Raw genomic sequence first — 56,205 nt, forward strand, 5'->3', positions numbered from 1 at the left:
CTTGTGCAGCACGACCATGAACAGGTGGATGCCGATCAGGAGCAGGATCACCGCGGGGATCAGGAGGATGTGGAGCACGTACAGGCGGCCGATGATCATCGTGCCCGGGAATTCTCCGCCGAAGAGGAAGAAGCTCAGGTAGGTGCCGACCACGGGGATGGCCTTCATGACGCCGTCGATGATGCGCAGGCCGTTGCCCGAGAGCAGGTCGTCGGGGAGCGAGTAGCCGGTGAAGCCCGCCGCGAGGCTGAGGATCAGGAGGACACAGCCGACGACCCAGTTGAACTCACGGGGGCGGCGGAATGCGCCGGTGAAGAACACGCGGAGCATGTGCACGGCCACGGAGGCCACGAACAGCAGCGCCGCCCAGTGGTGGATCTGCCGCATGAACAGGCCGCCGCGGACGTCGAACGAGATGTCCAGCGAGGACGCGTAGGCCACGGACATCTCGACGCCGCGGAGGGGCAGGTAGCTGCCTTCGTAGTGCGTCTCGGCCATCGACGGGTCGTAGAAGAAGGTGAGGAACGTGCCCGACAGCAGCAGGATGACGAAGGTATAGAGTGCCACCTCGCCGAACATGAACGTCCAGTGATCGGGGAAGATCTTCCGGCCGAACTCCTTGACGATCCCGGAGCCGCCGACCCTGGAGTCGACGTAGTCGGTGACCTTACCCACGCGCGTCTTCGGCACGTAGGGTTGCGTCACGGTTGAACTGCTCATGTCAGCCTCGCTCCCAGAAACTAGGTCCTACGGGTTCTTGAAAATCGCTCGACGCTACGAGGTAACCCTCGTCGTCGACCTCGATGGGCAGCTGTGGCAGCGGACGGGCCGCCGGCCCGAAGATCACCTTGCACTCCTGCTCGAGGTCGAAGGTGGACTGGTGGCACGGGCACAGCAGGTGGTGGGTCTGCTGCTCGTACAGTGCTACCGGGCAGCCGACGTGCGTGCAGATCTTGGAGTACGCGACGATCCCGTCGTGACCCCAGTTCTCCCGCCCGGGGGAGGGGTTCAGCTCCTCGGGGTCCAGGCGCATGAGCAGGACGACTGCCTTGGCCTTCTCCTCGAGCTTGTGCTCGGCCTCGTTCAGGCCTTCGGGGATGACGTGGAACGCCGACCCGACCGTCACGTCCGAAGCCCGGATGGGCGTGCCGCTGGGATCGCGGGTCAGCCGGACGCCGGTGTCCCACATCGTGTGCTTCAGCGCGTTACCGGGCAGGGGCCCGAGGTCGCGGAAGATGACGATGGCCGGGAGCGGGGCGAGGAGCGCGGCTCCGAGAAGCGTGTTGCGGATCAGGGGACGGCGCTTGATGCCGGACTCGTCGAAGATGTCGTTCATGATCTTCTCGGCGTCCTGGCGGTCCTTCTCCGGACGGATCTCGTGGCGGCTCTCGGTGACCTCGTGGTCCGGCATGAGCGTCTTCGCCCAGTGCACGATCCCGACGCCGATGCCCAGCATGGCGAAGGCCGTCCCGAGCCCGAGCAGCAGGTTCTGGAGGCGCAGGCGCTCGATGGTCTGGTCGAGCGGTACGAAGAAGTAGCCGGCGAAGAACAGCAGCGTCCCGAGGACGGAGATGAAGAACAGCAGGGCGACCTGCCGTTCTGCACGCTTCTCCGCGCGCGGATCACGATCGGCGAGGCGCGGACGGTGGGGCGGGAGGCCCGGGTTCTCGAACTCGTCCAGGTCCCGGCCCGGCGCAGCGACGGTGACCGAGGTTCCCGGAGCACTGTGACTAGAGTCGGCCATGATCCCTCTTATCTTTCATTAGGTACTGCGAGTCTGTAAGTGATTCGTTCACGGAGCGCACGCGGATGGTCAGGAGGACCGCGACGTGAGCCACACGGTGAAGGCGATGATGACGCCGAGCCCGGCGACCCAGATGAAGAGGCCTTCGGAGACCGGACCGAGCGAGCCGAGGTCGGCTCCACCGGGCGAGCCCTGCTCCTCGATCGTCTTCAGGAAGGCGATGATGTCCTGCTTGTCCTCGGGGCTCACATTGGCGTCGTTGAACACGGGCATGTTCTGGGGGCCGGTGACCATGGCCTCGTAGATGTGCTTCTCGCTGACCCCGTCGAGGGACGGGGCGTACTTGCCGCGCGTCAGGGCGCCACCGGCCGCTGCCGCGTTGTGGCACATGGCGCAGTTCACGCGGAACAGCTCACCGCCGTTCGAGGCGTCACCCTCGGAGGTGTCCAGCATCTCCTCGGACGGGATGGACGGACCGGCGCCGAGCGAGGCAACGTACGCGGCCATCTGGCTGATCTGCTCGTCGGTGAACTGGACCGGCTTCGCCTGCGCCTGGGGGCCGTCCATCTGCATGGGCATGCGCCCCGTGCCGACCTGGAAGTCGACCGACGCGGCTCCGACCCCGACCAGCGACGGCGCGGCGTCCGACCCCGTCGCGCCGAGTCCGTGGCATGAGGCGCAGTTGGCGGAGAACAGCTTGCTGCCTTCTTCGACGTCGTCGGCGGAGAAGGTGGTGGTCTGTGCCTGTGCCTCGTTGGCGGTGCTGGCTGCGGCGTAGATACCGCCGGTGACGAGGAGCGCCATCAGGAGCAGCGCCAACGCTGCGAGTGGGTGACGCCGCCTCTGGGAGAGTGCCTTCACGGAGTGGTTCCTGCCTTTTTCGGAGCGAGCGCTGGGAGGTTCTTCACTGGATTCTACATCTAGTAGAAGACATTACAGGAGGAGCTATTGCAGGAAGTAGATGATGATGAACAGGCCGATCCACACGACGTCGACGAAGTGCCAGTAGTAGGAGGTCACGATCGCCGAGGTGGCTTCGAAGTGTCCGAACTGGCGGGCGATGAAGGCGCGTCCGATGATGAACAGGAAGGCGACGAGGCCGCCGACCACGTGGATGCCGTGGAAGCCGGTGGTGATGTAGAAAGCGGATCCGAAGGCGTTCGAGTTCAGCGCGACGCCCTCGGCGACGAGGTGCGCGTACTCGTAGGCCTGCACGGACACGAAGATGGCGCCCATGATGAACGTGAGGAGGAACCACTCGACCATGCCCCACCGGGCGAGCTGGAAGAGCCCGCCGGTCCTGCGGGGCTGGAGGCGCTCGGCCGCGAAGACGCCGAACTGGCAGCTGAACGAGCTCGACACCAGGATGATGGTGTTCACGAGCGCGAACGGCACGTTCAGCTTCTCGGTCTCCATCGCCCACATCTCGCTCGAGGTGGAGCGCAGGGTGAAGTACATGGCAAAGAGGCCGGCGAAGAACATCAACTCACTGGACAGCCACACCACGGTCCCGACGGAGACCATGTTGGGGCGGTTCAGCGCGGGATGCGGGGCGGCGCTGGGGGCTTGGGTCGCAGATGTCACAGACTCATTATGTCCCCATGATCAGCGCGATCACCAACGCGAACCTGCCGCCATCGAGGGCTCGCTGTACCGGGTGACCCGTGACGCCCGTCATTCCGCGGAAGTTCCCCGGGAGGACTTTCTACAATTCGTAGATAATCTTGGACCGTGAGCCTGACAACAAGCCCCGCCGCGGTGCAGCCCACCTGGCCGTCGATCTTCTCGTCCCTCCTCGGGGGGACCGATCTCAGTGTGGGACAGAGCCGCTGGGCCATGGACATGATCATGGCGGGGGAGGCCAGCCACGCCCAGATCGCCGGTTTCCTGGTCGCGCTGCGCGCCAAGGGGGAATCGGTCGACGAGCTCACCGGACTGGTGGAGGCGATGCTCGGCAGGGCGCACCGGATCGAGGTCGCCGGTCCCACGCTGGACATCGTCGGGACGGGCGGCGACGGATTGGGCACGCTCAACATCTCCACGATGTCCTCGCTGGTGGCGGTGGGCGCCGGCGCGAAGGTGGTCAAGCACGGGAACCGGGGTGCCTCGTCCGCGTCGGGTGCCGCGGACGTGATCGAAGCGCTCGGCGTGAGGCTCGACCTGCCGCCGGCGGACGTCGCCAGGACAGCGGAACGCGCAGGCATCACGTTCTGCTTCGCGCAGGTCTTCCACCCGTCGATGAAGCACGTCGCTGTGCCGCGGCGCGAGCTCGGCATCCCCACCGCGTTCAACTTCCTCGGACCGCTGAGCAACCCGGCCGGCGTCAGCGCGCAGGCGCTCGGCTGCGCCGATGCGAGGATGGCGCCCCTGATGGCCGGCGTCCTCGCGGCGCGGGGGATCCGCGCCCTCGTCTTCCGGGGCGACGACGGCAGGGACAAGCTGACGACCAGCGGGTCCTCGACGGTGTGGGAGGTCCGGGACGGCCAGGTGCGGGCCCATGAGGTGCACCCCGCGGACTTCGGGCTCGACGCCGTGCCCGTGGATGCCCTGCGCGGCACCGACGCCACGGGGAACGCAGCGGTCGTCCGGTCGGTACTGGGCGGCGGGACGGGGCCCGTCCGGGACGCCGTGGTCCTCAACGCCGCCGCCGGTCTCGTGGCGCTGGACCCAGCCGCGGACGGGGGCCTCGTGGACCGCATCGCCGCCGCCATGCAGCGTGCGCGGGAGTCCATCGACTCCGGCGCCGCAGCCGCGGTGCTGCAGCGCTGGGTCGAGGTCAGCCGCTCGTACTGACCGTCAGGCCGCGTCGTACCGATCGTCAGGCCGCGGCGGTCCGACCTGACGGGCCGGACCGCCTGCTGGGCAGCGGGGGTCTCAGCTGTCGAACCCCAGCGTGAAGGCCGCGTCGAGGTCGTGCTGCGAGTACGAGCGGAAGGCGATCTGTGTCGTCGTCGACCGGATCCCCTCGATCTTCGACAGGCGGTCCGCGATGACGTCCGCCAGGTCCTCGTGGCGGCTCACCCGGGCGACGGCGATGAGGTCCCACTCGCCCGTCACCGAGTACACCTCGCTGATGCCGGCGATCTCGGAGATCGCCTGCGCGCTCTCCGGGATACGGGAGGCGTCGGTCTGGATGAGGACGAATGCGGTGATCATGGCATGCCTTTCTCGGACTTAGGGGGACTCGGGCCTACGCTACCGGCCGGCGGCGATGCCGGATCCTGCGGCGGACGATGCGCGGAAGCACCAGGAACGCGCCGAGGACGAACAGCGTGACGACCTGGAAGCTGAACGCGACGCCCGCACCTGACAGTGCCCGCACCGTCAGGCCGGCCGCGGCGGTCACCAGCCACAGGACCACCCCGGTGGGCAGGACCGCGTCCGGGGCGCGCCAGGCCCGCACGGCCAGGACGGCGGCGGCGTAGGCGAGGAGGAACGGCCAGGCGGTGTCGAGGACGCCTGCCACGGTCACGCCGTGGTCGTGCGTGCGGCGCCCCGACCCGGCGAAGACGAGGATCAGGACGACGTCGGCGGCGCCCCACGCGACCGGGCCCCTCCAGGACCGCGCCGACCGGGAGGGAGAGGGGTCGGCGGGACGGAGGGGGGCGCTGCGGGGCATGGCACCAGCCTAGTGGTTGCCGCCGTCGTGTCCGTGGACCAGGTCGGACCGATCGTCCGCGCACCGGAGCGCGGCCCGGACGATCGACACCGCGCGGGGCGACCACCCCGAGCCTGTCTCCTGCCCGGCATGGGGACGCCGGACCTCGGGGTCCTCGAGGCCACCGACCGCCGAGGCCGACGGGCCTGTCCGCCGGCTCAGCCGGAGGCCTCCGTCGGGGGTGCTGCCGGTGGTTCCGGGACGGACGCGAACACATCGAGGCCCAGGCTCCGGGACAGGGTCCGCGTGGCGTGCTGCCCGCGGACGCTGGTAGCCGCCGCGTCGAGTTTCGGCGAGTAGGTGGCCATCCCGCCCTTCCCCGGCGCCACGGTGACGATGCCACCGGATACGCTGCTCTTCGCCGGCAGCCCCACCTCGTAGAGCCAGTCGCCCGAGCGCTGGTACAGCCCCGACGTCGCCATGACGGCGAGGGTGTCCCGGCAGACGGCCGCGTCGACGACCCGCTCCTGCGTGATCGGATTGACGCCGCCGTCCGCCAGCGTCGCGCCCATGACGGCGAGATCCCTGGCCGAGACGAGCAGCGAGCACTGCCGCGTGTAGATGTCGGTGGTGAGCAGGGGATCGTAGGACAGGCGCCCGTAGCTCCTGAGCAGTGCCGCGAGCGCACGGTTCCGGTGGTTGGTGGCCGCCTCCGATTCGTAGACGTCGACGTCGAGCAGCAGCCGTCGTCCGGCGAAGCGGGACATGCCCTCGTGGAGGAACTGCCACTTGGCGGCGGCGGAGTCGCCGGGGGCGAGGCTGATCATCACGAGCGCCCCCGCGTTGACCATCGGATTCGCGGGGCTTCCCCCGTTGAGCTCGAGCGCCATCACCGAATCGAAGCCCAGCCCCGTGTTGTTCACCCCCACGGTCTGCCGGACCGTGGTGTGGCCGATGGCGTCGCAGACCAGGGCGAACGTGAACGCCTTCGAGATCAACTGGATGGAGAACTCGTCCTGGGCGTCGCCGATCGAGTACGAGGTGCCGTCCACCCCGCAGACGCTGATGCCGAACCGGCCCGGATCGGCGGCGGCGAGAGCCGGGATGTAGTCCGCCACCGCGCCGTCCTCGATCGCGGAGTAGGTCGCATAGGTGGCGCGCAGGAGCTCGCTCACCGTCGGGCGGTCCGGGAGGTGCCCGGTGGAGGCGAAGGTGGTGTCACCGGCGGGGTCGTCGGTGCGCACCGGGTTGAGCAGGTCGAGGGGCCTGTCGTCGCCGCCGTCGACCGGTCGCACCACGATGGTCGGGTCGGGGGTCATGGCCTCCTCCTGGTGCCTTCCGTCGTCCGCTCTCCGCCGTCGTCCGGGCACGCGCCATCCGGGCCGGGCCGGGTCCGGGGCGCGACTACGCCGACCGGCGGCGCAGCATCCAGCCGACGACGATACCGATGACGGTCGCCACCGTGAGGGTGATCCACAGGGGGAGCGACACCGTGAGGAACAGCAGTGAGATGCTCGTCACCGCCCTGTTCTGCGCGATGAAGATCACGGCGAGGACGACGAGGACGATCGCCGTGATCTGCTGGCCGGTGAGCCGGCGCCGCGGCGCATTCGCCCTGCTCGTGCCCTTGACCTCGTTCCGACCAGTCATGACGATCCCTCTCCTCCATGGTCATGGTTCCGCCGGCTCCCGCAGCCGGCCGGCTCCCAGTATGTCCCGCTGCCGGGTGCACGGAACGTCGCCCGACGCCGATTTGCCCTCCTGCTGGCGCGGATCACCCTTCCCGGGTGTGGGCGCCACGCCGCGCGTGGCCGAAGCTGGCGGGAAGTCAGGGGACGCACGGGAGGCAGCGGCACCCAGGGGCCGACTCGCCGGCAGGGGACCCGCCGTCGACCCCGTGCAGGGCAGGAGCACTCCTATGAACGTCGGCAGGACACACCGCGCTACGACGGCGCGGCAGCTTCGGAATCGCGGAGCAGCGTCACCGGCCCCGGACGGGTCGGCGGAGGACCGGTCGACCGCCGGTCCGGTCTCGCCCGTGAGGGTCGAGACGGAAGCCGCGGTCTTCGCGGCAGCGGCGACGGCGGCGTGCACCCTGGCGGCCCTGGTCCTCTTCGACGGCAGGCCCTCCCCGCTCTGGGGTGGCACGTCGATCGGTCTTGCGACGGCAGCAGGTGGGTTCACGACCGGTCTCGTCTCCGGCGTCGTGGGCTACTGGCGCTCGAGGAACCAGCCGGGCCACGACTGGCGGCACGTGCTCCCCACCTGGCGGGTGCTCCTGGACGGACTGTCGATCGCCCTGGTGCACGCCTCGATCACCGCCACGGCGTCGATCGGGTTCCTCCTGCTGCACCGGAACTTCGACGGCCTGCGTATCGACCCGTCGGCGGCAGCGGTGATCGTGGGTCTCGTCTGCGGACTCGCGGTGTACTGGACCTACACCTCGGTGTTCACCCTCACCCTCGGGAGGCTCTACGGTCTCTTCGTCGCTTTCGTGACGCTCAGCGTCGTGGCCAGCATGGTGACCGTCCAGAACAGGACGTGGTGGGAGCACAACTTCAGCAGGCTCGGGGACGCGAGCGAGCGGTCGGGCGGCCTGTTCAACGTGACGCTGGTGGTCGCGGGCATCTTCCTCACGACATTCGCCCTGCATCTCCAGCGGGAGCTGCGGCGCCTGTACGGACGCCGTGTGCTGCGCCGTGCCGGGAGCGCGGGTGTCACCTTCGTCAGCATCACGACGAGCGGCATCCTCCTGGTGGGCGTGGGGGTGTTCCCCTCGCACGGCAGGGGACTGCTCCACATGACGTGCGCCATCGGGATGACGATCTCCTTCGCGTCCCTGATGATCCTCAGCCCGGTGGTCCTCACGGGGTTGCCCGCCTGTTTCCACGGCGGAACGTACGGGTTCCTGGCCGCCCTCATCACGTGCACGATGCTGTGGAGTCCCGTCGGCTACCTCAACCTCGCTGCGTACGAGCTCTGCACCTCGTTCATCATCTTCTGCTGGATCGCGCTCCTCGTCCGTTTCCTCGACGCGCTGGCCGCGACGGAGCCGTCGGCTCCGGGTGGAGGGAGCACCGACGGCGACGACGGGCTCGCCCCGGCCGGGTTCGACGCGCTCGCGGCCTCCCCGCGGGAGGTCGGTTCCCACACCCTGCCGGGCCTGGTCGGGAACCCGGCCGTCGTGCCGTAGGCCCCAGGGGCGAGCACAGGCCAGACTCTGCGGAAAGGAGCATTCCGGTGGTCCATGGAACGGCGACGGACGATCACGACGCATGGGTGGACGTCCCTCCCGGGCTGTTCGCGGCCCTCGTGCTCCGGGCTGAGGCCGGGCACCCAGGGGCCGACGCGGAACCGTCGATCGTCCACGCGGGCGTAGCCGTCCAGGCGCCCCAGGGTGAGGAGCCGTTCCTCGACGGGCGGGTCCGCCGGGTGGGAGGCATGATCGTGGCGACGACGGGCCAGTCCCCGCTGAGGGTCTCGACGACCCGTGCCGACCTGCTGGGAATGACCTACCTCGGATTCCTCGTGCGCGGCGGTGCCGAAGCACGGGCACCCGGTGTGACCCCCCTGCGCATCCACCAGGGCGAGGTCGTCATCCTCACGGAACCCGTCGGCGTCGTCGTGGAGAGTCGGGCGCCCGCGCGGTGGGTGCATGTACTCGTCCCGACCGCCAGACTGCAGGAGCGCGGCGTCCCGGTCCGTGCCGGTTCGTGCGAGAAGCGCGACGGCGCGCTCGTCGCCCCCGTCGCAGCCTTCGCCGCTGCCCTCGTGGACGGGCCGGAGGACCCCGGCGCCGTCGGCGACATCATCGCGGCACGGGTCCTCGAGAATCTCGTGGTGGCGGTCTGCGGCGACCCGCACGACGGGGCGGGCCCACGGCTCGAACAGCGCCGTCGGGTGCGGCGCGCGGCGATCAACCTGATCGACGAGAGCTTCAGCGATGCCCTGCTCACCCCGGCGGCCATCGCCGAGGGCGTCGGCGTCTCCCTGCGGCAGCTGCAGCGCTGTTTCGAGGGAAGCGGGACGACCATCGCCACGGAGATCGGCAACCGGCGGACCGAGAACGCCCGCATGCTGCTCGCGGCCCCCGCATCCCGTGAGCTGACCGTCACGGAGGTCGCGAGGCGGTCGGGGTTCTCGTCCGCCTTCGAGCTACGCTCGCGGGTCCGGGCGAGGTACGGCGTCCCACCCTCGGAACTGCGGCACCCCGGTCCCTGGGACGGGTGACCGTCAGGCCGAGGCGCGGAGGTCTCCGGTGACGGGTGGTTGCCGGTAGCAGGACATCGGTACGCCGAAGTGCCCTTCGAAGGCGGCGCGCAGCTGATCGACCGAGGAGAAACCGCAGCGGAGGGCGATGCTCAGGTCCGAGCGGTCCTGGCCGGTGACCGCGGTCAGGAGGAGCGCGGCGCAGTCGCTGCGGGCGCGCCTGATCTCCATGGCGAGCGTTGTTCCCGATCCCTCGAAACTTCGCTGGAGGTGCCGCAACGACACGTGCAGTTCCCGTGCGATCCCTGCCGGTCGCAGCGCTGGATCCGCGAAACGGCGGTCGACGAGGCCCACCGCGCGCTCGCGGAGGAGCTTCCTGAGGGCCGTTCCGTCCACCCTCGGGGAATCGGACTCGAGCAGAGCTCCCACCAGGAGTTCGACGAGACTGCGTTCAGCGGCCCTGGACGTCGTCGCATCCCGCGGGCCCGGAGCCGACCGCAACAGCGCGTAGGCGAACTCCCCGAGCGGCACGGACAGGGACCCGCCCGGACATGTTCGGGGCGCGCCGCCCTGCAGCCGGAGCCCCCGCGCCGTGAGCACGTGCGCCGGCAGGCGGAGAAGGATCATCACGGCGTCGTCGCCGTCGTGCCCGACGCGCAGGTCTCCCTGCACGACGGCGAGGGCGCCACGCGGGAGGGCGAGCAGGGGACCCGCCCTCCCGCCCAGGACGACCGGTCCGCTGAGCGGGATGACGGCCTGGAGCCGCGACCCTGCCGGTTCATGTGCCTGGAGCGTACGGACGGCGGCCGCCGGAAGGCAGGCGACCATCACCTCACCCACACTCAGAGCACGGTCCGCGATGCCGGGCGCCGGAGCACCGATGGCCGGTGTGCGGGATGGCCCTGCACGGTGCGGCTGCGGGTCCTCGGGGAGCGCGTGGGCCATGGGACGGCCGGGCGGGACGTGCCGGGCGGGTGCTGCTGCTGATGCGGGCACCAGTCGGCTCCTTTCACGGAGCGTCCCCGGCCCCGCAGCTGGCCGCAGGGGGCGGGGATCGCGACCTCCGGTCCGGTCCCGGTGGCTCTCTCCCAGCGTGCGACGGCGCAATGCGCCGGGGATCACCTTCCGCGGGTGAGCGACGCCGGGGGGGGTGGAGCCGGCACCCCGGGCTCCGCGGGGCGGGGGGTTCCTCACGGCAGCCGGGAGGGCCTGAGGACCGAGGGCATGTGCGCCCGCGCCGGGTCCAGCGGCACGGGGCTGACGAGGACGGCCGGCCCCCGGTGGAGGGTCCCGCTGTTCAACGGCCGGCACCGCAGCCCGCCCCGGCCGCGCATCGCCGGATGGGCGCCGGGCGCCAGGACACGGTCCATCCATGCGCACGGGTGGGCGTGCCGGCCCCCGTGGAGGGCGACGCTCCCGTCGGCGCCCTCGAGGGCGAAGTCGGAGCCGATGAGCGGCGTGAGCTCCGCACCGCGGAGGACCACGTTCCGGCGGGTGAGCAGCGGATCGAAGGGGCCCACCCCGAGGTCCGACGCGATGGCGTCCAGCGACTCGATGGCGAACAGCGTGACGGCGGCGTCCATGTGGGCCGCCTTGCCGAAGAAGCGGTCGCCCACGATGCCCTTGCCCGCCACGACCTCCGCGCGGTGCGCGTCGACGGTGACGACGTCGGCCGCCCCGTCCCGGGCGCGCCCGAAGTAGGCGTGCCCGGGGGAGATGAGCAGGTGCAGGATCTCGACGTCGTACCGGAACTCGTGCGTCATGGTCCCACGCTAGCCGGTCCCGCCGGGACCTCCGCCGTCGGGTTCACGCACTCCCGGGCTGTGGCTCACGTTCCCCGTGGACGGCCCAGTAGCCCAGCGACCGGGCCTTGTAGATCGCGGGGTTGTGCGAGGAGATGGTCCGCGCGTTGCGCCAGTGACGGTCGAGCGACCGGCCCGTGGAGGTCGCCGACGCCCCGCCGACCTCGAACAGCTGGGTCGCCGCTCGCAGCGACTGGTCGACGGCGACCAGCTGTGCCTGGCTGACCGCGATGTCGGCGGCATCGACAGCCGCCCGGGCAGCGTCGGGGTCCCCGGTGTCGTCGCAGCCCGGAGGGTCCGTCCGGAGCAGCCCGTACGCGGCGTCCAGGAGATCCGCGGCTGCGAGGGTGACGGCCTCCGCCGCGAAGGCGCGGCCGGCCAGTTCCCCTACGACCTGCAGCACCTGGGGGTCCTCGCGCGGGAGCGGCGTCGTCGCGTTGACGTAGGACCGCGTGCGTGGCCGGACGAAGGCCGCCGCGTCCTCCGCCGCGGCCCGGGCGATCCCGGCGAGGGAGGTGACGAGCACGAGCTGGAAGAACGCGTGGACGTGGCTCGGCGCGTCGGGGGAGAAGGGGCGGACGTTCCGCGGATCGACGCGAACGTCCGTGAAGTGGGTGGTGCCGCTGCCCGTGAGGCGCTGGCCGAAGCCGTCCCAGTCGTCGATCCGCTCGACGCCGGGAGCCGTGGCGCGCACCGCGTACCCCACGCGTTCGCCGTCGTGCACGGTGCTGCCGGCGATCCAGTCCGCGTAGAGACTGCCGGTGCTGTAGTACTTGGTGCCCGTGAGATTCAGCGCCCCGTCCGGCGGGTTCGGCGACGTCAGCGTGGTGCGGATATCCCGCAGCGACGTCCCGGTGAGCTCGCTCGAGGCGTTGCCGACCATGGTCCCGGCCGCGATGTCGAAGAGCCACCGGTCCCGGTGCGCCGACGACGGCTGGAGCAGGGTCCCTTCGACGTAGGCGAAATGGCCGCGCCAGAGCTGCGTGAGGTTCGAGTCCGCCGCCGCCAGATCGGTGAGGAGGGTGACGAGCTGGCGCAGGGACACCCCGGACCCGCCGTACTCGACGGGGACGCGCAGGGCGCCGAACCCCGCGTCCTTCAGGGACGCGACCTCGTCGAAGGGCAGCGTGCGGTCCCGCTCCCGGCGGGCCGCTCCTGCGGCGACGGCGTCGAGGATCGGCCGGAACCGCTCGCGGAGCGCCGCCGTGGAGGGCGGCACGCCGGGCGGCGCGGGCTCGCCCGTCGGGGACTGGTAGGTGGTCGTCGTGGTCATGGTCGCCTCCTAGGCGTAGGACGGGGTGGCAGGGTCGGGTGCGGCGGGGAGACCGGGAGGAGCGTCGAGGGAGACGGTGCCGCCCAGGTTGGCGCCTCCCCGGTAGCGCGCGCCCGGATGCTGGTCGAAGAGCCTGGTGGTGCCCGGACCGAACAGGCGTTCGCGGAGGGTCGACTCCTCGTAGGACCTGCGGTACAGGCCGCGCTTCTGCAGTTCGGGGACCACGAGTTCGACGAAGTCCTCCGCGGTGCCCGGGGTGAGGAACTGGCGCAGGTTGAATCCGTCGAGGTCCGTGCCCTCGGCCCAGCGTTCGATCTCGTCGGCGACCTCCGTGGGCGTGCCGATCGCCACGAAGGGGCCGCGGTCGAAGCGCGTGATGCGCTCGAGGGCCTCCCCGACGGTGGTTCCCGCCGGGTGCCGCCGGTTGCTGGGCTGCCGGTCCCGGCCCGGCCGGTCCTCACGGGCGAGGATGTCGTCGATCACCTCGTCGGGCCGGTAGGCCGCGAGGTCGATCCCGCCGCCTCCCGCGTGGGCGAGGTAGCCTTCCGCGCTGGAGAGTCGGCGGTACCCGTCCGCCTTCCGCCGGGCGTCCTTGGAGGTCCGGCCGACGATCACGACGGCGCTCGCGAACGTCTTGAGGTGATCCGCGCCGCGGCCGTTGGCGACGGCGAGCCGTCGGAGGTCCGCCACGTTCTCCCGGTAGGCCGCCGCGTCGCGGCCGCCCACGAACACGCCCTCGGCGTGGCGGGCCGCGAAGGCCTTGCCCGCGACGGAGCTGCCGGCCTGGAAGAGGACCGGGGTGCGCTGGAGCGAGGGTGCACTGAGGTGGGGGCCGGCGACGGAGAAGTGCGGACCGCGGTGGTCGACGTAGCGGACCTTCGACGGATCGGTGTAGACGCGCCGCTCGCGGTCCTCGATCACGGCGTCGTCGTCCCAGGACCCTTCCCACAGCTTGTACAGGACGTCGAGGTACTCGTCCGCGATGGCGTAGCGCTGGTCGTGCTCCACCTCGTCGGCCAGCCCGAAGTTCCGGGCGGCGTTGGGGAGGTAGGACGTGACGATGTTCCAGCCGAACCGCCCCTTGGTCAGGTGGTCGAGGGTGGACGCGCGCCGGGCGAAGGCGAACGGTGGCTCGTACGTCGTGGAGAACGTGGCCGTGAAGCCCAGGTGCTTCGTCGCCGCGGCCATCGCGGGGATGACCAGCAGGGGGTCGTTGCTGGGGATCTGCACGGCCTCACGCAGCGCCGTCTCCGGGCCGCTGCGGTAGCCGTCGTACGTGCCGATCACGTCGGCGAGGAAGACGCTGTCGAAGAGCCCGGCCTCGAGCAGTTTCGCGGTCTCCACCCAGAAGTCGAGGTCGTTGAAGCGGTGCCGGTTGTTCTCCGGGTGGACCCAGAGGCCGTGGGAGATGTGCCCCACGCAGTTCATCTCGAAGAGGTTGAAGGCGAGCTGGCGTGTCATGAGCGGGAGGTGTCCTTCCGGAGGGCGGGGAGTGCGGGGATGGCGCTGATGAGCCGGCGCGTGTACTCGTGCCCGGGATCGTCGAAGACCCCGGTGACGGGCCCGTGGTCGAGCACCACGCCGTCCTTCATCACCAGCACGTCGTGGCTGACGTGCTGGATGACGCCGAGGTCGTGGGAGATGAAGAGGTAGCTGAGGCCGAAGACGTCCTGCAGGTCCGCCAGGAGGTCGAGGATGCGGGCCTGTACCGTGACGTCGAGCGCGGAGACGGGTTCGTCGCAGATGATGACCTCCGGTTCGGCGGCCAGGGCGCGGGCGATGGCCACACGCTGCCGCTGGCCGCCGGAGAGCTCGAGCGGCCGGCTGCGTGCCTTGTCCGCGGACAGGCCGACGAGGTCGAGCAGCTCGACGACACGCCCGGACCTCGCCCGCCGGGGCGTTCCCGCGGCGGCCGTCGCCTGACCGATCACCTGCCGCACCGTCTTGCGGGGATCGAAGGAGTGCAGCGGGTCCTGGTAGATCATCTGCACGGACCTCCGCGCCTCGAGATCCCGTGACGCCCGGTGCTGGGCCCAGGTGCGCCCGTGGACGGTGACCGTGCCGGCATCGGCGTCCTCGACACCGAGGGCGATGCGCGCCACGGTGCTCTTGCCGCTGCCGGATTCACCGACGATCCCGAGGGTGGTACCGCGCTGCAGCGTGAAGGACACGCCGTCGACCGCGGTGCGGCGGCTGCCGCCCGGCCCGGCGAAGGTCTTCGTGAGCCCCTCGGCCGCCAGGACGGGCGGGCCGGGAGCCGCTGCCGCACCGACGGTCGAGGTGGTCGTGCCGCTGCCGGGCGTCGGTCGGTCCTGGATCGTCAGGCGCCGTCCGCGCGACGAGCGAGAGGGGATCGCCGCCAGCAGGCCCTGCGTGTAGGGGTGGCGGGGGTCCTGGAGGACGGCCTGCACGCTGCCCTCCTCGACGATCACGCCGTCGCGCATCACCGCGACGCGGTCGGCGAGGTCCGCGACGACGGCCAGGTCATGGCTGACCACGAGCATCGCCGTCCTGGCTCCCTTGAGATCGCCGAGCAGGCGGAGGACCTGCGCGGCGATCGTTGCGTCCAACGCCGTCGTCGGCTCGTCGGCGATGAGGAAGCCCGGGTCCGCGGCGATCGCGGAGGCGATGAGCGCCCGCTGGCGGAGCCCGCCGGAGAGCTGGTGCGGGTACTGGCCGGCCCGGATCCCGGGATCCGGTACGCCCACCGAGGCCAGGAGTTCGACGACGCGCCCGCGGCGTGCGGCACGGTCGAGGTCGCCGTGCAGGCGCAGGACCTCTCCCACCTCGTCGCCCACCGTGCGGAGGGAGTCGAGGGAGGACAGCGCGTCCTGCAGGATGAATCCGGCCTCGCTGCCGCGGATGCGCGTCCACTGGCGTTCGCCCCACGTGGAGGCGTCCTGGCCGTTGAAGCGCTGCATGCGGGACCGGACCTGCGCACCCGGTCCGGTGAGGCCCACGAGCGTCCGGGCGGTGACGGACTTGCCCGAGCCGGATTCACCGACGAGCGCGAGGCACTCGCCCGGCCGGATGGACAGGCTGAGGTCGTGGACGACCTCGCGGCGGGTCGGTCCGTGGCCGAAGGCGACGGAGAGTCCTTCGAGTTCGACGACGGGCGTGTCGATCGCGGTCGGCGGGACGGTGGTGGACAGGTCGGTGGAGCTCATGGGAGCCTCCCTTCGGCACGGCGGCGGAGCTCGCGCCCGAGGACGGTGATGGACAGGACGGTGGCGACGAGGAAGGCGGCGGGGAACGTGATCATCCAGGGCGCGTTCGAGATGAAGTTGCGCCCGGCGGAGAGCATGGCACCCCATTCCGGGGCGGGGGGAGGCGTGCCGAGTCCGAGGAAGCTCAGGGACGCCCCGGCGCCGATCGCCGAACCGACGCCGATCGTCGCGAGGACGAGGACGGGGCGGATGACGTTGGGCACGGTGTGCGTGAGGAGGATCCGCCAGGCCGGCAGGCCCAGTGTCCGTGCGGCCTCGACGAATCCGGATCGCCGGACGAGGTGTGTCTGCGCCCTCGTGAGGCGCGCGTAGTAGGCGACGCTGCCGGCTCCGATCGCGAGGATCGCGTTCTCCGTGCCGCCGCCGATGATCCCGATGACCACGAGCGCGAGGAGGATCTCGGGGATGGCGAGGGTGACGTCGAGGAACCGCATCACGGAGGCTTCGACGAGCCGCCCGTTCAGGCCGGCGAGGAGGCCGATCGCCGTCCCGCCGACCAGGCCGATCGCCGTCGCGCCGATCCCGATGAACAGGGAGGTCGCCGCGCCGTGGACGATGCGCGTGTAGTTGTCGGCCCCGGAGTCGTCCGTCCCGAACCAGGCGCCGGCACCCGGTGCCTCGAAGCTCCGGGCCGGATCCACCGCGTACGGATCGGCGGGTGCGAGCAGGCCCGGGGCGAGGACCGCGGCCGCGAGCCACAGGAGGAACGCGGAGGAGAGCAGGATGCCGGGACGGAAGCGCCACCGACGCGGTGTCCTGGCAGGACCTCGAAGGACTGCCCGCTGTGCGGGGGGTGCGGCCAGGGGTGCGATGGCAGGCGGGAGGGTGCGTGAGGCGATGCTCATGCCGTTACCACTTTCGGGTCGATGAGCGTGTACAGGAGGTCGATCAGGAGGTTCACGACGACGTAGACCGCAGCCGCGAGCAGGACGATCCCGATGATGACCGGCAGGTCCTTGTTGTAGACCGAGGCCAGGGTGAGCGACCCGATACCCTGCCGGCTGAACAGGGTCTCGACGACCACCGACCCGCCGAGCAGTGCGGCGACGACGAACCCGGACATGGTCAGGACGGGGATGGCCGCGTGCCGGAGGGCGTGCCGGATCCGGACCGGGAGGTCGCGCATGCCCCGTGAGCGGGCCGTCAGGATGAATGGTTGCTCCAGGACGCCCTCGAGTTCGTTCCGGAGGACCTGCGACAGCGTCCCGAAGATCGCCAGTGCCAGGGTGAGGGCAGGGAGCACCAGGGCGGCGATGCCCTGGTTCCCGCCGATGGGGAACCAGTGCAGGGTGAACGAGAAGACGATCAGCAGCGCGAAGCCGATGATGAACGTCGGCGTCGCGGCGAAGACCACCTCGATGCCGGAGACGATCGACCGGATCCAGGGCGCCCGCTGGGCGGACAGCACGGCGACCGCGAGCGTGAGGGGCAGGGCCACGACGACGGCGGCTGCCGCGAGTGCCGCCGTCGCGCCGATCTGCTGCCCGATCGCTTCCGTGACGGGAAGGCGCAGCCGGTAGGACTGCCCGAGGTCGCCCTGCAGGAGGTTCCCGAGGTAGCTGCCGTACTGGACGGGGAAGGGCTGGTCCAGGAGGTAGTCGGCCCGGACCTGCGCGAGGGTCTCGGCGGTGGGCCGGGCGTCGGGACCGCCGAGGATGAGCAGCGCCGTGTCGCCCGGGATCAGGTACACCGCGAGGAAGGTCAGCGTCGCGGCGCCCCAGAGGACGCCGACGCCGACGGCGAGTCGCGTGAGGACGCGTCGGAGCACGGCCACCTACTCGGCCTTCCACGCGTAGGTGAGGACCGGCACGGGGTGCGAGGTGTCCACCGCGACGTCGCGCACGGTGTTCGCGTAGGCGAACTGGCTCGGGTTCTCGTACAGCGGTACGCCCGGCACGATCTCGAGCAACCGGTGCTGGGCCTTCGAGTAGGCCTCCTGTGCGACGGGGCCGTCGTCGGCCTCGCGGGCCGTCTCCAGCAGGTCGTCGAGGTGCGGGTCGTCGACGTGGGACGAGTTCTGGCCGATCCGCTCACCCGTGATCTCGGAGGAGTGGTAGCGGATGAACAGGACGTCGGTGGTGTTGGTGTGCCACACGCCGGCCAGGGCGTCGTAGTCCCCCGCGTAGCGGAGTTCGGTGAGTTGCGCCTGGGGGAGCTGGTTGATCCGGAGGTCGAAGCCGACCTTCCGCGCCTCACCCTGGAGCTGCACGAGCAGCGGGCTCGGCGTGGAACTCTCCACCGTGGGCACCTCGACCGTGAGCCGCTTCCCGTCCCTGGTGCGGAAGCCCTCGTCGTCCCGCCCGGTCCAGCCGGCGTCGTCGAGCAGTTGGTTCGCCCGCTCGGGGTCGTAGGTCAGGACGCCTTCCACGGACGGGTCGTAGTACCTGCTCTCCTTCGACAGGAAGCCGTCGATCGGGGTGTAGGTGCCGAAGCCGAGGCTCTCCGTGACGGCTTCCGTGTCCACTGCGGCAGCGAAGGCCTGCCGGACCGCGAGGTCGTCGAACGGCGCACGGTTGAGGTTGAAGCTGAGCACGTAGGGGCTGCCGGTGCGGGGCAGGTTCTCGTAGGTGAAGTCCGGGTCCGCCTGCACCGCGGCGGCGTTCTGCGGTGCGAGGTTCTCCGTCAGGTCGTACTGGCCCGAGACGAGGGACTGGTGGCGGATGACGGGTTCGCTGACGAGGGTGACCTCGACGCCGTCGAGGTACGCCTCACCGTCACCCTCGAGCCACTCGGGCGCCCAGTCGTAGCCGGCCCGCTTGGTGTAGCTGATGCTCTGGCCCGGCTTGTAGTCGGCGACGGTGAACGGGCCGGTACCGATGGGCTTCTGGCACAGCGTCTCCGGCGACTCGGCGATGGCCTTGCCCGAGTTCATGCCGAGCCACGACTGCGCGAGCGTGTAGAGGAACGGCGTGTAGGGGTACGCGAGGTGGGCCTCGAAGGTGTACTCGTCGATCACCGTCCCGTCCACGTACGGGGCGATGTACGCGGCGGCGAGGGGGGACTTCGTGGCGGGGTCCCTCATGTGTTCGAAGTTCTGCCCGAGGACCTCGGCGTTCCAGGGCGAGCCGTCGCTGAACGTGACGCCCTCCTTGAGGTGGAACGTGTAGGTTCTGCCGTCCGGGGAGACGTCCCAGGACTCGGCGAGGTGGGGTGCGATGTCCCCGTCCTCGTCGAGCGTCACCACGTTGTCGTAGATGAGGCGGCCGAGGAACTGCTGCTGGGTGGCGGAGATGCCGTGGCCGTCGAGGCAACCCGGCTCGGCCGAGATGGAGACGTCGAGGATGCCGCCGGACACCGGCTCGGCGTCCGGCGCCGACGAGGAGTCCGCCGGGCCGGCGCAACCGCTGAGCAGGACCGCGACGGTGACGGCTGACAGCGCCGTGAGATGCCGGAAGAGCGGCTGATTCCGGGCAGGGGGAATTACTGATGCATTCATGGGGAATTCCTCGGGGACGTTCCGGCGCAGCGCGCAGCGCAATGCGTCGGGAAATGAAGAGAAAGGGGGCAGACGCACGAAAGGCGCCGGGTTCGTGCTAGGGGAGGGCCGTACAACTCACGGTGAGTGCCTTTCGCAGTGCTCTTGCCTGCGCCGGACCGGCACAAAGTGCCATGGCGGAGGCCGCTTCGTCATCCGAACCACCCGGGAACATGGGGTTGGTGTGCGGCCCAGTCGGAGCTTGGCGACCGCATCTCTTGAAGCTGGAATTACTATAGGCACGAAAAAGCGTCGGGCGGCGAAGAAGAAGTAATGTGACCGTCGGAATGCGGCGCGGTCATTCCGGAAACGTGCACGGTCCGGAAGGACGGCAGAAGAAGGTCCCCGCCGAACCGTGGTTGGCGGGGACCCCCTGTGGAAGACGCCGATCGTGCGGGTGCCGGAGATACTACGTCCCGGCGTGCTCCTCGACGTCGGTCGAGGCGAGCGCGCCGCCGACCACCAACACGATACCGAGCACCAGGTTCGCCCAGTTGGTGGCTGCGTTGATGGACAGGAAGTTGGCGGCGACGTCGGCAGTCACGAAGAGGCCGTAGATCCAGAGCACCAGGAAGAAGACGCCTGCTCCGAGAAGGTAGTAGCGTGCTTCGACCGGTTGCCGCGCCAGGACGATGCCGGCGGCGCCCACGAGTGCGTAGAGGACACTCAGCAGGACGCTTGTCTGGAAGATGCCGAGGAACAACGCGGAGGAGTTGCTCGCGAAGGCCAGGGTGTTGTAGTTCGAGGTGATTCCCGGGATGAGACTGAGTACCCCGATCAGAAGCATCAGCCCCCCGGCAACGAGGGCCAATGTGCGTGACGCGACGCCCGAATGGGCATGGGCACGCTTGGGGTTGAGTGCGGAGGAGGACATGACCGTTTTCCTTCGACGAATCGTTGGGTGTCTGACCCCTCAAGGATGCGGCGCCGTCAGCGTCAGCAGTAGGGAACAATGTCCCTACTGGGTTCGCGTACCTGCGGTCGGAGAGCCGGACGGCGGCGAGGAGGCGGGCGGTACGGGCGCCGGCGGGGCCTCGGACCGGGGTGAGCGTGCCGCACGCAGAGCGTAGAGGATCGTCAGCAGATCGATGCCCTCCTGCCCGAAGGCGCCGGCCAGTGGGGGGACGAGCCCCAGCGCTGCGCACACCATCAGCAGGAGGCTCAGCGCAATGCCGATCCCGATGCTCTGCAGCGCTATCCGCAGGGTGCGTTTCCCGATGAGCACGGCCTCGGTGACTTTCGCGAGGTCGTCGACGGTGATGATGACCTCCGCCGATTCGCTGGCCGCCGTCGACCCCCGCGCACCCATGGCGATCCCGACGTCGGCGGCCGCGAGGACCGGGGCGTCGTTGACGCCGTCGCCCACCATGATCACCGGGCGTCCGGGGAGGGTCCGGACGATCTCCACCTTGTCGGAGGGAAGGCAGTCGGTGTGGATGGTGGACACTCCGGCCTCCCGCGCGATGTGGCGTGCAGTGGCTTCGACGTCGCCGGTGAGCATGAGCACGTCGCGCACACCGAGCGCGACGAGCGAGCTGACCGTGGCGGGCGCTGCGCTGCGCAGGGCGTCCCGCAGGATGATGACCCCGGCGAAGCGCTCGCCGACCCCCACGTAGACGGCAGTCTCACCCGGCGAGAGGGGCGGGGCCGGGACACGCCCCACGAGGCTTTCCAGGAAGCGGCGTTTGCCGACGGTGACCGTCGTCCCCGCGACCTGCGCGCGCACGCCGTCGGTGGCGACCTCCTGTGCCCCGCTCACAGGATGGAGGGTCAGCCCGCGCTCTGCGGCTTCGGCGGTGATGGCGGCGGCCAGGACATGCGTGGAGTACTGCTCCGCGGATGCGGCAAGAGCCAGGACCTCGCCCTCGCTGAGGGGTCCGGCCGTCGGCGAGAGCAGGATCGCGCCGACCAGCGGCGTGCCGGAGGTCAGGGTGCCGGTCTTGTCGAAGGCCACGCTCCGGGCCCGGGCGAGCTGCTCCAGGGCCTGGGTGCTCCTGATGATGATCCCCGCCCGGGCGGCCCTGCTGATGCCGCCGAGGAACGCGACGGGGGCGGCGATGAGCAGGGGGCAGGGCGTGGCCGCGACCAGGACCGCGGCGGCCCGGGTGGGATCGGAACTCGCGAACCACGCCAGGGCGGCGAGGACCAGCGCGACGGCGGTGAAGGGGACCGCGAACCGGTCGGCGAGCCTGACCGTCGGCGAGCGGCTGGCGGAGGCTTCCTCGACGAGCGCGACGATCTGGCTGTACTGCGACTGCGCCGGTGTGGCTGTCGTGCGCAGGGTCAGTGCGTCCGCGCCGTTGAGGGATCCGCTGAGGATGTGGGCGCCGCGCACGTGGTCGACGGGCAGGCTCTCGCCCGTGAGCATGGATTCGTCGAGGGTGGCGGAGCCCGAGAGCAGCGTCCCGTCGGCCGGGACGACCTCCGCGGGCCTCACCAGCACGAGGTCGCCCACCTGGAGTTCGTCGATCGGTACATCCTCGATGGGGCCGCCGTCGGGCGCTCCGTCGGAAGCGGTCGGTCCGCGGTCGCTCTCCGCGATCCGGTGGGCGGATCGGGGGGCCCGCTCGAGGAGCGCCCGCAGCTGCGTCTGGGCGCGGGCGGATGCGAACTCGTCCAGCGCCTGGCCACTCGCGATCATGAGCACGACGACGATGCTTGCGTAGTACTCCCCGGTCGCGGCTGTCGCGATGATGGCCATCAGCGCCAGGAGGTCCACGCCCCAGTGGCCCTGCCTGATGTCCCTGACCATGCCGTGGGCCTGTACGAGAGCGACCGCCAGGGAATAGGACGTCGCAGAGACCTGCGCTGCGGTATCGGCCCCCGCAGCATCGAGGAGGACCGTCGCCACGATGACGAGGCACGTCAGGACGACGAGTCGGGGCAGGCGCGGGAATGAGGTCCTCGGCGGTACGGCTGCTGCAGACGTCGCTGTGTCGCGCGGTCGTCGGGCGAGGGTGGTCACGGGAGGATCTTCGGAGCTGTGCTCATGTTCTTCTGCCTCTCCCACAGGCCGCCTTCCGGCGCGGCGAGACCCGGCGATGCAGCCTGCGCGTCGGCCTAGGCACCTGATTCGACGGTCAGGTTGTTGTAGACGGCGCGGATGGACGGGTGGCACCAGCAGGCGAAGCCGGCCCGTGACCGGTCCTCGCGACGCCTGACCACTCCGGAGAGGACCACGATGCCGTCCGTCACGGCGATGTCGAGCCGGGCGCAGTCGGCCGCCCGGCGGACCGCGTGGTGCAGAAGGCGCTCGAGTGATGCATGGTCGCCTGCCCCGCGCCCTCCTCCGGCGCGGGCAGGATGGTTGCCCACAGTCATCGTCATGGGTCCACTGTGCGCCGGGTGCCGGCCCACCTGCAGGGTCCAAGGTCCCGTTTCCCGCCGTCGCGCCGCCCGCACCCGGGCAGTGGACGGCGTCGGATGTGACTTTAGGCCCTAGTAGTCGGCATGCGTCTCACGTGTGATGTCTGTGCAAGGTGAGACACCCATCCGAGAGGCTCGCACAGTGACCAACATCAGTTCGATTTGGACGAGGATCGACCCGACCGTGCAGCAATGGGTCCTCGGCAACCCGGGATGCGTGGTCCTCCCGCGCACCCTGGTCAACCGGGTGGAAGCGAGCATCGGTGAGAGCCTCGATGCGGATGCCCACGGGGAGTACTGGTTCTCGGGGGAGGAACTCGTGTTCCTGAAGGCGCGCCGCCGGGCCCAGGAGCTGGGCGGGTATGCCGCCGGAGGGCAGGGCAGCGTCCGGCGGAACGACCACGCCGAGATGCTGGACCGATGAGGAGGCGTCTGATCGCCTCCGGCGGTGCGGCCCACGGGTCTGCGAGCACCGCGTACCGCCGGGGGGCCTCTGCCACGGGGACCGCTGCGGTCGGCGCGGACTCGGAGGAGACGATGCGGCGGCGTGCCATGGCGATGCACCCGTCGGCCTCCAGCCGGAAACTGAAGATCCTGGTCAGCGCGGATGCCGAGGCGCACATCGTGCAGATCCTCGTCCACGGCTGCGTCTCGGCCGTGAATCTGCATGCCCTCGACCTCGTCGTGCGGCGGGCGGCCACCCTGGCGCCGGGCACGAACGTGGTCCTGGACCTGAGTGAGGCGCAAGCCGGGGACGCGGTCCGGGCGGATCTGCAACCGCACTCGATCGCAGCGCGCCTCCGGGCGCAGGGGGTTGCTCCGGCACCCTTCCCTCTGGGGGTCGTACTTCCCGCATCGTAGTGCGGGTGATGGACAGGTGCACCCTGGGTTCAATGGTGAGCATGGGGTGCGCCGAGCCGCGTGATCTAAGCGCTCCGCGGAGCGCTTCGATCAGGTGCACCAGAACCAGCCCGGGGGGCGCCAGCTCGCCGGCACTTCGTGGTCGCGGCTTCGTCCGCAGCGGGCGCAGCAGTATGTGATCCGGGCGTGCCGGGTGCGGCCGTTGGGGAGGATCACCTGTTCCGAGTAGGTGGTGTACACGAGGGCGTCGTCCCTGCCGCAGGACAGGCAGATCGGCGTCAGCCCGCGGGGCCGCTCGCCGTGGAGGGCCCGCTCACGGATGGCCTTCCCGTCCAGGACGCGTTCTTCCTCGTCCGCCCCCCTGACGGGGAGAGCCGCTGGTGGCTGCTGGTGACCGATCCGGATCGTGGGCATGATCAGCAGCGGCTAACGGGCGGTCGACAGCCGGCGGCCACGCATCCGGGTGGGGGCCAGCTCGTAGAAGACGTCGCGCAGGCCGGGGGCCCACGGCTCCTCCGAGAGCCGGCCCCACAGGGTCTTCAGGAGGTCCGGGTCCTCGACGCGGGTGACCGGCCCGTTGGCCAGGATCGTCCAGCCGCTCTGCGAGGTCCGATCCGTGGCATCGACCTGGAACGCCGCATGCTCGAGGTGACTGCCGGCGATGCTGCCGTCCGCCCGTGTCCGGAAGTACACGCGCTCGTCGAGCACGAAGTAGTTGACCGGGAAGATGTTGAGGAACCCCTCGTGGAAGAAGCCGAGGCGACCGAGCGACTGCGTCGTGGCCAGGGCCCAGCACTGCGAGGGGGTCAGGGTCTCCGAGGCATGGAGGGCGCCGGGGATGTCCCAGTAGGAGTCCTGGCGTGGTGCTGTCGACACGGTGTCGTCCTTCGTCCGTAGTGATGGTCCAGGCGCGGCACCGCGCCCGGTGAAAACCGGACGAAGGGGTGCTCCCCGTCGACGCTACAAACGCCCGGACCGGCTGATCAGGGTCGAAAGGCCCTGATCAGCCGGTCCGGGATCTGTGATCGTGGGAGTGTCACGCCAGTTCCCTACGACGCCGGACACTCGCGGACGACCTGCGTGCCAGTTCTCCGTTCGACCGCCGGAGCGAGCCGTCGTCGTCCCCGACCACGATCAGCACGGTGAGGATGCCTCATGACCACTGTCCTTCCCGAGGCGACAGCAACGGAACCCTCGCTCGAGCACTCGGAGCCGATGCTCGTCGCCATGCGTGACCCCGCGGCGGACCGGACGGCGGTGGAATGGGCGGCCACCCGTGCGGCGGCCCTCCATGTGCCGCTCACGGTCCTGCATGCCATCCCGGACCCGTCCCTGGTACCGCCGGGCCGCCTGTACGGTGACGAAGTGATCGCCGGCCGCGTGATGGTCAGCCGTGAAGCCTCGAGGGTGGCCCACCGGTATCCGGGGTTGCGGGTCAGCACGTACCTCCACTGCGGGGACGTGGTCGAGGCGCTGCTGGGGCTCTCTGCCGCCGCGCCCATGATCGTCGTGGGTGCGGATCGGAGGGATCCTGCCAGCGGGGAGTTCAGGGGTTCGGTGGCGCTGCAGGTGGCGCTCAACTCCGCGACGCCGGTCGCCGTCGTCCCGCCGGGGTACGGCTACCAGACGGCGTCCGGCCAGGCCAGAGGGGGAGTGGTCGTCGGCGTCGATGGCTCGGACATGTCCCGGGCCGCCCTCCTGAGGGCAGCAGCAGAAGCGAACGCAGGGTCAATGGCCCTGACCGTGGTGACCGCACTGGGTTCGTCACCGCAACGGATGGCCATCGGCGCGTCCTCCATGCTCCTGGCCGTGCGTACGCGCTACCCGAGCCTTCTGGTGAGCTGGATCGCCGATGACCTGCACGCCCCCGTCGAGGCGCTCGCGCTCTATGCCGCCGGGTCGGACCTGCTGGTGATCGGGCGCCACGGGAGCGGCGCGCGATCGGCGATGTCCCTCGGATCGGTGACGCACACGCTGCTGCTCGAGCCGCCGTGCCCGACCCTCGTGCTCACTCGTCGTGAGCTCGAGCCGCCTGAGGGACGTGCGACGCATGCAGAGGAGCGAAGGAACGACCGCTGATCGTCTCCGGCACCAGCCGCATGAACCGGTCCTTGCGGCCCATCTCCCACGGATGCAACGGCAGGTGGACGGTGTCCAGCAGTTCGCTCGTCTGGCTGATGGTCGCAGCGTGTCCGCTGACGATCACGCTCCACACCAGCGCACCGCCGTCGAGGAAGCCGTCCGTCTCGAAGGCGACCGCCGCCTCCTCCGAGAATCGCGACTTCGTCCCCTCCGAGGTCCGGAAGACGATCGTGCCGTGTTCCACGACGAAGTTGACCGGGAAGATGGCCGGTACCCCCTGGATACACAGGGCGAGGCGCCCGAAGGGAGCATTCCGGAGCAATTTCCAGCATTCGTGGGCGGGAAGGATTTCCGTAGGTGTATTCTCGGCTTCCATAGATCGACACTACGAAGCGGCCCACGGGCCGGATAGGGCCCTCGGACCCTTTCTTCCGGCACCGGGGCGAGGTCTCGTCATGACGGACGATCGTGATACCCCGGGGGGCGGGACGTCACGTCGACAGTACGGAGTGCGGCACGTGGTCACCTATTCCGACGATTTCCCCCTCGAAGCACCTCCACGGACGACGGCGCTCGCGGGGATGGAGGACCTCCTCGCCGCCTTCGCCGCGATCGCGGACGATCTCGGGCTCGATACCGTCCTGGAACGCGTCATCTCGGCAGCCTGCCAACTGGTGGACGCCCGCTACGGCGCCCTGGGCGTCATCGGCCCGGACCACACCCTCGGGCACTTCACCACCGTCGGCCTGGAGGACGGCGAGATCCGGCGGATCGGCCAGTTCCCGACGGGGCACGGAATCCTCGGCCTGCTGATCTCCGTGCCGCATTCCCTCCGCCTGTCCGACCTGCGCGAGCATCCGCTCGCCTACGGCTATCCGCCCAACCACCCTCCGATGAAGTCGTTCCTCGGGGTACCGATCCGGATCCACGACCGCGTCTTCGGCAACCTGTACCTGACCGAGAAGAACGGAGGCGCGGACTTCTCCGTCGCCGACGAACAGCTCGTCGTGGCGCTGGCCTCCGCCGCCGGGGTCGCGATCGAGAACTCGCGACTCTTCGACGAGGCGAACCGACGCACCCGGTGGCTCGAGGGCGGGCTGAACGCGGTGAGGGAACTGCTCGGTCAGCAGGACGAGTCCCATCACGACCTGGACATCCTCGTCACCCACGCACTGAACGCCTCGCAGAGCATGCTGGCGGCCGTCCTCAGGGATTTCGGCAACCAGCGGGGAGTGGGCTGCGAGGCCGTGGACGGTGTCGAGGTCGACGCCCTGCTGGGCCGACCGAGCCTCGACGCCTCACTGCTCGACAGGCTCCCGACCACCCTGTCACCCGTGCTCCTCGACGCCGACGAGTTCGTGCGGATCCTCCCCGGGGCCCCCGACGGGATGATCGGGCCGGCACTGTGCAGCAGGCTGCCCGGCGACGGCGACCGCCGATTCCTCGTCGTCGGCCGGTCACCCGGCGGATCGCCGTTCTCCGACGTCGACTTCGAGATGATGACCACCTTCGTGTCCCATGTGTCCCTGGCCCTCGAACTGCTGCGGGTCCATCGCCAGCGGGAACAGGAGGCGGTCTTCGGCGACCGGGACCGGATCGCGCGCGACCTGCACGACCTCGTGATCCAGAGGCTCTTCGCAGCCGGGCTGAGCATCCAGAGCCTGCGCAAGTACACCCCGGACACGGAGGCCCTGACGCGGATCGCCGCGGTGACGACGGAACTGGACGAGACGATCCGTGAGCTGCGCGACACCATCTACTCGCTGCGTACGGTTCCGCAGGCGATCCCGACCTTCACGTCCACGATCTTCTCGCTCGTCGCGGATGCCTTCGACGGCCACGACCTCGCCCCCGTCCTCCAGCTCTCCGGTCCGCTCGACGCGGCGCTGGACGACGAGCGTGCCGACCACGTCCGGGCCGTCCTGCTCGAGGGCCTGTCCAACGCGCTGCGCCACGCCGACGCGCAGACCATCACGGTGACGCTCCGAGCGGGCGGCGAGAACCTGGAACTGCGAATCGTCGACGACGGACGCGGGTTCGACAATCCGACCCGCGTCAGCGGCATGACCAACATGAAACGCCGCGCCGAATTGTGCGACGGCTCGATCTCCATCACCAGCAAGCCGGGCGGGGGGACCCAGGTCCACCTCAGGATCCCTCTGAAGCCGACGGAGACGACGAACCCACCGGACGGGAGATGAATACTGCCGCCTGGGTGCGGCGCTGGAAGCCGAGCTTGGACAGCAGGGACGACACGTAGTTCTTCACCGTCTTCTCCGCCAGGAACAGCTCCGCGCCGATCTCCCGGTTGGTCAGCCCTGCTCCGATGAGCGCCAGGACCTTCTTCTCCTGGCTCGTCAGGCCGGTCAGCCGCGGATCCTCGACCGGCGCGTCATGCAGGCCTGAGACGATCTGCTCCGTCATGCCCGCTGCGAACAACGATTGACCCGCCGCCGCCCGGCGGACCTTGTCCACGAGGTCCGAGCCCAGGATCTCCTTGAGGATGTACCCGGAGGCACCGGCGAGCACGGCCGCCCTCAATGCCTGGTCGTCGTCGTAACTCGTCAGGATCACGCATGCCAGCGAGGGGTCGATCGAACGCACATCCCGACACACTTCGATCCCTGTGCCGTCGGGCAGCCTCGCATCGAGGATCGAGACGTCCGGTGAGAGGGCGGGGATCCGCCGCGCCGCCTCCTCGGCCGACCCGGACTCGCCGATGACGGAGAACCCCTCGCCTTCCAGCAGCTCGCGCAGGCCACGCCGGACCAGTTCGTGGTCGTCGAGGAGGAACACCGTGGCCTCCTGGGGATGCCCGTCTGTCGCGGGATAGTCCATCTCAAACCTCCGACGTCGTGTTTCCTGCTCCATCATCCCCCCGGACGGTGGTCGAGGTCAGGGCACAACGGCCCGAGATCGGGCGGGTCCTTCGGCCCTACCCGGGGTACGAGGGGACGGGGAGGATGTCGGGGCGCACGTTTCATCTGTGGCGAAGGAGCCGGACCGGAATGAACACCACACCCTCACCCCGCAGTCCCCGCGTCATCGTGGTCGGCGTCGACGGCTCGGAGGAGTCGATCGCCGCTCTGGAACTCGCCGCCAGCCTCGTCCCACTCGCCGGTGACATCATCAGGGCGGTGACGGTGTGGCAGTACCCCATAGGCTTCGGTACGTTCGCCCCGATCACGTGGAATCCTGACGAGCTGGCCGAGACGGCCCTCGACCACGCACTGTCGGCGGCGTTCCGCGATGAGCCGCCATGCCCGGTGGAACGCCTGGTCCTGCAGGGGCCCACGGCCCAGGTCCTCATCGACCAGAGCCGGACGGCGTCGATGATCGTCGTCGGTTCGCGGGGGCACGGCGGATTCGTGGGCCTCCTTCTCGGCTCCGTGAGTTCGGCCGTCGCCGAGCGCTCCGCCTGCCCGGTCGTCATCGCCCACGGCACGCTGAAGTCCCCCGACGGCGAAGCCGCCGCGCAACCCCTCACCACGTCGGCATGACTGCCGGCCCCGCCGGAGCCGGCGGCACCTCGCAGCCGGGACACACGCCGCGCCGGTGACCGGCGCCCCCACCGGTGTCCTGACCACGCTCTCCACTGAAGCGTCCTTGCTCGTCCTCGGGACGCGCGGCCTCGGCGGCTTCGCCGGGTTGCTGATCGGGTCCGTGAGTCTGCGTCTCGCCTCGAGCGCGTCCTGTCCCCTCATGGTCGTCAGGGATGCCCGTCCCACGCATGACACCGTCCTGGTCGCCGTCGACGGTTCCCCCGAGAGCGACCGGGCCGTGATCGTGGCGGCCGACCTGCTTCTCGCTGCATCCGTTCCGGGCTGCATCGTGGAGCGGGCCCGGTCCGCCGCCTGCGTCGTCCTCGGTGCCGGGAGGCACTCGGCGCTGGGTGGTCCGGCTCGGGTCCACCGTGCATGCCGTGCTGCACCACGCCGACGGCAACGTCGTCGTCGTGCGGTAGCTCTCAGGCCCTCGAACGGAGCCGGGTGCTCGCCTCGAGGGGAACGATGATTTCCGGGTCCCGCCGGAACGGCACCTCGAGCGTGGCCCGCAGGAACCAGCGCACCCGCAGGAGGGGGGAGACGACCGTCGGAGCAGGGACCGCGCCGGCGGTCAGGGTGAAGGGGACCGCAGCACCCGTGCCTGCGTGGGCGGGCAGGCGGACCTGGTCGATCACCGTCTCCTCGACGAGGAAGTTCCCCGGGTAGCGCTCCTCCTGGGGGCGTTGCCCGGCCCAGAACATCACCTCCTCCTGCATGACGATGCTGATGCTGACGGTACGGGCCTTGGACTCGCCGACCACCACGGCTCCGGACAGCTCCGCCCCGGGATGCACGGTGTGCGTCGACAGCTCCGACACCTGCAGCTCTTGTGCGGAGTGCCGCCCATCGGTCGGGCGGACGCCGGGGTCGACGGCGCCCGCCCCTCCCTCGGACTGGACGATCAGGGGATGGGCGCGGACGACGTCCGCGTTGCCGTCGGAGGACACCCGGGCGCGCACGGACCAGCCGGACAGCGCCAGTTTCCCGTGGAGTGTGGGGATCGCGTCGGCCGGCACCAGCAGCTGGCTCGTCTCGGAGCACGACTCGCCCTCCCGCAGGGTGATGTCGGTGCCCACGAGTGTGCTTCCGATGTCCCTCGAGGAGCGTTCGGGGGCACGGTACGTTCCACCGAACTGGTTGCCGCGTGTCTGCGTGAGCTCCAGCGAGTGGACGAGCGTGAACTGGACCGAGGTCACCCGGACGCGGCGTGTCGCGTGCATCTCCACGCTCACGGGGGTGCTGTGGCCCAGCACCGCAACCCCCTCCGTGCCGCGCTGCAGGAGGGAGAGATCCATGATGTCGTGGGGCCTGGTGGGGGTCATGGTCGTGTGCGCCTTTCCGTCGTGATCGGTGGGTGGGACGTTCCGCGGGCGGTCAGGTGCCGGGCGGTCGGGGCGGAGCCGGAGGTATGTGTGGCTCCGCGGTCCGCCAGCTCCCGCCGACGCGCGCACGGCTCTCTGCCTCGTCCGGTCCCTGGTCCAGGCGGAACGGCGGGTACTCGTCGCGGAGCAGGAACACATAGGCAGCGACGCGGTACGTCCACCGGTTGATCCCCATGACCAGGGCGAAGAGCGGCGCCGGATAGCGTGCCGCGAACAGGAGCGTGAACCCGGCGATGAGCGTCAGCAGGCCGAGCAGTGACGGCGCGGAGGTCCTGATGACGTCGCCGGAGGCGGGTGCGACGACCACGGTCGTGGTCGCGGCACCCGTCAGGGCCGCGATGACCAGGAGGTGAGGGAGGGCCAGCAGCCACCACTTCACGAGGACGAGGCCGCGGTGGAGCCCGGAAGGATAGGGGACGTCGAAATCGGCCGGATAGTCGGGGACACGGGCGAGGGTGAAGGGCGGGTAGAGGTCCGTCCCGAGCGCCGCCGCATAGAACTGCACCCGCCACGTCCAGCGGAAGACACCGACGGCGAACGCGAACAGGCCCGTCGGATACCGTCCGGTGAAGAGGATGACGACGCCGGCGGCCACGGTGCACACGAAGCACGCGAGCCACAGCAGGCCCAGCACCACGACATGCGGGATGACGAGGAACCACTTCACCAGCCACAACCACCGCGAGAGCCGGGGTTGCAGGTAGCCCGTGAGTCGGGCCGGATAGGGCAGGAAGTCGCGTGCCGGCTCGCCCGACGCAGTGCGGTGGGGTTCCTGGGGCAGTGCACGGTCCGGGTCCCGGTCGGCAGCCAGGGACGGGTCGAGGCCTTTTCCGAGGGCGTTCGCCCCGACGAGGACGAGTGGGACCCCGACCAGCACCAGGAATCCCGCCACAAGGAGCAGCGTCATGCCGACGGGCGCGAAGAGGTTCGACCGGAAGCCGGCCTGGAGTTCGACGACGCCGGCCTCGCTCCCGTCGGCGTTCATCACCACCACCGCCCAGCTCCCCGAGCGGATGTCCACGGAGATGACCTGCGTTCCGGGACCCGAGGCGGAGGCGGTCCAGAACGTCTGTTCGGTGGGCGGAGCCGGAACGGAGGAGCCCGGGACGTCGCGGTACCCGCCGCGGAAGGGGTCGGTGCGGATCTCGGTCAGTTCCGTGTGCCGCACGGAGGACAGGTACGCATCCACGTCAGCCTGTCTCGCGACCCCGATGAAGACGGCCTTGGTGCTCGGCACGCCTGTGGCCTTCAGCTGCACCGTGGCGACACCGGCCGGGAGGTCGCCCCACCCGTCTTCCGTGCGGACATCCTGCAGTCTGGTGGCGGTCAGCGCGTAGGAGTCGTACTCGAAGCGCCCCGTGGAGGTGTTCAGGAACTGCCCGTCACGCTGGAGGCCGGCCAGGGCGCTGACGACGGCACCCCCGAAGGCGAGGGCGCCTGCTATGGAGACGAGCAGGGCGCCCAGCAGGACCATGACCAGGGGACCGGCCCTCATGGGCGTCCGAGCGGGCGGGGGAGTGGTGCTCGACGAACTCGAACTCATGGCGGGTCCTCCGTAGTGGTGCCGGAGCGAGGAGCAGACCTCACCCCGGCACGGGCGCGGGCGTCAGGGGCACTCCTTCGGGGGGAGTGGATGCGTCTCCCGGTACTTCTGGATGTGCAGGGCGAGTTTGCGCTCTGCTTCCCGGCGACGCTCCATCAGGCGTTTGAGGTCGGATCCCGTGGGTTTGAGACCGATGGGCCGGAAGGTGTCCTCGCCTGTGGGGGAATCGAAGTGGACGGAGCGCGTCCCTGAGAGGGGTGAGGCGCTCGGGTGCTCTATCGAGCTCATGAATCATTCCTTCGGTTGCTCGTGACGTGGTCGCCGACCGGGTGATGCTTCCCGTGTGCTTCTCGCCGGCGTCGCACGACGGCCACTCACGAAAGGGGTGCGTCCCAGTGTCCGTCGGGACGGGGCCTTCCTCTAGGGACTTTCGTCACCATTGCCGCTGGAACCGCCGCACCTCGGTGCCGCGGAGTCACAGCCAGAGGCGAGGCCGGAGGAGCAGGCGGACGGGCATGGACCCCAGGAGGTCCCGTTCCTGCAGGGGGGTGGTGCGTTCGTCGAGGAAGTCGAGGATGAGATCAGCGTCGAGAGAGGTGAACGCCGCCCTCATGAAGCGGACCGCTGATTCCGGGTCGCGCTCCCACATCCTCAGGACGGGCTTGTCGTAGAAACGGAACCGGCGGGACGGCGGGGGGCTGTAGGGCGAGCCGGTCGTGGCGAGCGACGAGGCGACGCGCTCGGCCTGCCGGAGGATCCTGGTGAAGCCGTACCCGGTCGTGGCCTTGATGATCCCGGATGCTGCACCGACGTACAGATGGCGTCCCCGCGACGGTTGGGGGCGCAGGCCGAGCGGGATGATGCCCCTCTGGACGGTGAGCGTGGAGAAGTCGGTCACCCCGCAGATGCTGCGCAGGTACTCCGACGTTGCCGCTTCGAAGGACCAGCCGGTGCCTGTGGCGTCGCCCGGCCCGATCCGCGTGGTCTCCACGAGGGCCTCCCGGGTCGAGACGGGCAGGAGGCAGTGGAAGCGGACGGGCGGGCTGTCGCCCGACCGGAAGTCCATGAACGTGGCTGTTGTCGGATCGAAGCATTCGTGCGGGGTCCTGATCCGCCGGATCTCCCCGGTCATGAGCAGGGGAGGGGTCACCCCGGGTGGCGGAGCCGTGCTGTCGAGGCAGTGTGCGGCGGTGAAGGATCGCCCGTCGGCGAGCACTACCACCACGTGGTTCGCGTGGGTGCGGACCTTCGCGGCCCGGCCCTCGAGGCGTGTGATGCGCGGATCGGCGTCGATCACCTCGTCCAGGCAGCGGAAGATCCTCTGCGAGGACGTCAACGACAGCGTGTGGCGATCGAGGGACATGGTGCGCAGGCCGAGCGCGGTATCGACGGCGAGCGTCGTGTAGCTCGCTGCCGGGATCAGGGGTAGCGGCAGGGCGCCGTCGTACCAGTAGACGATGAAACGGTGCTGGTACCGGCGGCTGTCGTCGACGAGGAGTATTCTCGCATCGTCCAGCGCGGGTTGCCTGCTCAGGAAGTAGGCGAGGCTTCGCCCGGCGAGCCCACCGCCCGCAAGGATGATGTCGAACTCGGCGGGTTCAGCGCCCACGAGAGCTGGTATCCGTCACGACGGGGGGCGGCGAGGAAAGGCTCAGGCGTCGGCGTCCTCGGCCACCTTGTGCCCGGCCACGTCACCTTCGGACCGGCCTTCGGCCACCGCGTGGACGACGAGGACGGGACAGTGGGCGTGGGCGACGCACCCCGCGCTCACGGACCCCAGGAGCAACCCGCGGAAGGTGCCGTGACCCCGCCGGCCGACGACGAGCAGGGCGGCGTCCCGCGAGGCCTGGACGAGTGCCTTGCCGGGGTGGGCGAATACCACGGTGGTCTCGAGACCGTCAGGGATCGTCTCTCCGAAAGCCTTGGCGATGGCATCCTTCAGGTGGATCTTCGCCGCGTCGGCGAATTCACTGGTGCCCAGTGGCACGTAGCCCGGGTATTCGGCCGGGTAGTCCCACGCGGCGACCGCCAGGATCGTGGCGTCGAATGCCGGCGCCAGCCGCTGGGCGTACCGCAGCGCCTCGACGGACTGTTCGGACCCATCGACGCCGACGACGATGCGGGAAGCTGGTGTGCTCATGGGGTTTCTCCTCGGACTCACTGCGATCAGGGCGCTCCTGCTGCCTGAAGCGTGCCCACCGGCGACGGCGCACGATAGGGTCTTTCGTCCTGTGAGCCGCGGGATCGTCGTCCCGTGAACGGCATGGGCCTCCGGTGCGACGCGGGAGCGGATGGGCGGTTGAGGAGCCCAGGTGCGCTCGACCGGATCGCGTCGGGGGAGTCCTGGCCAGGAGGGGTTCCCACCCCTTCGGGACTATTACCTGACATAATGTAGATTATCGGCGAATACTTCGGCTGCTGAGAAGGGGTCGTACGGCTCTGAGAACACGCCCGACTGTTCGGCCGCTTCGTCGAGCTGACTCATTGGAGATGTGCGTGTGGCTGCCGCTGAGGCTCGCAGGTTCACCGGCTCACTATTCCTCTCAGGGCGTCGATGATGTTCGTGGCTCGCTCATCGTCACCGGCCTCCATCCAGTTGGTGATGAATGCCATGCTCAGTCCCAGTTCGGGTTCGGCGAAGGCGACCTGTCCTCCGGCCCCGTCATGACCGAAACCTCGTGAGGAGACATAGCGGCGTGCTTCGGAATCGAGCTGGAACCCTGCTCCCCAGCGGGGCCATGGACCTGGGACCGGGAACACAGGTTCACCCTCGCTCCGCACATCGGTGGCACGGTGGAGGACCGCCGGATCGAGGCGTCGGGTCACAGCAGTATCGACGACGGTGGAGGACCAGACTGCGGACAGACCGCGGGCGGTGGCGATAGCGCCTGCACCGGCGAACTGTGCTGCTCTGACATCAGATCGGTTGAAGCCCTGGTCGGCAGTCACCAGCTCCTGCGGGAACGCATCCCCTAGGGTCATGGCCCGTCCGGGCCAATCCGGCTGATTCTCATCGAAGGCTTGAACCTGCGCCTGGACCATCGATGTGAGGCTCAGTCCTGCCTCGAGGTGTGCGACGTTCTGTTGGCGCTCGATAGGCAGCCCGAGGTGCACTTCAGCTGCAAGCGGAGCTGCCAAGGTTTGGGTGAGGTACTCCCCCGGCGTGAGTCCTGTGACGCGATGAACGATCTCTCCAGTGATCCACCCGTGGGTCAGGGCGTGATAGGCGTACCCGGTACCGGGCTCCCAGAGCGGCTCCTGCTCGGCCAGGAGTCTCGTCATCGTCGGCCAGTCCATCGCTTCCTCGAGACTGACGGACCGCCGGGGCGCGGACACGCCCGCGCGGTGGGACAGGGCATCTCCGACGGTGATGTGCCCTTTCCCATGGGCGGCGAACTCGGACCAGATGTCTGTCAGCGGGGTGTGGTAGTCGAGCCGGCCGGCTTCGACGAGTCGTGCCACGAGGATCGCCATGATGCCCTTGGTGCAGGAGAAAATGACGGAGGACGTGTTCTGCTTCCAGGGTGATGCGTTTCGTGTATCGGCGACCCCGCCCCAAAGATCGACGACAAGTTCGCCTTGATAGTGGACGGCCAGGGCCGCGCCCATGTGAGGTCGTCCGTCGAAGGCGTCGCTGAATGTTTCCCGTAGCGCGCTGAAGCGGCTGTCGATCGAACCTTCAAGGGCTACTGGTGCAATGGTCATGGTTCGGCTCCAACGGTGGTGAGGGTCTTGGACAGCACGAGGTTTTCCTTGGGCGACCAGTGCAGGGGCATAGGGTCCGAGATGCCGCTGACGAAGGTGCCGGCGGAATGTGTGTTCTCGAAGGCGAGTAGCACCCATTGCCCGGTTCGTGTCCGTATCGCCCTGCCGGCATAGAGGTCTTCGTCCGTCAGTCTGGTCGCTGACGATAGGTCGATAGGTTCGTGAAGGGCATTGGAGTTGAGCGCCACCGCCCAGATTCCGCCGCTGGATCCCGATTCCTCGCGTTCTCCGGCCAGATGTTCTGTGTCGCAGGAGAAGATCAGGACCGGTGTGCTGTCGATCGTCACCAGTTGCAGGACTTCCAGGTGGGCGAATCCGGCTCCTGGTGTGCTGAGGGCGGGTTGAACTGTCCAGTGTTCGAGGTCGTCAGAGGTTGCGTGACCGATGACGCCGCGGTCGCGGCTGGTACCGGTCGATGCCCGGGCTGTGATGAGCATGTGCCAGAGCCCCTGGTCATCGCGGTGTATCCAGGGGTCCCTCCAGGCTTCCTCATGCCATGTGCGGTCGCTGAGCGTCTCGTACCAGCGGGGGTCCGCAGATATCTCGAGCGGGTACTTCGTCCATGTCGTCAGGTCGTGGGAGACTGCCCGACCGACGGTCTCCACGTTCGTCATGGTGTGAGGGGACAGGAAGCGGGAGCCGGTGTAGAACATGTTCCACAGGCCGTTGTCGGCCCGCACGACGCTTCCGGTCCAGGTGGCAGTGCCGTCGAAGTCGTCTGGTGCGCCGGGTCGGAGTACTTCTCCGTGGTCCTCCCAGTGGTGGAGGTCGGTCGAGGTGGCGTGACCGATGCGTGCGTTGCGGTGGCGGAGTTCCGGGTCTCTGAGCGATTTCGGGGCGTGGAGGTAGAACAGGTGGTGGGTGTCGCCGTCGGCAGCGTGCCAGAAGTCCCAGACCCAGTGGTCTGTCAGGGTGAAGCTCATGGTGGGTTCCCTCGGGGGTGTGGCAGGAGGATGAGTGGGGGTCAGCCTTTGACGGCACCCTGCAGGAGGGCGCGGACGAACTGGCGCTGGAAGATCAGGAAGACCACGATGGCTGGGGTGATGATGAGCAGGGCTCCCGCGTTCAGGAGCGGGATGCTCAAGGAGTACTGGCCTTGGAAGAAGGTGAGAGCGCCAGCCACCGTCCTGTCCAGCGGGTCTGCAATCAGGACCACAGGGAGCAGGAACTGATTCCACGTCCACAGGAACAGCAGGATCGCCAAGGCCGACAATGCAGGAACGGCCAGTGGCAGTTGGATGCGCCGGAACTCCTGGGCGATGGAAGCACCGTCGACGCGGGCGGCTTCGGAGAGTTCGCGCGGCACGTTGATGAAGTGGGCTCGCATCCAGAAGACGCTGAACGGCATGAATAGTCCGAGCAGGGGGAAGATCACGGCCCACGGGGTGTTGAGGGTGCCCATCGCCTGTGCTTGGTAGTAGAGCGGGATGATCAGGGCTTCGAAGGGAATGGTGAGCCCGGCGACGAAGAAGATGAGGATCGCACGCCCACCCTTGGGAGCCAGGGCTCCTAGCGCGTAGCCGGCGAGGGTGGCGATGAGCAGGGACGCTGGTACAACACCGAGCACGATGAACGCGCTGGACTGCATGAGCCGCCAGACGTTCCCGACCTCGAAGGCGGTGATGAAGTTGCCCCATTGCGGGTCGGTCGGCCAGACGAGGCCGGTCGGGTTACGGTCGGCCGGTTGCAGTGCCGCGGACAGCATGCTGATCAGGGGCAGCAGGGTGAGGATCAACGCCACTGCAAGCAGGACTCGGCCCAGGAGGAGCTCGGTGCGGCTGGTGCGCATCAGTCGTTCACTTTCGAGAGTCTTTGGATGGGCAGGACCACCAGGAGGACGAGCACCATCAGCACCATGCCGAAAGCCGATGCCAGGCCGACGTCACTCTGGGTGAATCCGATGCGGAAGATGGAGATGCCAGGAACGAGCGTCGCTCGGCCGGGGCCGCCCTGTGTAGAGGTGTAGATGATGTCGAAGCTGCTCAGTGCGGCGATGATGGTGAGCGTCGCGAGGACGGCGATCTCCTGCCGCAGCCCAGGCAGTGTGACGGTGAAGAATTCACGCCACCACCCGGCTCCATCGAGGCGGACTGCTTCGTAGAGGGACCCGTCGATCTTGCCGATGCCGGTCAGCAGGAGCACGGTGCACAAGCCGGTAAGCACCCAGGATCCGATGAGCCCGACCGCCGGCAGGGCCGTCCCGTAGTCCGCCAACCAGGAGCGCGTGATCCCGTCGAGACCAATGGCTCCGAGGAATTGGTTGACCGTTCCGGTGTCGGCGTACATCCATGCCCACGCGATGCCCGCTGCAGCCAGTGGCACGATCTGCGGAAGGAAGAGGATGGTCTGCGCGATGGAGGACACGGGTCCCCGGCGCATGGATCTGATCAGGCTGGCAAGGATCAGACCGACGGTGATCGGGATGATCGTGAAGAAGATGATCAGGGTGAACGCGTTGAGGATCGATGCCAGGAGGACCGGGTCCGTGAGGACGCGCGTGTAATTCTCGAGCCCGACGAATGTGGATGCCCCAACCCCATTCCAGTCGTAGAACGAGTACTGCAGGCCCATGAGCATCGGCGCGATGACGAAGCCGATATAGACGGCAAGGGCCGGAAGGAGCATGAGCCACGCAGTTCGGGATCCGGCTCGGCGAACGGGCGTCCGTCGGCGGGCCTGGGCTGCGGCCACGACCGGTCCTGTCGGTGTCGAACCGGTAGCGACTGGCTGCTGCGCCTCGGCGCCGCGGCCAGGACCGGTCATGGCCTTGTCCATCAGTTGCCCACTTCGCTTTCGTAGAACTCCTGCACGCGACTGACGAAGTCCTCACCGGTGATCTTGCTAGTCACCAGAAGCTGGGACTCGGGAATGATCGCTCCCGCGTAGATGCCGGCTGTGGTGTTGGACATGAAATCGACCTGTCCGTTCTCCTCGCCGATCTGGGCTGCCATGTCCAGGGCGTCTGCGATCAGGGAGCCCTCTTCGACGGTGGGCTGCTCGAGCGACGGGTCGCCGCCCGGGGAAGCGCCGGTGACATCGGTGATGATCTGGCGTGCTGCCGGATCGGAGTGGATCCAGTTCAGGAAGTAGGTGGTCGTGTCCAGGTCGTCCGACCCTGCAGCGACCGAGAACGAGTTCGCCGCCCCCATTGCTACGTGGTCGCCGCCTTCCTCGACCGGGGGCACGAGGAAGAAGTCGACATCCTCGCCCAGCGCCTTCTGATAGTTGGCTGCCTCCCAGTTGCCGTTGAACGCGAACAGGCCTTCGCCTTCCGAGAAACGGGTGACGAACGTGAAGTAGTCGACCGCGTTGATGTCGGACGGGAAGTACCCCTTGTCAGCCCAGGTGCGGATCAGTTCCGCGCCCTGGATGTTCCCTTCGGTGGCGTAGGTGCTGCCTTCTTCGTTGAACATCCACGACAGGAACTCGTCCTTGTCGGCGTACTGGTTCATGGCCGCCTGAATCACGAAGTTGACGACCCCGTCCTTGTCGCCCGCCATGATGGGCACCTCTCCCCCGGCTTTGGCTGTCGCCAGGTCTTCCTCGAGTTCAGCCATGGTCTGCGGGGGGCCGTCGATGCCGAGCTTCTCGGCGATGGCCGTGTTCATGTAGATCCCGGTGATGCTGTAGCCCAGGCCGACCTGGTACAGCGGACCCGAACCGCGGGTACCTTCCTCATTCATCCTCAACGGGGCCAGCTGCGATTCCGGCCACACGTCCCACCCGTAGGCCTCCGCATACGGGTCGAGGTTTGCGAGCAGCCCATCACGTGCGGTGTCACCGATGGTGGGCAGCCGGATGAGATCGGGCGGGTTCTCGCCCGCCAGAAGCTTGGGAGCGTTGGCCGTCAGGTTCTGGAAGGTGTCCCGGGTGATTTCGAACGTCACATTCGGGTGCTGCTTCGTGAACTCCTTCGCCAGCTCGTCCGTCACAGGGAAACCTGTCTCGTCGGCGATCGTCAGGGTGACGTCCTCAGACGTGAGCTCCGTGCTGACCTCCGCCGACGCCCCATCAGCCGGTTCCTCAGACCCGGGTCCACTGCTGCCCGGTGCGCAACCGGCCAGCGCGAAGCCCGCAACTGCAACGACCGCCAGGGCGATGCTGGATCGGCGGTGGGATGCGCGCCGTGGTGCTGAACTCATGATGACTCCTTCGTCGATGATGCGCCTGGAAGACGCAATCCGGATCGGACTGCTAAATCCATTCAGCACTAGAGTGAAGCCATCACGCACTCAGCGCAAGTACGTTGCTGAGTCGTTACCAACAGTTAGCATCAAGCAGGAGGACCAATGGCGACCAGACGTGTGACCCTTGCCGACGTTGCACGGCGCGCAGGCCTGTCCTCCTCGGCGGCGTCCATGATCCTCAACGGCCGACCGGACACCAGACTCTCGAAAGACGCCCACGACCGGGTGAACCGTGCTGCAGCTGAACTGGGATACCGCCCGAACGTGGCGGCTCGCAGTTTGCGCATGGACAAGACCCAGACCATCGGTTTCATCTCCGACACAGTCGCCACGACGCGCTTCGCCAGCGGTCTCATCAGAGGTGCGCTCAACACCGCCGCCGAGGCCGATCACGTGATCCTGCTGACAGAGACCGGTGGTGACCCCGCACGCGAAACGGAAGCCATCGCGGCGCTGCTCGACCGCCAGGTGGACGGCATCGTTTTCGCTACCATGCGCGCGCGCGAACTGTTCGTCCCTGATGTCCTGCAAGACACCCGCGTCGTCTTGCTCAATGCGAACAATGAACACTACTCAACCTCTGTGCTCCCCGATGAAGAGCAGGGAGGACGCTCGGCTGTGGCTCTCCTGGCAGACGCGGGCCACCGCGACGGCATCGTTCTCCTGGGTCACAATGCTCGCGAAGAACGCGACGTCTTCCGATCCATGACCGTCGAACGGCGCTTGTCGGGGATAAGGGCAGAAATGAGCGACAGGGGCATGCGCTTCGATCTGGAGGAGTCGATCTGGGATTGGGAACCACACCACGGGTACACAGCCGTCTCGGCCTTCCTCGACAGGGGCATAGCTCCTCAGGCCCTCATCTGCCTCAATGACCGTCTGGCGTTCGGGGCCTATCAGGCACTTTCGGAGCGAGGCTTCCACATCCCCGACGACGTCTCACTCGTCTCGTTCGACAACGACGAACTGGCGTCCTACCTTCGCCCAGGTCTGACGACGATCGGCCTGCCTCACGAAGCGATGGGAGCACAAGCAGTGCAGCTCCTCCTCAATGACGGAGTCCACGGAGAGCACCTCGTGCACATGCCCATCATCGTCCGCTCCTCGATTCGCTCCGTCGACGGGACTGCACACAGAACGGGTTGACCACGAATTCGGGTTGGGGTCAGACGGAAGCGCGCCCACCTCTCTCTACTCGGGTGCGGTGCTCGAGGTAGGAGTTGTCGAGGCCGCTCCTGACTCCACCGTGAATCTGCCGATCATGTGGAGCGAAAGGGTCGAAGTGGTGCGGGGATCCGGTGAGGAGCGTCATTCCTTGACGCTTCCGGTGGCCAGTCCTGTCTGCCAGTAGCGCTGGAGGAACAGGAACCCGATGATCAGCGGCAGGATGCTGATGAAGGATCCGGTGATGACGGTGGAGAACAGTGCTTGGGCTCCCCCACCGGCGGAGCTGGCGGCCTGCTGCTGGGCCAGGCCGACGGTGAGGGGGTAGAGGGAGGAGCTGTTGAGCATGATCAGGGGAAGGAAGTAGTTGTTCCAGGTGGCGACGAGGGAGAAGAGGAACACGGTGACGACGCCGGGTCCGAGCAGGCGGAGCCCGACTTGCCAGAAGATCCGGAACTCGCTTGCTCCGTCGACGCGGGCCGCTTCGATGAGGGTGTCGGGGATGGCGTCGGCGGCATAGACCCGCATGAGGTACACGCCGAAGGGGCTGACGAGTGAGGGCAGGATGATCGCCCAGGCCGTGTTGGTGAGGTTCGCGGCGTTGAAGAGCAGGTAGGTGGGCAGGGCCAGGGCCGTCAGGGGGATCATGATGGCGCCGAGGATGATGCTGAAGAGGAGCTTCGATCCGGGGAACGTGTATTTGGCGAACGCGTAACCGGCCATCGTGGCCAACAGGGACGCGCCGATGGCGCTGACTCCTGCGTAGAGGACGGTGTTGAGGATCCAGCGCAGGAAGATGCCGTCGCGGACGGTGAAGACGGTGGCGATGTTGTCGAAGAGGGCGAAGTCGTTGCCGAACCACAGCCCGAAGGTGCTGAACAGTTCGGAGTTGGTCTTCGTGCTGGCGATGAAGAGCCAGAACAGGGGTAGCAGGAAGTACAGGGCGCAGATCCACAGGACGACGGTCAGTAGCGTGTTCCGGCCCCGGCCGATCGTGCCACGGCGTTTCCGGGGCGCCGAAGGGGACAGTGTGGCGGGCGTGACTGCTGACGTGTTGCCGGGGATGTCGGCCGATGTGTTGGGGGCGATGGCGGTCATGGTGTGCGGCTCTTTCGTGGTGCCCGGTCCGCGCGTTGGGTTCCCAGTTGGACGACGTAGGACACGACGGCGATGACGATGCCGAGCAGGAAGGCGATGGCGGCCGCGTAGTTGACGTCCTGGTTCACGAAGGCGAGGTTGTAGGCGTAGAAGTTGGGGGTGAAGCCGTTCCCGACAGCCACGGGGGCGATGGCGTCCAGGAGGCTGGGCTCGTTGAAGAGCTGGAACGTACCGATGACGGAGAAGATGATGGTGAGGATGATGGCCGGCTTGATGGCCGGGATCTTGATGCTCCACGCGATACGGACCTGGCTCGCGCCGTCGATCGCAGCAGCCTCGTAGAGGTCGGTGGGAATGGCGCGCAGGGCGGCGTACATGATGATCATGTTGTAGCCGATGAACTCCCAGGTGACGATGTTCATCATCGATCCGAGGATGTTCTGGGAGGACAGCATGTCGGGGGTGCCGATCCCGGCGGCCCGGAAGACCTGAGCGATGGGGCCGAAGTCCGGTCCGTACAGATATCCCCACATCAGGGTGGCAACCACACCGGGCACGGCGTAGGGCATGAAGTAGATCAGGCGCAGCACACCGGACCCGCGCGCCCGGCCGCTGTCCAGGGCAAGTGCGAGGAACAGGGCGATGCCGAGCATGATCGGAACCTGGACGACGAGGAAGATGAGCATCCGTCCGAGGCCGCCGAGGAAGTCCGGGTCGGTCAGGGCCTGGGCGTAGTTCTGCAGGCCGACGAAGGACACTCCCCCGATGAGCCGGGTCTCGAACAGGCTGAGGTAGGCCGAGTAGCCCAGCGGAATGGCGAGCATCGCGATGAACACCACGAAGAACGGCAGGACGAACAGGTAGCCGGCCGTGATCTGCTTACGGCTGGTTCTCGAGGTCCTGACGCTCCTTGCCGTGGGACGATCCGCCGCTCGTTGTTTCGGTGCGGGCGTCGGAGCGGCATGGGTAGGTGTGTGAGCCACAGCGGTTCCTTGTTTCGGAGGGAAGACGGGTGGTGCCGGCGGGCCGGGCCGCCGGCACCTCCCCGTCCTGGGTGAGTGGACGTTATTCGACGGTGAATCCCTGATCGGTGGCGTAGGTCTCGAGTCGTTCCTGCCACGCGTCCAGGGCCGCGCCGAGGTCGCCCTTCTCGCCGATGGAGACGCCGACGGTTTCGTTGAAGGCGGAGTAGGCGTAGTCCATGAAGGGCAGCCACTGGAACTCGGTGTCGACGGTGGAGGAGATGTCGGCGAAGAGCTCGTTGACCTTCTGGCCGCCGAAGAAATCGACCTCCTTGCCGGTGAACTCGGGATCCTCCAGGACGTTCTTCGCCGCGGGGAAGAGGAACTGCTCATTGGCGAACAGGGACGTGGAGGCCTTGTCGTTGTTGATCCACTTCGTCAGTTCGTAGGCGGCGATCGGGTTCTCGGTGCTGGAGAGGACCGCGTCGGAGGATCCTCCCCAGTTGCCCGAGACGTTCTGGCCTTCCTCCCACTGCGGCAGCGGTGCGGCATTCCACTTGCCGGCGGTGTCCGCGACAGTGCCCTGCAGGAAGATCGGTGCCCATGCGGCGGTCAGCCAGCCGGCGTACTTGTCGTTCGCGAGGCCCTGGTAGTACTGGTCGTTGAAGTCCGGGTCGACGGAGATCAGGTCGTGCTGGATGAGGCCCTGCCAGTAGGACATGACCTCCTTGGCTTCAGGACTGTTGACGTCGATGGAGACCGTCTGGTCCCCGTCGTAGGCGAAGGGCTTCACCCCTGCCTGCCAGAGCAGACCGGTGACCTGCGCGGGGTCGTTGGTGGGCAGGTTGGAGATGTAGGAGCCGGTGGAATCCTTGACCTTCTTCGCCGCTGCCGCGTAGTCCTCGTAGGTGGCCGGCGCCTCGGTGACGCCGGCAGCCTTGAGGATGTCCGTGCGATACAGGTTCCCCATGGGGCCGATGTCCTGCGGGATCGCCCACACACTCTCGTCGTCGGAGACCTGGTTCCACACCCAGTCGACGTAGTCACCGGAGACGTCCTGTGCCCCGTAGGGGGCCAGATCCAGCAGGGACTCGGTGACCGTGAAGGAGGGGATGTACTGGTATTCGATCTGTACGACGTCGGGGGCTCCGTCGCCGGACTCAAGGGCGGTGCGGACCTTCTGGTAGTGCTCCAGGCCCTGTCCGACGTTCTCCACGGTGACGTCGATCGCCGGGTACTTCTCCTCGAAGAGCGCCACTTCCTTCTCGATGTCTGGCACCCAGGTCCAGAACGTGAGTTCGGTGGGCGTGTTGAGGGCTTCCTCGACTTCGTCCTGGGCGACCGGCCCCTGGGCTGCAGGACCGTTGGCGGAGCATCCGGTGAGGATGAGCCCGGTGACGATGGCGCTGCTGACCAGCGTCGATGCTGACTTCCGTGCCTTCATGGTCTTTCCTTCTGCTGGGGGATCGGGGTTCGACCGGCCGATCCGTTGTGAGGTAGGGCGTTGCTAGCCGACGAATGTGCGTGTTGCCCAGCCGTCGAGGGTGATACGGGTGTTCTCCGTCAGGAACTCGCCGGTGATGGCATCGGTTGTCGCGTGAGCGAGTTCGACGGTCTGGGGTGTCCAGCCCCAGTTGAAGAGGAACTGGACGGATCGTCCGTCGGGAAGGGTGCCCGAGGAGATGGAAACGGCATGTGCAGGTTCGGTTGCGAAGAGGGGTGATCGCGATGCCGGAGCCGCCCAGCGGATGACGCTGGCAGCCAGTGCCGGGGAGGGAACACATCCGACGAGGGTGACTCTGCCGGAGCCGTCGGTGTTCGTGGTGATGGCGGGAAAATCCTTGAATCGGGGGTGGTCATAGGTGGCCAGGACATCGGCTCCGTCGGTGATCAGACCGTCGACCCACAACTTGCCGTAGGCGTCGGAACCTTCGGCATGGTCAGGGGCGCGGTCCGCGCCACCGCCCGTGCCATGGTCGTTGCCGAGGGGCAGGGCGATCGTGCCTCGTACGGGGACGGGCCGGTCGAGGTTCGAGTACTCCTCGTAGTGGGCTGCAGCGATCTCGGTGAAGCCGCTGGGTGCCACGGCGACCCGGACCCGAGCCTCCGCATCGGCGTATCCACTACGGGGTCCGAGGACCAGATGCCCGCCGAGGCGGACGTACGTCTGCAGGAGTTCGATTTCGTCGTCGGACATGATGTAGGCGCCTGCTGCGACCAGGACCGGGAACTGGGCCACCAGCTCGTCGGCGCCGAGGGTGAGGGCCTGGGGTAGGTGCAGGATGCGCGCCTGACGCCCTGCGTCGATGACGCCGCGGTGGAAAGCGTCGAAGAGCTTCTCGTAGGATTCCTCGTCCGGCAAGCCGTCGCTGGCCAGGGGCGGCATGTACTGCAGGGCGAAGCGGCTGGGGTTGGACCACAGCAGGGCGACGTCCGCGTCGGGCTGGTATCCGTCCAGGGTGGTCCCGAGCGCTTTCAGGTCCTGTCCGATGTCGGCGATCTCGCGGTAGACCCGACCTGGTTTCAGACTGTGCGGGATGACTCCGCCCCAGTAGGTTTCCGTCCCGTAGGGCAGGGTGTGCCAATGCCAGTACTCGATCATCGCCGCGCCGCGGGAGATCAGGGCGAATGCTGCCTGCTTGAGTTGCCCGGGGTACGGCGGGTAGTTGGTCTCCGCCGCCCCGATCGACTGGGCATTGGTCTCGGTCACCAGGTATCGTCCCTGCTTCGAGGAGTACATCCTGTCCGCTTGACGGAGAAGGCCGGCGACACCTGTGGTGGTCCAGTAGTTCGGCTGGGCGCACTCGACGGACCGGTCGAGGTGGTCCTGCATCCCGTAGTACGGGTTGCCGGCACTGATATCGAGTCTTTCCCCGAGGAGCTGATCGTCCAGTCCTCTACGTGGGTACTGCAAGCATGTGGTGACGAACTGCTCGGGTCGGCTGTACTCCCCCACCAGGTCCGCCTGCCACCCGATGAACTCGGTGGTCAGCTCGGCCTGGAAGCGACGCCACGCGAGGTCGTACTGGGGGAACGTGTTGCCATCGGGGCGCCACAGCTCCGAGAAGCTGCTGAGCCGGTGCGACCAGTACGTCAGCCCCCATTCCCGGTTCAGGGTCTCGACATCGCCGTACTGTGCTTCGAGGCGCCGGACGAACTTCGTGAACACCCCGTGGTTGTGGAAGAGCTCCAGTCCCGGTTCATTGTCGACCTGGAACCCGATGACCGCGGGGTGCTGTGCATAGCGTTCCATGATCCTGCGGATGACTCGTTCGGCGTGGAAGAGGAACGCAGGATGGGTGTAGTCGACTTCCTGACGGGCGCCCCAGGGGATCCTTTCCCCCGTCCGCCGCTCCCCCGCGATCTCCGGGTACGCGACCTGCAACCACGGCGGAACCGCGTAGGTCGGGGTGCCGATGATGACGTCGATGCCCCGCTCGTGAGCTGCATCCAGGACCGGAGCCAGCCACTCGAGGTCGAACTCGCCATCCGTGGGCTCCCAGGTCGACCACACCGACTCCCCCACGCGGATGACCGAGAACCCGGCCTCCCGCATCAGGTCAAGATCCTCGATCATGCGAGGACTCTGGTGGTACTCCGCGTAGTAAGCGGCGCCGAACAGGACTCGCCCGGGGTTGTGGCGTGGATGCTCAAGATTCATATGCCGTACTCCATTGTCGTGCTCAGCCTACTGGCTAATGTTTCCGGAAACATCCGGCGGTGTGATTTATGTTACCGGTAAAGTGTTGAAGTGCAAGCCCCATCCTGAAAGCACCGAGCGGCGGTCCTTCCAGAGGCTGAAGTGGAGAACTCGATGAAGAAATCCCTCGACACACACGAGGCGCCGGCGCGGTCAGGGGTATCCGCCGCGGTGGTCGTACCTCACGAGAGCGGGAGCAGCGGTGGCGGCTCTGGTCCGGGACACGAGCCGGCGGGCACCCATCCTGCCTCATCGGATCCCGACCGGCCTGCAACGATCTACGACGTCGCCCGTGCAGCGGGCGTCTCGCATCAGACCGTCAGCCGCTTTCTCAACGGGTATCAGGGCATCCGCCCGGCGACTCGGACGAAGGTGCTGGACGCACTGGATGCCCTCAACTACAGACCGAATCTCGCTGCGAGAAGTCTGACCACCGGCAGATCGAACCGGATCGGAGCGCTGACGCACGAGATCGACCAGGTCGGGCCGAGCAAGATCATTCAGGGCGCGTCACTGGCAGCTCGCGAGGCCGGCTATCTCCTGGACATCGTCGCGCTGGACATGAGCGACCGGGCGTCCATCAGCGAATCCCTCGAACTGCTGATGCGGCAGGATCTCGCCGGGGTACTGGCACTCTCGAGCACGGACGAAATGACGGAGGCCTTCTCGACCTCGAGCTTCCGGGTGCCTGCCCTCATCGCTGCGGAAGCAGACGAACTACCAGGCACTCACGCATCAGAACTGACGACCGACGGTTTCCCCGCTCTGATCACATACCTGGCTGAACTCGGGCATGAGAGGTTCCTGCACATTGCCGGACCTCAGACGTGGTCCGCCGCCCGGAACCGGCGCCGCGCCTTCGACACTTCCGTCCACGCCCGGAACCTCACCGCCGCGCCCACGGTCTTCGGTGACTGGTCCGCGAAATCCGCGTACGAAGCCGTCCAGGCACTACCCGAGATCCCGGCCACGGCCATCATCGCCGCGAACGATCAGATGGCTCTCGGCGCGATCCTCGCGCTCACCGAACGAGGTCTGACCGTGCCTGATGACATCAGCGTGACCGGTGTCGACGACATCGCCGAGGCCGCCTACTTCCGCCCGCCACTGACCACCCTCAGAGTCGACTTCGCATCCCAGGGTCGCGCAGCGATCCAGGAGCTTCTGACACAGATCAACCCCGCCCAGGAACTGGACATCGCGTCCGTCGGCAGCGATCTCATCATCCGCCGCTCCACAGGCCCACGGCACTAGGAGATGACCACGTCCCCGGGGGCCCGACCAGCAGTCAGTGTGGATGCCTCGGCGTGGGTCGGGGGCTCGACCGCATCCACTCCATGCTGCCGAGCCCCCATCGGCATGTCAGGTGATCGCGGCACCTGACATGCCGAGCCGCACGCATCAAGCGCCTGAGTGATGCGGAACCTGCCGCTGACCTCCTACGGGTCTACGCGTCGAGGACCGTGCGGTCGAGGACGGCGTTGCCGAACGTGCCCTCGGGGGCCAGGCGCCGGGCGAGGCGCCGGAAGTCCTCGAAGCGGGGGTGGAGCGGGGCCAGCTGGGCGGCGTCCGCCGCGAACAGCTTCCCCGTCCTCGCTCGCGCCTCGGCAGCAGCAGTAGCAGCCGGCCTGTGACGAAGGCGTCATCGGACGTCTTCTCACGTGAAGATTGCGGGGGCGTCCAGCGGCGCCGGTGTGCGTCGGTCGGGACCAATACGCCCTGGGTCGATGATCGCCCCGGCACGTGCAGCAGGAATGTGCAGCAGGCGGATCCCAGAAGCACTGGGGCCAGGCCTGGCGGTACCGTGTCGTGAGGTTGGGACGCCCTCATGGAGGCGCAAGGCACGGGGGGTCGGTCTCCCGAGCGCAGTTTCCGCTCGATGGTAGGCGTCGGGGATGTTCCAGGTGGTGATGGCGCAGGCACGGTGCGTCTCTGCGGTCATTCACGTCGGACGACTGCTCATCCCCGGCGCTAGGAAGATCTAAGTTGCTATAGGACATTTCCTAGATCGGTGTAGATTCTTGTACATGCACCTGGAGCTGAACCCGTACAACCCCGGATCAGGGTTGCCTCCCCGCGTCATGGGAGGCCGGCAGAAGGAGATCGACGCGTTCGACCTCATCGTCGCACGGACGAAGCGGGACCTGCCGAACCGGGGAATGGTGCTCTCCGGCCTTCGGGGCGTCGGTAAGACCGTCCTGCTCAACTACCTCCGAGCGCACGCGGACAATCACGGCTGGTTCACCATCTGGCTCGAAGGCAAGCCCGAAGCGCAGGGCTTCACCGAGGTCCGCGAGAAACTTGCCCGGGAACTCACCTCCGCGGCTCGCCGCTACAACGGCCCCTCGGGCAAGGAACGCCTCAAGGACGCTCTCGGGACGATCCAGTCCTTCAACATCGCCCTGGGGGTTCCCGGGATCAAGGCCGACGTCGGCATGACATCGCACCGGGCCAACTCCGGCACCATCGACATCGACCTCGAGGAGCTCGTCGAGGACGTCTCGCTCGCTCTCAAGGCCGACCGCAGTGCCTTCGCCATCTTCATCGACGAGATGCAGGACCTCGACCAGGAACTGCTCACCGCTCTCATCACCGTCCAGCATGCAGCAGGTCAGCGGGGCTGGCCGTTCTACATCATCGGCGCCGGGCTGCCCAACCTACCCACGACCCTGAGCGAAGCCAGAACCTACGCAGAGCGGCTCTTCGCCTACCGCACCATCGGTCCCCTCGATCCGGGGGATGCGGAGTACGCCCTCACGCGACCGGCGAAAGACATGGGCGCGGAACTCTCCGACGGCGCCCTCGGTGTCCTGCTCGACGCCTCGGGCCGGTACCCCTACTTCATCCAGGAGTTCGGCAAAGCCATCTGGGACGCGGCCCCTGACACACCCTTCACCGAGGAAGACGCCGAGGTGGCAGTGTCCATCGGACGAGGCCAGCTCGACGCCGGTTTCTTCTCCTCCCGCTGGGGACGCGCAACACGCAGGGAACGCGTCTACCTCAGGGCCATGGCGCAGGACGGCGACACCGGATCCGGCACGAGCCAGATCGCCCAGAGACTCGGCGTCAAGGTCACCGCACTCGGCCCAGCCCGAGCACAGCTCATCAACAAGGGGATCATCTACTCCCCCGAGTACGGCCGCGTCGCGTTCACGGTCCCGGGCATGGCCGGCTTCATCCTCCGCCAGCACGAAGACTGAGCCGCCCAGCGAGCCCCGGCGGACCCCGTGGCGACGTCGGGCGGACAGCCTGCCGCTACGGTCGTGGTTTGAGGTCCGGGTGGAGGGTTCCGCGGTAGATCTCGTAGGAGCGGGAGTGCCCAGGCTCATCAGGATCGTCGACGATCGGTCGATCCGCCACGAACTGGCGGATCACGTGGGCCAGTTCGCCGGGGTTGCTGAAATTGATCGCGTGCGCCGCCCCTTCGATGACCACCAGGAGGACGTGGTTGTCCGTGCGGCTCGCTACCTCGCGAATCCGGTCAGGACCCGGCATCAGTGGATCACGGTCGCCGATGACCACCAGCGTCGGAACCTTCAAGGCCAGCAGGCGATCGAGTGACGGGTATCGGGTGAGGGCGCGGAACATCCTCACGGTGCTGGGGACACCGAATCTGAGGTAGTCAGGCGCTGCCACACGGATCATCCCGATCGGCTCGCGTGTGCCGTCGCGAGCGAGCTGCCGCACGGCGCGGTGGAGTGGCTGGTTGTTCACTCCCCCGGCCGGCGACACGAGGACCGCCCGGTCCAGACGCTCGGGATAGCGGTAGGCGAACTCACAGATGACCGGGCAGCCCATCGAATTGCCGACGAGCGTGGCCGACGCGATCCGGCGATCATCCAGGAACCTGGCGGCCGCGTGGGCGAGATCCGGCACGTCGAGGGGCCTGATCGGCTTGCCGCTGCGTCCGAACCCCGGCAGGTCGGGAACCAGGGTGTGGAACTCGTCGCGGAGGCGTTCCGCCGTCGGCAGGAGGTACCGTCCGGACAGGCCGAAGCCGTGCACGTGCATCATGGCGGGCGCGTCGAGCGGGGCAGGTGATTCCCGGTAGAAGACGTCGACCCCATCGATCCTCGTCCAGCGTTCCGCCAACGCCGAGGCCGCCCGCCGGGGCAGCTTCCTTCCCCTGCGGTGGAACCCGGGTGGGCCCGGCACGTTGATCGTCATGTCGACTCCGGGAGTGAGGACGGGCGGAAGCTGGCCTCCATCCGACGACGGTAGCGCTCGGGCGGACATCCTACGTCATTCCCCGGGGGTGATGTGGGAGGACGGGGCACCGCCCTAGCGTGAAGCCATGATCCCCGGACGGCGATGCCTCATCCCAGAGCACGAAGAGGCGAACTGATGGATCCGGTACTCGGCACGAACCTCGCATGGATCATCGGGGTGCTCGCACACCTGGCGGTTTTCGTCGCTGCGCTCATCGTCATCCCGAAGCGGCGCAAGCCCACGGCGGCCATGGCATGGCTTCTGGCCATCGTGGTGCTCCCGGTCGTCGGCGTGGTGCTCTACCTCGTCATCGGCTCGGCCGAACTCCCGAAGCGACGCCGTGCAGAACAGCAGCGGATCACCGCTCTGATCGCTGCCGCCGCTGAAGGACTGGACCTGGCCCCGCAGCGGGCCAGCTGGCCCGAGTGGTTCGCCGGTGTCACCCGCCAGAACCAACTGCTCGGCGGGATCCCTGTCGTGGGCGGCAACACCGGCACGCTCCTCGGCGACTACCGGGAATCCATCGAGTCCATGGCCGCGGAGATCGACGGTGCAGAACGGTTCGTGCACGTGGAGTTCTTCATCGTGTCCCTCGACGACACCACGAGGAGTTTCTTCGCAGCCATGGAAGCCGCCGTCAGCCGGGGCGTGACGGTGCGCCTGCTCGCCGACCACGTCTCCTCCGCCCGGACAGTGCACAGCAGGGAGACCTTCGCCGAACTCGACCGTATCGGCGTGCAATGGAGCTACATGTTGCCGGTGATGCCGTTGAAGGGCAAGTATCAGCGGCCCGACCTCCGCAACCACCGGAAGCTGGTGGTTGTCGACGGGCGGGTGGGCTTCATGGGCTCCCAGAACCTGATCGACCGCAGCTACAACGCCCCGAAGAACCTCAGACGCGGCCTGCAGTGGCAGGAGCTGGTGACACGGCTCGAGGGACCGGTGGTGGCGTACCTGAACGCCGTGTTCCTCTCCGACTGGCTGACCGAGACCGGGGAACAGCTCGACCCCGCATCCCCGACCGCGAACCTGCCCGTCCGCACCGCCGTCTTCGATCGGTCCCCGGAAGCGATCGAGTGTCAGGTGGTACCGAGCGGGCCGTCCTACGAGACCGAGAACAACCTGCGCCTGTTCCTGTCCCTGGTGTACGGGGCGTCGGAACGAGTGGTGATCACGAGCCCGTACTTCGTCCCCGATGAGGCGATGATGTACGCCATCTCGTCCGCCTGCCAGCGCGGCCTCGAGGTCCAGCTCTTCGTCTCGGAGATCGGTGACCAGGGTCCGGTCTTCCATGCCCAGCGGTCCTACTACGGAGAGCTCCTCGATGCAGGTGTCCGGATCTTCCGCTACCCGGCGCCGTACATCCTGCACGCGAAGCACGTGTCGATCGACGACGACCTCGCGGTCATCGGGTCCAGCAACATGGACATCCGTTCCTTCAGCCTGGACCTCGAAGTGTCGCTCCTGGTGCGCGGTCGCGTCTTCGTGCAGCGGATGCGGGAGGTGGAGGAGCACTACCGATCCGTCTCGAGCGAGCTGACCCGTGAGGAGTGGGCGCGGGAAGCGCTCTCAGCCACCACCCTGGACGGTGTTGCGCGGTTGACGTCGGCACTCCAGTAGCAGCCGCTCACGCCTGGGCGGCTCCCCGCTCCGCCACGACGGACCCTTCACCCTCCGCAGGTTTCACGACTGGACAGGATCATCCTGGGCATCCGGACCGCAGTCTCCGACGTCTCCTTCATGGAGATGGGCGCCGCACACCTGGTCATCGCCGCGCTGGACCGCGAGGACCTCGACCACGGGACCACGGCACGGGCCATCGACCGCCTCGGCATCGAGCGCGCCACGCTGGAGGCCCTCGCCCGGTAGGACGCGGGTGGGAACCACGGACACCGCGGGGAGGACACCCGCAGGAGGACGCAGGTCGCCGGGAGCGTACGTACACTCGGGCGATGGACCTGGATCCCCTGATGGCCCCACACCGCCCCGATCCCCCTGGGAAGGGGCGCCTCGGGTGGCTGGTGGCAGGCACGTCGACAGCCGGTCTCCTCATTGCCCTGGTGCTCGCGGCCGCTCCCTTCGTCCCGGCGACGGAAGGCGGCGTGACGGGATCACTGCTGCTCGGCGTCGGGACGGGGTGGGCCCTCGTGGCGGGGCTCTCCGCGAGATGCACGGACCAGCCGCAGCGGTGGGCTGCGGCGCCCGCGGTGTTCATGGGACTGGGTGGGATGCTCCTGCTGGTGTTCGGCGCCCCGCTGCGGGAGGTGCTCGCCTGGGTCTGGCCTCCCGCCCTGCTGGTGCTCGTGGTCTGGATGCTTCCGAGGATCCGGCAGCTCCCGAGCCGGGGCGGGCGCGTTCTGCTGTACCCCGCGATCGCGGTGCTGGTCCTCGCCGCTCTGGGCGGCGGCTACGAGACCGTGCGGGGCGCCGTCCGCGCCGGAAGCACCCCCGAGCAGGGCCGGCTGATCGACGTCGGTGGGCACCGCCTGTACCTGCACTGCACCGGGTCCGGCGGGCCGACCGTGGTGATCGAGCCCGGCGCCGGTCTGGCGTCGTCGGCCGTGGCCCTGGTCTCCCCCGCCGTGGCCCGGGAGACGCGCGTGTGCGTCTACGACCGCGCGGGCCGAGGGTGGAGCGGTCCCGCGGACACCCCGCAGGACGGCGCACGGATCGCGGCCGACCTGCAGACACTGCTCCAGCGCGCGGACGAACCAGGACCCTACGTGCTCGCCGGGCACTCGTTCGGCGGCCTGTACGCCCTCGCGTTCGCCGCCCGCTACCCCGACGAGGTGGCAGGGCTGGTCCTGGTGGATTCGACCGCACCGGCCCCACGTCCGCCCTCCGGGTCGACAGGACCGGCGGGCCCCGATGACGCGACGAAGCGGATCTCCGCACTGGTCGCCGCAGGCGGACGGCTCGGCATCGGGGGGCTCCTCGGAGCGGAGTCGGCCGACCACCTGCAGAGCACGGTCGACGAGTACCTCCTGGCCGGGTTCTCGATGGATCAGGCCGCCGCCCTGAGGACTCTCGGCGACAGACCCCTCGTCGTGCTGACGGCCGGCAGCGGCACCCGGCCCGGATGGACGGCATCGCAGGACGCCCTGGCGGCACTGTCGACGGACTCGCTGCACCGCGTCGTCGACGGCGCGACGCACGCGTCCCTGCTCGACGACGAACGGGGCGCGGCCGCGACCGCCCGCGGGATCCTCGACGCCGTCGCCATGGTCCGCGAGCGCGACTAGGCTCCCACGTACTCGGCCAGATGCCGGCCGGTGAGGGTCGAGCGGGCGGCGACGAGGTCGGCCGGCGTGCCCTCGAAGATGATCGTGCCGCCGTCGTGCCCCGCCCCGGGCCCCATGTCGATGATCCAGTCCGCGTGGGCCATGACGGCCTGGTGGTGCTCGATCACGATCACCGATCTGCCGGCGTCCACCAGGCGGTCCAGCAGGCCCAGCAGGTTCTCGACGTCGGCGAGGTGGAGTCCCGCGGTGGGCTCGTCCAGGACCAGGATGCCGCCCTTCTCCCCCATGTGCGTGGCGAGTTTGAGGCGCTGGCGCTCTCCGCCCGACAGCGTCGTCAGCGGCTGCCCGAGGCCCAGGTACCCCAGCCCGACGTCGGACAGCCGCCCGAGGATCGCGGCAGCGGCGGGCACCTTCGACTCTCCCGCGCCGAAGAACACGGCGGCGTCCGCGACGGGCATGGAGAGGACCTCGCTGATGTCCCTGCCGCCCAGCGTGTACTCGAGGACCTCGGCCAGGAAGCGCTTGCCCTCGCAGACCTCGCAGGTCGTCGCGACACCCGCCATCATGGCGAGGTCCGTGAAGATGACGCCCGCGCCGTTGCAGGTGGGGCAGGCTCCCGCGGAGTTCGCGCTGAACAGGGCCGGCTTCACGCCGTTGGCCTTCGCGAACGCCTTCCGGATGGGTTCGAGCATCCCCGTGTAGGTGGCCGGATTGCTGCGCCGGGAGCCCTTGATCGCGGCCTGGTCCACCGCCACCACGCCGTCCCGCGCGGAGACCGAGCCGTGGATGAGGGAGCTCTTGCCGGATCCGGCCACGCCGGTGACGACGCACAGGACGCCCAGCGGGATGTCGACGTCGACGTCGCGCACGTTGTGGGCCGTCGCTCCCCTGATCTCCAGCACGCCGTGCCGCGTCCTCACCGACGACTTCAGCGCGGCGCGGTCGTCGAGGTGGCGGCCCGTGAGGGTGCCGCTGCGGCGCAGGCCCGCCAGGGACCCCTCGAAGCAGACGCGCCCGCCGGCGGTGCCGGCACCCGGGCCGAGGTCGACGACGTGATCGGCGATGGCGATCATCTCCGGCTTGTGCTCGACCACCAGCACCGTGTTGCCCTTGTCCCGGAGGCGCAGCAGGAGGTCGTTCATGCGCTGGATGTCGTGCGGGTGCAGGCCGATCGTCGGTTCGTCGAACACGTAGGTGACGTCGGTGAGGGAGGATCCGAGATGCCGGATCATCTTGGTCCGCTGGGATTCGCCCCCGGAGAGCGTGCCGGACGGACGGTCGAGGCTGAGGTAGCCCAGCCCGATCTCCACGAAGGAGTCGAGGGTCTCCCCCAGCGCGGACAGCAGCGGCGCGACCGACGGTTCGTCGAGCCCCCGCACCCACGCGGCGAGGTCGCTGATCTGCAGCGCGCAGGCGTCGGCGATGCTGATACCGCCGACCGTGGAGGATCGTGCGGCGTCGCTCAGCCGGGTGCCGTCGCAGGCGGGGCACCGGGTGAACGTGATGGCGCGGTCGACGAACGCGCGGATGTGCGGCTGCATGGACTCGCGGTCCTTGGACAGCATCGACTTCTGGATCTTCGGGACGAGGCCCTCGTAGGTGATGTTGATGCCGTCGACCTTGATCTTCGTCGGTTCCTTGTAGAGCAGGTCCTGCAGCTCACGCCTGGTGAACTCGCGGATGGGCTTGTCCGGGTCGAAGAACCCGCACCCGCCGAAGATCCTCCCGTACCAGCCCTCCATGCTGTAGCCGGGGATGGTCAGCGCTCCCC

General features: G+C 68.4%; 53 protein-coding genes, 1 pseudogene and 1 riboswitch (2 of these 55 running past the window's edge). Of the genes and pseudogenes, 15 read left to right on the forward strand and 39 right to left on the reverse strand.

Going from position 1 to position 56,205, the window contains the following annotated elements:
- The 4 genes from qcrB to ctaE all read right to left on the reverse strand — a co-directional run.
- A protein-coding gene (gene qcrB / locus ACX80P_RS02175) for a cytochrome bc1 complex cytochrome b subunit (protein ID WP_459276381.1) crosses the window boundary here: on the reverse strand, positions 1–720 show its beginning. Its footprint begins 966 nt before the window's first position; the window shows 720 of its 1,686 coding nt (coding positions 1–720); the start codon lies at positions 718–720; the stop codon falls past the left edge of the window.
- A 1-nt stretch (position 721) separates the two neighbouring features.
- Positions 722–1,744, reverse strand: coding sequence for a cytochrome bc1 complex Rieske iron-sulfur subunit (gene qcrA / locus ACX80P_RS02180; protein ID WP_459276382.1), 1,023 nt, complete (start codon positions 1,742–1,744; stop codon positions 722–724).
- A 69-nt stretch (positions 1,745–1,813) separates the two neighbouring features.
- Positions 1,814–2,605: a cytochrome bc1 complex diheme cytochrome c subunit gene (qcrC, locus tag ACX80P_RS02185; protein WP_459276383.1), complete on the reverse strand. Its 792-nt coding sequence runs from the start codon at positions 2,603–2,605 to the stop codon at positions 1,814–1,816.
- A gap of 84 nt (positions 2,606–2,689) precedes the next feature.
- On the reverse strand, positions 2,690–3,328 hold the full coding sequence (gene ctaE / locus ACX80P_RS02190; protein ID WP_459276384.1) for an aa3-type cytochrome oxidase subunit III: 639 nt from the start codon (positions 3,326–3,328) through the stop codon (positions 2,690–2,692).
- 147 nt (positions 3,329–3,475) lie between these two features.
- Between ctaE and trpD the strand changes: the two genes are divergently transcribed.
- Positions 3,476–4,537, forward strand: a complete 1,062-nt coding sequence (gene trpD, locus ACX80P_RS02195; protein ID WP_459276385.1) for an anthranilate phosphoribosyltransferase — start codon at positions 3,476–3,478, stop codon at positions 4,535–4,537.
- Positions 4,538–4,618: 81 nt separating this feature from the next.
- Here trpD and ACX80P_RS02200 read toward each other — a convergent pair whose 3' ends face one another.
- The 4 genes from ACX80P_RS02200 to ACX80P_RS02215 form a co-directional block, all read right to left on the reverse strand.
- Positions 4,619–4,900, reverse strand: a complete 282-nt coding sequence (locus tag ACX80P_RS02200) for an Lrp/AsnC family transcriptional regulator (protein ID WP_459276386.1) — start codon at positions 4,898–4,900, stop codon at positions 4,619–4,621.
- Positions 4,901–4,934: 34 nt separating this feature from the next.
- The gene (locus ACX80P_RS02205; protein WP_459276387.1) at positions 4,935–5,363 is read right to left on the reverse strand and encodes a DUF3054 domain-containing protein; all 429 of its coding nucleotides are present in this window, start codon (positions 5,361–5,363) and stop codon (positions 4,935–4,937) included.
- Positions 5,364–5,560: 197 nt separating this feature from the next.
- Positions 5,561–6,661, reverse strand: coding sequence for a glutaminase A (gene glsA, locus ACX80P_RS02210; protein ID WP_459276388.1), 1,101 nt, complete (start codon positions 6,659–6,661; stop codon positions 5,561–5,563).
- 85 nt (positions 6,662–6,746) lie between these two features.
- Positions 6,747–6,992 carry a LapA family protein gene (locus tag ACX80P_RS02215; protein WP_459276389.1) on the reverse strand — a complete coding sequence of 82 codons (246 nt, stop codon included), beginning with the start codon at positions 6,990–6,992 and terminating at the stop codon, positions 6,747–6,749.
- A 388-nt stretch (positions 6,993–7,380) separates the two neighbouring features.
- On the opposite strand from ACX80P_RS02215, the gene ACX80P_RS02220 reads away from it, so the two are divergent.
- Both ACX80P_RS02220 and ACX80P_RS02225 read left to right on the forward strand, forming a co-directional pair.
- Entirely contained in the window at positions 7,381–8,535 is a 1,155-nt protein-coding gene (locus tag ACX80P_RS02220; protein WP_459276390.1) for a DUF998 domain-containing protein, read from the forward strand.
- A gap of 47 nt (positions 8,536–8,582) precedes the next feature.
- Complete coding sequence (locus ACX80P_RS02225; RefSeq protein ID WP_459276391.1) at positions 8,583–9,572, forward strand: helix-turn-helix transcriptional regulator; 990 nt, start codon at positions 8,583–8,585, stop codon at positions 9,570–9,572.
- A gap of 3 nt (positions 9,573–9,575) precedes the next feature.
- On the opposite strand, the gene ACX80P_RS02230 is transcribed toward ACX80P_RS02225, so the two are convergent.
- The 11 genes from ACX80P_RS02230 to ACX80P_RS02280 all read right to left on the reverse strand — a co-directional run bounded on the left by ACX80P_RS02230 (position 9,576) and on the right by ACX80P_RS02280 (position 22,655).
- Complete coding sequence (locus tag ACX80P_RS02230) at positions 9,576–10,547, reverse strand: helix-turn-helix domain-containing protein (RefSeq protein WP_459276392.1); 972 nt, start codon at positions 10,545–10,547, stop codon at positions 9,576–9,578.
- 194 nt (positions 10,548–10,741) lie between these two features.
- Positions 10,742–11,314 (reverse strand): MOSC domain-containing protein, encoded by a 573-nt coding sequence (locus ACX80P_RS02235; protein WP_459276393.1) that lies wholly within the window; start codon positions 11,312–11,314, stop codon positions 10,742–10,744.
- 43 nt (positions 11,315–11,357) lie between these two features.
- The gene (locus ACX80P_RS02240) at positions 11,358–12,626 is read right to left on the reverse strand and encodes an acyl-CoA dehydrogenase family protein (RefSeq protein ID WP_459276394.1); all 1,269 of its coding nucleotides are present in this window, start codon (positions 12,624–12,626) and stop codon (positions 11,358–11,360) included.
- A 9-nt stretch (positions 12,627–12,635) separates the two neighbouring features.
- The gene (locus ACX80P_RS02245; protein WP_459276395.1) at positions 12,636–14,087 is read right to left on the reverse strand and encodes an LLM class flavin-dependent oxidoreductase; all 1,452 of its coding nucleotides are present in this window, start codon (positions 14,085–14,087) and stop codon (positions 12,636–12,638) included.
- Positions 14,084–15,793, reverse strand: a complete 1,710-nt coding sequence (locus ACX80P_RS02250) for a dipeptide ABC transporter ATP-binding protein (protein WP_459276396.1) — start codon at positions 15,791–15,793, stop codon at positions 14,084–14,086. The genes ACX80P_RS02245 and ACX80P_RS02250 overlap by 4 nt, the downstream gene beginning before the upstream one ends.
- Complete coding sequence (locus ACX80P_RS02255; protein ID WP_459276397.1) at positions 15,790–16,698, reverse strand: ABC transporter permease; 909 nt, start codon at positions 16,696–16,698, stop codon at positions 15,790–15,792. The genes ACX80P_RS02250 and ACX80P_RS02255 overlap by 4 nt, the downstream gene beginning before the upstream one ends.
- Positions 16,695–17,627 (reverse strand): ABC transporter permease, encoded by a 933-nt coding sequence (locus ACX80P_RS02260; protein ID WP_459276398.1) that lies wholly within the window; start codon positions 17,625–17,627, stop codon positions 16,695–16,697. The genes ACX80P_RS02255 and ACX80P_RS02260 overlap by 4 nt, the downstream gene beginning before the upstream one ends.
- The gene (locus ACX80P_RS02265; RefSeq protein ID WP_459276399.1) at positions 17,628–19,289 is read right to left on the reverse strand and encodes an ABC transporter substrate-binding protein; all 1,662 of its coding nucleotides are present in this window, start codon (positions 19,287–19,289) and stop codon (positions 17,628–17,630) included.
- A 135-nt stretch (positions 19,290–19,424) separates the two neighbouring features.
- Positions 19,425–19,552, reverse strand: a riboswitch (SAM riboswitch).
- A gap of 185 nt (positions 19,553–19,737) precedes the next feature.
- On the reverse strand, positions 19,738–20,202 hold the full coding sequence (locus ACX80P_RS02270) for a DUF4383 domain-containing protein (protein ID WP_459276400.1): 465 nt from the start codon (positions 20,200–20,202) through the stop codon (positions 19,738–19,740).
- Between the two features lie 84 nt (positions 20,203–20,286).
- Positions 20,287–22,293, reverse strand: a complete 2,007-nt coding sequence (locus ACX80P_RS02275) for a heavy metal translocating P-type ATPase (protein ID WP_459276401.1) — start codon at positions 22,291–22,293, stop codon at positions 20,287–20,289.
- 95 nt (positions 22,294–22,388) lie between these two features.
- Positions 22,389–22,655 (reverse strand): BON domain-containing protein, encoded by a 267-nt coding sequence (locus tag ACX80P_RS02280; protein ID WP_459276402.1) that lies wholly within the window; start codon positions 22,653–22,655, stop codon positions 22,389–22,391.
- A 181-nt stretch (positions 22,656–22,836) separates the two neighbouring features.
- Between ACX80P_RS02280 and ACX80P_RS02285 the strand changes: the two genes are divergently transcribed.
- A complete protein-coding gene (locus tag ACX80P_RS02285; protein WP_459276403.1) occupies positions 22,837–23,118 on the forward strand; it encodes a hypothetical protein in 282 nt (93 codons plus the stop codon).
- On the forward strand, positions 23,115–23,555 hold the full coding sequence (locus ACX80P_RS02290; protein ID WP_459276404.1) for a hypothetical protein: 441 nt from the start codon (positions 23,115–23,117) through the stop codon (positions 23,553–23,555). Before ACX80P_RS02285 ends, ACX80P_RS02290 begins: the two co-directional genes overlap by 4 nt.
- A gap of 90 nt (positions 23,556–23,645) precedes the next feature.
- Here the strand turns inward: ACX80P_RS02290 and ACX80P_RS02295 are convergent, their stop codons facing one another.
- Complete coding sequence (locus ACX80P_RS02295) at positions 23,646–23,969, reverse strand: hypothetical protein (protein ID WP_459276405.1); 324 nt, start codon at positions 23,967–23,969, stop codon at positions 23,646–23,648.
- Positions 23,970–23,981: 12 nt separating this feature from the next.
- Positions 23,982–24,431, reverse strand: coding sequence for a pyridoxamine 5'-phosphate oxidase family protein (locus tag ACX80P_RS02300; protein ID WP_459276406.1), 450 nt, complete (start codon positions 24,429–24,431; stop codon positions 23,982–23,984).
- A gap of 279 nt (positions 24,432–24,710) precedes the next feature.
- On the opposite strand from ACX80P_RS02300, the gene ACX80P_RS02305 reads away from it, so the two are divergent.
- Positions 24,711–25,634: a universal stress protein gene (locus tag ACX80P_RS02305; protein WP_459276407.1), complete on the forward strand. Its 924-nt coding sequence runs from the start codon at positions 24,711–24,713 to the stop codon at positions 25,632–25,634.
- Here ACX80P_RS02305 and ACX80P_RS02310 read toward each other — a convergent pair.
- Positions 25,564–25,959: a pyridoxamine 5'-phosphate oxidase family protein gene (locus ACX80P_RS02310; RefSeq protein ID WP_459276408.1), complete on the reverse strand. Its 396-nt coding sequence runs from the start codon at positions 25,957–25,959 to the stop codon at positions 25,564–25,566. The genes ACX80P_RS02305 and ACX80P_RS02310 overlap by 71 nt on opposite strands.
- Before the next feature lie 196 nt (positions 25,960–26,155).
- Here ACX80P_RS02310 and ACX80P_RS02315 point away from each other — a divergent pair, with 196 nt between their 5' ends.
- Positions 26,156–27,838, forward strand: coding sequence for a GAF domain-containing sensor histidine kinase (locus tag ACX80P_RS02315; protein ID WP_459276409.1), 1,683 nt, complete (start codon positions 26,156–26,158; stop codon positions 27,836–27,838).
- Here the strand turns inward: ACX80P_RS02315 and ACX80P_RS02320 are convergent.
- Complete coding sequence (locus ACX80P_RS02320) at positions 27,786–28,475, reverse strand: response regulator (protein ID WP_459276410.1); 690 nt, start codon at positions 28,473–28,475, stop codon at positions 27,786–27,788. The genes ACX80P_RS02315 and ACX80P_RS02320 overlap by 53 nt on opposite strands.
- 170 nt (positions 28,476–28,645) lie before the next feature.
- On the opposite strand from ACX80P_RS02320, the gene ACX80P_RS02325 reads away from it, so the two are divergent.
- Together ACX80P_RS02325 and ACX80P_RS02330 are read left to right on the forward strand one after the other, a co-directional pair.
- Positions 28,646–29,137, forward strand: a complete 492-nt coding sequence (locus ACX80P_RS02325) for a universal stress protein (protein WP_459276411.1) — start codon at positions 28,646–28,648, stop codon at positions 29,135–29,137.
- A gap of 55 nt (positions 29,138–29,192) precedes the next feature.
- A pseudogene (locus ACX80P_RS02330) lies at positions 29,193–29,339 on the forward strand (universal stress protein); the annotation flags it as partial.
- A 265-nt stretch (positions 29,340–29,604) separates the two neighbouring features.
- Here the strand turns inward: ACX80P_RS02330 and ACX80P_RS02335 are convergent.
- The 10 genes from ACX80P_RS02335 to ACX80P_RS02380 form a co-directional block, all read right to left on the reverse strand.
- The gene (locus ACX80P_RS02335; protein WP_459276412.1) at positions 29,605–30,504 is read right to left on the reverse strand and encodes a hypothetical protein; all 900 of its coding nucleotides are present in this window, start codon (positions 30,502–30,504) and stop codon (positions 29,605–29,607) included.
- 52 nt (positions 30,505–30,556) lie between these two features.
- Positions 30,557–32,107: a DUF4389 domain-containing protein gene (locus tag ACX80P_RS02340; RefSeq protein ID WP_459276413.1), complete on the reverse strand. Its 1,551-nt coding sequence runs from the start codon at positions 32,105–32,107 to the stop codon at positions 30,557–30,559.
- Between the two features lie 63 nt (positions 32,108–32,170).
- Positions 32,171–32,395, reverse strand: a complete 225-nt coding sequence (locus tag ACX80P_RS02345) for a hypothetical protein (protein ID WP_459276414.1) — start codon at positions 32,393–32,395, stop codon at positions 32,171–32,173.
- Positions 32,396–32,582: 187 nt separating this feature from the next.
- Positions 32,583–33,716, reverse strand: coding sequence for a lycopene cyclase family protein (locus tag ACX80P_RS02350; protein WP_459276415.1), 1,134 nt, complete (start codon positions 33,714–33,716; stop codon positions 32,583–32,585).
- 42 nt (positions 33,717–33,758) lie between these two features.
- On the reverse strand, positions 33,759–34,247 hold the full coding sequence (locus ACX80P_RS02355) for a universal stress protein (RefSeq protein ID WP_459276416.1): 489 nt from the start codon (positions 34,245–34,247) through the stop codon (positions 33,759–33,761).
- 383 nt (positions 34,248–34,630) lie between these two features.
- The gene (locus tag ACX80P_RS02360) at positions 34,631–35,812 is read right to left on the reverse strand and encodes a serine hydrolase domain-containing protein (RefSeq protein WP_459276417.1); all 1,182 of its coding nucleotides are present in this window, start codon (positions 35,810–35,812) and stop codon (positions 34,631–34,633) included.
- Positions 35,809–36,795 carry a glycoside hydrolase family 68 protein gene (locus ACX80P_RS02365; protein WP_459276419.1) on the reverse strand — a complete coding sequence of 329 codons (987 nt, stop codon included), beginning with the start codon at positions 36,793–36,795 and terminating at the stop codon, positions 35,809–35,811. The genes ACX80P_RS02360 and ACX80P_RS02365 overlap by 4 nt, the downstream gene beginning before the upstream one ends.
- Positions 36,796–36,836: 41 nt before the next feature.
- Positions 36,837–37,661 carry a carbohydrate ABC transporter permease gene (locus ACX80P_RS02370; RefSeq protein ID WP_459276420.1) on the reverse strand — a complete coding sequence of 275 codons (825 nt, stop codon included), beginning with the start codon at positions 37,659–37,661 and terminating at the stop codon, positions 36,837–36,839.
- Positions 37,661–38,497 (reverse strand): carbohydrate ABC transporter permease, encoded by an 837-nt coding sequence (locus ACX80P_RS02375; RefSeq protein ID WP_459276421.1) that lies wholly within the window; start codon positions 38,495–38,497, stop codon positions 37,661–37,663. Before ACX80P_RS02375 ends, ACX80P_RS02370 begins: the two co-directional genes overlap by 1 nt.
- Positions 38,498–38,646: 149 nt before the next feature.
- Positions 38,647–40,104, reverse strand: coding sequence for an ABC transporter substrate-binding protein (locus tag ACX80P_RS02380; RefSeq protein WP_459276422.1), 1,458 nt, complete (start codon positions 40,102–40,104; stop codon positions 38,647–38,649).
- 57 nt (positions 40,105–40,161) lie between these two features.
- On the opposite strand from ACX80P_RS02380, the gene ACX80P_RS02385 reads away from it, so the two are divergent.
- Positions 40,162–41,205 carry a LacI family DNA-binding transcriptional regulator gene (locus tag ACX80P_RS02385; protein ID WP_459276423.1) on the forward strand — a complete coding sequence of 348 codons (1,044 nt, stop codon included), beginning with the start codon at positions 40,162–40,164 and terminating at the stop codon, positions 41,203–41,205.
- 162 nt (positions 41,206–41,367) lie between these two features.
- On the opposite strand, the gene ACX80P_RS02390 is transcribed toward ACX80P_RS02385, so the two are convergent.
- The 4 genes from ACX80P_RS02390 to ACX80P_RS02405 form a co-directional block, all read right to left on the reverse strand.
- Positions 41,368–42,321, reverse strand: coding sequence for a carbohydrate ABC transporter permease (locus tag ACX80P_RS02390; RefSeq protein ID WP_459276424.1), 954 nt, complete (start codon positions 42,319–42,321; stop codon positions 41,368–41,370).
- A complete protein-coding gene (locus ACX80P_RS02395) occupies positions 42,318–43,304 on the reverse strand; it encodes a carbohydrate ABC transporter permease (protein WP_459276425.1) in 987 nt (328 codons plus the stop codon). Before ACX80P_RS02395 ends, ACX80P_RS02390 begins: the two co-directional genes overlap by 4 nt.
- An 82-nt stretch (positions 43,305–43,386) precedes the next feature.
- Positions 43,387–44,727: an ABC transporter substrate-binding protein gene (locus ACX80P_RS02400; protein WP_459276426.1), complete on the reverse strand. Its 1,341-nt coding sequence runs from the start codon at positions 44,725–44,727 to the stop codon at positions 43,387–43,389.
- A gap of 63 nt (positions 44,728–44,790) precedes the next feature.
- On the reverse strand, positions 44,791–46,944 hold the full coding sequence (locus ACX80P_RS02405; protein WP_459276427.1) for a beta-galactosidase: 2,154 nt from the start codon (positions 46,942–46,944) through the stop codon (positions 44,791–44,793).
- 153 nt (positions 46,945–47,097) lie between these two features.
- Here ACX80P_RS02405 and ACX80P_RS02410 point away from each other — a divergent pair, with 153 nt between their 5' ends.
- Together ACX80P_RS02410 and ACX80P_RS02415 are read left to right on the forward strand one after the other, a co-directional pair.
- On the forward strand, positions 47,098–48,237 hold the full coding sequence (locus tag ACX80P_RS02410; RefSeq protein WP_459276428.1) for a LacI family DNA-binding transcriptional regulator: 1,140 nt from the start codon (positions 47,098–47,100) through the stop codon (positions 48,235–48,237).
- Positions 48,238–49,010: 773 nt separating this feature from the next.
- Positions 49,011–50,183 carry an ATP-binding protein gene (locus tag ACX80P_RS02415; protein WP_459276429.1) on the forward strand — a complete coding sequence of 391 codons (1,173 nt, stop codon included), beginning with the start codon at positions 49,011–49,013 and terminating at the stop codon, positions 50,181–50,183.
- A gap of 55 nt (positions 50,184–50,238) precedes the next feature.
- Here the strand turns inward: ACX80P_RS02415 and ACX80P_RS02420 are convergent, their stop codons facing one another.
- Complete coding sequence (locus tag ACX80P_RS02420; RefSeq protein ID WP_459276430.1) at positions 50,239–51,150, reverse strand: alpha/beta fold hydrolase; 912 nt, start codon at positions 51,148–51,150, stop codon at positions 50,239–50,241.
- 177 nt (positions 51,151–51,327) lie between these two features.
- Here ACX80P_RS02420 and cls point away from each other — a divergent pair, with 177 nt between their 5' ends.
- From cls to ACX80P_RS02435, 3 genes are all read left to right on the forward strand, one after another.
- Positions 51,328–52,812 (forward strand): cardiolipin synthase, encoded by a 1,485-nt coding sequence (gene cls, locus ACX80P_RS02425; RefSeq protein ID WP_459276431.1) that lies wholly within the window; start codon positions 51,328–51,330, stop codon positions 52,810–52,812.
- Positions 52,813–52,938: 126 nt separating this feature from the next.
- Positions 52,939–53,061, forward strand: a complete 123-nt coding sequence (locus tag ACX80P_RS02430; RefSeq protein WP_459276432.1) for a hypothetical protein — start codon at positions 52,939–52,941, stop codon at positions 53,059–53,061.
- An 83-nt stretch (positions 53,062–53,144) separates the two neighbouring features.
- On the forward strand, positions 53,145–54,434 hold the full coding sequence (locus tag ACX80P_RS02435; protein WP_459276433.1) for an alpha/beta hydrolase: 1,290 nt from the start codon (positions 53,145–53,147) through the stop codon (positions 54,432–54,434).
- Here ACX80P_RS02435 and ACX80P_RS02440 read toward each other — a convergent pair.
- Positions 54,431–56,205, reverse strand: partial view of an ATP-binding cassette domain-containing protein gene (locus tag ACX80P_RS02440; protein ID WP_459276434.1) — the 3' portion only. The gene runs 607 nt beyond the window's last position; the window shows 1,775 of its 2,382 coding nt (coding positions 608–2,382); its start codon lies beyond the right edge, outside the window; it ends in the stop codon at positions 54,431–54,433. The two genes, ACX80P_RS02435 and ACX80P_RS02440, sit on opposite strands and share 4 nt — an antisense overlap.

The sequence above is a fragment of the Arthrobacter arabinosi genome, assembly GCF_054511115.1.

What these genes read in the sequence shown, in the direction of transcription:
- qcrA (WP_459276382.1), bottom strand. Translation starts at nt 1,744, where the DNA reads ATGGCCGACTCTAGTCACAGTGCTCCGGGAACCTCGGTCACCGTCGCT.
- ACX80P_RS02200 (WP_459276386.1), bottom strand. Translation starts at nt 4,900, where the DNA reads ATGATCACCGCATTCGTCCTCATCCAGACCGACGCCTCCCGTATCCCG.
- ACX80P_RS02205 (WP_459276387.1), bottom strand. Translation starts at nt 5,363, where the DNA reads ATGCCCCGCAGCGCCCCCCTCCGTCCCGCCGACCCCTCTCCCTCCCGG.
- glsA (WP_459276388.1), bottom strand. Translation starts at nt 6,661, where the DNA reads ATGACCCCCGACCCGACCATCGTGGTGCGACCGGTCGACGGCGGCGAC.
- ACX80P_RS02215 (WP_459276389.1), bottom strand. Translation starts at nt 6,992, where the DNA reads ATGACTGGTCGGAACGAGGTCAAGGGCACGAGCAGGGCGAATGCGCCG.
- ACX80P_RS02235 (WP_459276393.1), bottom strand. Translation starts at nt 11,314, where the DNA reads ATGACGCACGAGTTCCGGTACGACGTCGAGATCCTGCACCTGCTCATC.
- ACX80P_RS02240 (WP_459276394.1), bottom strand. Translation starts at nt 12,626, where the DNA reads ATGACCACGACGACCACCTACCAGTCCCCGACGGGCGAGCCCGCGCCG.
- ACX80P_RS02245 (WP_459276395.1), bottom strand. Translation starts at nt 14,087, where the DNA reads ATGACACGCCAGCTCGCCTTCAACCTCTTCGAGATGAACTGCGTGGGG.
- ACX80P_RS02250 (WP_459276396.1), bottom strand. Translation starts at nt 15,793, where the DNA reads ATGAGCTCCACCGACCTGTCCACCACCGTCCCGCCGACCGCGATCGAC.
- ACX80P_RS02255 (WP_459276397.1), bottom strand. Translation starts at nt 16,698, where the DNA reads ATGAGCATCGCCTCACGCACCCTCCCGCCTGCCATCGCACCCCTGGCC.
- ACX80P_RS02265 (WP_459276399.1), bottom strand. Translation starts at nt 19,289, where the DNA reads ATGAATGCATCAGTAATTCCCCCTGCCCGGAATCAGCCGCTCTTCCGG.
- ACX80P_RS02270 (WP_459276400.1), bottom strand. Translation starts at nt 20,202, where the DNA reads ATGTCCTCCTCCGCACTCAACCCCAAGCGTGCCCATGCCCATTCGGGC.
- ACX80P_RS02280 (WP_459276402.1), bottom strand. Translation starts at nt 22,655, where the DNA reads ATGACGATGACTGTGGGCAACCATCCTGCCCGCGCCGGAGGAGGGCGC.
- ACX80P_RS02290 (WP_459276404.1), top strand. Translation starts at nt 23,115, where the DNA reads ATGAGGAGGCGTCTGATCGCCTCCGGCGGTGCGGCCCACGGGTCTGCG.
- ACX80P_RS02295 (WP_459276405.1), bottom strand. Translation starts at nt 23,969, where the DNA reads ATGCCCACGATCCGGATCGGTCACCAGCAGCCACCAGCGGCTCTCCCC.
- ACX80P_RS02305 (WP_459276407.1), top strand. Translation starts at nt 24,711, where the DNA reads ATGACCACTGTCCTTCCCGAGGCGACAGCAACGGAACCCTCGCTCGAG.
- ACX80P_RS02320 (WP_459276410.1), bottom strand. Translation starts at nt 28,475, where the DNA reads ATGGACTATCCCGCGACAGACGGGCATCCCCAGGAGGCCACGGTGTTC.
- ACX80P_RS02325 (WP_459276411.1), top strand. Translation starts at nt 28,646, where the DNA reads ATGAACACCACACCCTCACCCCGCAGTCCCCGCGTCATCGTGGTCGGC.
- ACX80P_RS02335 (WP_459276412.1), bottom strand. Translation starts at nt 30,504, where the DNA reads ATGACCCCCACCAGGCCCCACGACATCATGGATCTCTCCCTCCTGCAG.
- ACX80P_RS02340 (WP_459276413.1), bottom strand. Translation starts at nt 32,107, where the DNA reads ATGAGTTCGAGTTCGTCGAGCACCACTCCCCCGCCCGCTCGGACGCCC.
- ACX80P_RS02345 (WP_459276414.1), bottom strand. Translation starts at nt 32,395, where the DNA reads ATGAGCTCGATAGAGCACCCGAGCGCCTCACCCCTCTCAGGGACGCGC.
- ACX80P_RS02355 (WP_459276416.1), bottom strand. Translation starts at nt 34,247, where the DNA reads ATGAGCACACCAGCTTCCCGCATCGTCGTCGGCGTCGATGGGTCCGAA.
- ACX80P_RS02360 (WP_459276417.1), bottom strand. Translation starts at nt 35,812, where the DNA reads ATGACCATTGCACCAGTAGCCCTTGAAGGTTCGATCGACAGCCGCTTC.
- ACX80P_RS02365 (WP_459276419.1), bottom strand. Translation starts at nt 36,795, where the DNA reads ATGAGCTTCACCCTGACAGACCACTGGGTCTGGGACTTCTGGCACGCT.
- ACX80P_RS02370 (WP_459276420.1), bottom strand. Translation starts at nt 37,661, where the DNA reads ATGCGCACCAGCCGCACCGAGCTCCTCCTGGGCCGAGTCCTGCTTGCA.
- ACX80P_RS02375 (WP_459276421.1), bottom strand. Translation starts at nt 38,497, where the DNA reads ATGCTCCTTCCGGCCCTTGCCGTCTATATCGGCTTCGTCATCGCGCCG.
- ACX80P_RS02385 (WP_459276423.1), top strand. Translation starts at nt 40,162, where the DNA reads ATGGCGACCAGACGTGTGACCCTTGCCGACGTTGCACGGCGCGCAGGC.
- ACX80P_RS02390 (WP_459276424.1), bottom strand. Translation starts at nt 42,321, where the DNA reads ATGACCGCCATCGCCCCCAACACATCGGCCGACATCCCCGGCAACACG.
- ACX80P_RS02400 (WP_459276426.1), bottom strand. Translation starts at nt 44,727, where the DNA reads ATGAAGGCACGGAAGTCAGCATCGACGCTGGTCAGCAGCGCCATCGTC.
- ACX80P_RS02405 (WP_459276427.1), bottom strand. Translation starts at nt 46,944, where the DNA reads ATGAATCTTGAGCATCCACGCCACAACCCCGGGCGAGTCCTGTTCGGC.
- ACX80P_RS02410 (WP_459276428.1), top strand. Translation starts at nt 47,098, where the DNA reads ATGAAGAAATCCCTCGACACACACGAGGCGCCGGCGCGGTCAGGGGTA.
- ACX80P_RS02415 (WP_459276429.1), top strand. Translation starts at nt 49,011, where the DNA reads ATGCACCTGGAGCTGAACCCGTACAACCCCGGATCAGGGTTGCCTCCC.
- ACX80P_RS02420 (WP_459276430.1), bottom strand. Translation starts at nt 51,150, where the DNA reads ATGACGATCAACGTGCCGGGCCCACCCGGGTTCCACCGCAGGGGAAGG.
- cls (WP_459276431.1), top strand. Translation starts at nt 51,328, where the DNA reads ATGGATCCGGTACTCGGCACGAACCTCGCATGGATCATCGGGGTGCTC.
- ACX80P_RS02430 (WP_459276432.1), top strand. Translation starts at nt 52,939, where the DNA reads ATGGGCGCCGCACACCTGGTCATCGCCGCGCTGGACCGCGAGGACCTC.
- ACX80P_RS02435 (WP_459276433.1), top strand. Translation starts at nt 53,145, where the DNA reads ATGGACCTGGATCCCCTGATGGCCCCACACCGCCCCGATCCCCCTGGG.